Source organism: uncultured Butyricimonas sp. (genome assembly GCF_959596855.1).
GTDB lineage: Bacteria > Bacteroidota > Bacteroidia > Bacteroidales > Marinifilaceae > Butyricimonas > Butyricimonas muris.
Genome location: NZ_CAUFYA010000041.1, coordinates 1 through 48,620, shown reverse-complemented (window position 1 = coordinate 48,620; position 48,620 = coordinate 1). Strand labels below are relative to the sequence as shown.

Annotated in this window: 37 protein-coding genes and 1 pseudogene; 13 read left to right on the top strand and 25 right to left on the bottom strand. The window is 45.2% G+C overall.

Annotated elements, in window-relative coordinates:
- The 16 genes from Q5866_RS15935 to Q5866_RS15860 form a co-directional block, all read right to left on the bottom strand.
- A partial coding sequence (locus Q5866_RS15935; RefSeq protein WP_303181277.1) for an N-acetylmuramoyl-L-alanine amidase occupies positions 1–286 on the bottom strand: 286 nt, incomplete at its 3' end.
- Positions 287–310: 24 nt separating this feature from the next.
- Positions 311–685, bottom strand: a complete 375-nt coding sequence (locus tag Q5866_RS15930; RefSeq protein ID WP_303181275.1) for a 3TM-type holin — start codon at positions 683–685, stop codon at positions 311–313.
- Positions 670–966 (bottom strand): MerR family transcriptional regulator, encoded by a 297-nt coding sequence (locus Q5866_RS15925; RefSeq protein ID WP_303181273.1) that lies wholly within the window; start codon positions 964–966, stop codon positions 670–672. The genes Q5866_RS15930 and Q5866_RS15925 overlap by 16 nt, the downstream gene beginning before the upstream one ends.
- A 65-nt stretch (positions 967–1,031) precedes the next feature.
- Positions 1,032–1,652: a DUF6266 family protein gene (locus Q5866_RS15920; protein WP_303181272.1), complete on the bottom strand. Its 621-nt coding sequence runs from the start codon at positions 1,650–1,652 to the stop codon at positions 1,032–1,034.
- Positions 1,653–2,119: 467 nt separating this feature from the next.
- Positions 2,120–2,521: a LytTR family DNA-binding domain-containing protein gene (locus tag Q5866_RS15915; protein ID WP_186976070.1), complete on the bottom strand. Its 402-nt coding sequence runs from the start codon at positions 2,519–2,521 to the stop codon at positions 2,120–2,122.
- Positions 2,522–2,789: 268 nt separating this feature from the next.
- Positions 2,790–4,052 carry a hypothetical protein gene (locus tag Q5866_RS15910; RefSeq protein ID WP_303181271.1) on the bottom strand — a complete coding sequence of 421 codons (1,263 nt, stop codon included), beginning with the start codon at positions 4,050–4,052 and terminating at the stop codon, positions 2,790–2,792.
- Between the two features lie 45 nt (positions 4,053–4,097).
- The gene (locus Q5866_RS15905; protein WP_303181270.1) at positions 4,098–4,619 is read right to left on the bottom strand and encodes a hypothetical protein; all 522 of its coding nucleotides are present in this window, start codon (positions 4,617–4,619) and stop codon (positions 4,098–4,100) included.
- A gap of 142 nt (positions 4,620–4,761) precedes the next feature.
- A complete protein-coding gene (locus tag Q5866_RS15900) occupies positions 4,762–5,040 on the bottom strand; it encodes a hypothetical protein (RefSeq protein WP_186976066.1) in 279 nt (92 codons plus the stop codon).
- 119 nt (positions 5,041–5,159) lie between these two features.
- Positions 5,160–6,254 carry a TlpA disulfide reductase family protein gene (locus Q5866_RS15895; protein WP_303181268.1) on the bottom strand — a complete coding sequence of 365 codons (1,095 nt, stop codon included), beginning with the start codon at positions 6,252–6,254 and terminating at the stop codon, positions 5,160–5,162.
- Positions 6,255–6,336: 82 nt separating this feature from the next.
- Positions 6,337–9,645: a metallopeptidase TldD-related protein gene (locus tag Q5866_RS15890; protein WP_227216526.1), complete on the bottom strand. Its 3,309-nt coding sequence runs from the start codon at positions 9,643–9,645 to the stop codon at positions 6,337–6,339.
- A 54-nt stretch (positions 9,646–9,699) separates the two neighbouring features.
- On the bottom strand, positions 9,700–11,259 hold the full coding sequence (locus Q5866_RS15885; RefSeq protein WP_227216528.1) for a DUF4998 domain-containing protein: 1,560 nt from the start codon (positions 11,257–11,259) through the stop codon (positions 9,700–9,702).
- Between the two features lie 3 nt (positions 11,260–11,262).
- Positions 11,263–12,603, bottom strand: coding sequence for a DUF4959 domain-containing protein (locus Q5866_RS15880; protein WP_303181267.1), 1,341 nt, complete (start codon positions 12,601–12,603; stop codon positions 11,263–11,265).
- Between the two features lie 42 nt (positions 12,604–12,645).
- Positions 12,646–14,571, bottom strand: coding sequence for a RagB/SusD family nutrient uptake outer membrane protein (locus Q5866_RS15875; RefSeq protein WP_303181265.1), 1,926 nt, complete (start codon positions 14,569–14,571; stop codon positions 12,646–12,648).
- 14 nt (positions 14,572–14,585) lie between these two features.
- On the bottom strand, positions 14,586–18,041 hold the full coding sequence (locus Q5866_RS15870; protein WP_303181264.1) for a TonB-dependent receptor: 3,456 nt from the start codon (positions 18,039–18,041) through the stop codon (positions 14,586–14,588).
- Positions 18,042–18,154: 113 nt separating this feature from the next.
- Entirely contained in the window at positions 18,155–19,315 is a 1,161-nt protein-coding gene (locus Q5866_RS15865; RefSeq protein ID WP_303181262.1) for a FecR family protein, read from the bottom strand.
- A 56-nt stretch (positions 19,316–19,371) separates the two neighbouring features.
- Positions 19,372–19,941: an RNA polymerase sigma-70 factor gene (locus Q5866_RS15860; protein WP_186976058.1), complete on the bottom strand. Its 570-nt coding sequence runs from the start codon at positions 19,939–19,941 to the stop codon at positions 19,372–19,374.
- A gap of 252 nt (positions 19,942–20,193) precedes the next feature.
- On the opposite strand from Q5866_RS15860, the gene Q5866_RS15855 reads away from it, so the two are divergent.
- A complete protein-coding gene (locus tag Q5866_RS15855; RefSeq protein WP_303181260.1) occupies positions 20,194–21,534 on the top strand; it encodes an ATP-binding protein in 1,341 nt (446 codons plus the stop codon).
- 108 nt (positions 21,535–21,642) lie between these two features.
- On the opposite strand, the gene scpA is transcribed toward Q5866_RS15855, so the two are convergent.
- Together scpA and Q5866_RS15845 are read right to left on the bottom strand one after the other, a co-directional pair.
- The gene (gene scpA / locus Q5866_RS15850) at positions 21,643–23,799 is read right to left on the bottom strand and encodes a methylmalonyl-CoA mutase (protein WP_227216539.1); all 2,157 of its coding nucleotides are present in this window, start codon (positions 23,797–23,799) and stop codon (positions 21,643–21,645) included.
- Positions 23,800–23,877: 78 nt separating this feature from the next.
- Entirely contained in the window at positions 23,878–25,758 is a 1,881-nt protein-coding gene (locus Q5866_RS15845) for a methylmalonyl-CoA mutase family protein (protein WP_303181259.1), read from the bottom strand.
- 791 nt (positions 25,759–26,549) lie between these two features.
- On the opposite strand from Q5866_RS15845, the gene Q5866_RS15840 reads away from it, so the two are divergent.
- The gene (locus Q5866_RS15840; RefSeq protein WP_303181257.1) at positions 26,550–27,446 is read left to right on the top strand and encodes a diaminopimelate dehydrogenase; all 897 of its coding nucleotides are present in this window, start codon (positions 26,550–26,552) and stop codon (positions 27,444–27,446) included.
- Positions 27,447–27,605: 159 nt separating this feature from the next.
- Here Q5866_RS15840 and Q5866_RS15835 read toward each other — a convergent pair whose 3' ends face one another.
- Together Q5866_RS15835 and Q5866_RS15830 are read right to left on the bottom strand one after the other, a co-directional pair.
- Complete coding sequence (locus tag Q5866_RS15835; RefSeq protein ID WP_303181256.1) at positions 27,606–28,487, bottom strand: fimbrillin family protein; 882 nt, start codon at positions 28,485–28,487, stop codon at positions 27,606–27,608.
- Positions 28,488–28,626: 139 nt separating this feature from the next.
- Positions 28,627–29,871 carry a helix-turn-helix domain-containing protein gene (locus Q5866_RS15830; protein ID WP_303181254.1) on the bottom strand — a complete coding sequence of 415 codons (1,245 nt, stop codon included), beginning with the start codon at positions 29,869–29,871 and terminating at the stop codon, positions 28,627–28,629.
- A gap of 184 nt (positions 29,872–30,055) precedes the next feature.
- On the opposite strand from Q5866_RS15830, the gene Q5866_RS15825 reads away from it, so the two are divergent.
- The 5 genes and pseudogenes from Q5866_RS15825 to efp all read left to right on the top strand — a co-directional run bounded on the left by Q5866_RS15825 (position 30,056) and on the right by efp (position 33,910).
- Positions 30,056–30,631, top strand: a complete 576-nt coding sequence (locus Q5866_RS15825; protein ID WP_099291519.1) for an L-threonylcarbamoyladenylate synthase — start codon at positions 30,056–30,058, stop codon at positions 30,629–30,631.
- A gap of 83 nt (positions 30,632–30,714) precedes the next feature.
- The gene (gene tsaB, locus Q5866_RS15820; RefSeq protein ID WP_227216551.1) at positions 30,715–31,401 is read left to right on the top strand and encodes a tRNA (adenosine(37)-N6)-threonylcarbamoyltransferase complex dimerization subunit type 1 TsaB; all 687 of its coding nucleotides are present in this window, start codon (positions 30,715–30,717) and stop codon (positions 31,399–31,401) included.
- A gap of 15 nt (positions 31,402–31,416) precedes the next feature.
- Complete coding sequence (locus Q5866_RS15815; RefSeq protein ID WP_099291520.1) at positions 31,417–32,298, top strand: class I SAM-dependent methyltransferase; 882 nt, start codon at positions 31,417–31,419, stop codon at positions 32,296–32,298.
- 12 nt (positions 32,299–32,310) lie between these two features.
- A pseudogene (locus Q5866_RS15810) lies at positions 32,311–33,181 on the top strand (Bro-N domain-containing protein).
- A 159-nt stretch (positions 33,182–33,340) separates the two neighbouring features.
- A complete protein-coding gene (gene efp / locus Q5866_RS15805) occupies positions 33,341–33,910 on the top strand; it encodes an elongation factor P (RefSeq protein ID WP_303181251.1) in 570 nt (189 codons plus the stop codon).
- An 82-nt stretch (positions 33,911–33,992) separates the two neighbouring features.
- On the opposite strand, the gene rnc is transcribed toward efp, so the two are convergent.
- From rnc to Q5866_RS15790, 3 genes are read right to left on the bottom strand one after another with little or no spacing between them, the layout of a single operon-like run.
- Entirely contained in the window at positions 33,993–34,733 is a 741-nt protein-coding gene (gene rnc, locus Q5866_RS15800) for a ribonuclease III (RefSeq protein ID WP_227216553.1), read from the bottom strand.
- A 24-nt stretch (positions 34,734–34,757) separates the two neighbouring features.
- Positions 34,758–36,002 carry a beta-ketoacyl-ACP synthase II gene (gene fabF / locus Q5866_RS15795; RefSeq protein WP_303181249.1) on the bottom strand — a complete coding sequence of 415 codons (1,245 nt, stop codon included), beginning with the start codon at positions 36,000–36,002 and terminating at the stop codon, positions 34,758–34,760.
- Positions 36,003–36,017: 15 nt separating this feature from the next.
- Positions 36,018–36,254: an acyl carrier protein gene (locus Q5866_RS15790; RefSeq protein ID WP_018337766.1), complete on the bottom strand. Its 237-nt coding sequence runs from the start codon at positions 36,252–36,254 to the stop codon at positions 36,018–36,020.
- Positions 36,255–36,425: 171 nt separating this feature from the next.
- On the opposite strand from Q5866_RS15790, the gene purN reads away from it, so the two are divergent.
- The 6 genes from purN (at position 36,426) to trxA (ending at position 47,661) form a co-directional block, all read left to right on the top strand.
- Positions 36,426–36,995 (top strand): phosphoribosylglycinamide formyltransferase, encoded by a 570-nt coding sequence (gene purN, locus Q5866_RS15785; protein WP_099291524.1) that lies wholly within the window; start codon positions 36,426–36,428, stop codon positions 36,993–36,995.
- A gap of 124 nt (positions 36,996–37,119) precedes the next feature.
- Positions 37,120–40,335, top strand: coding sequence for a S41 family peptidase (locus tag Q5866_RS15780; protein ID WP_303181279.1), 3,216 nt, complete (start codon positions 37,120–37,122; stop codon positions 40,333–40,335).
- An 89-nt stretch (positions 40,336–40,424) separates the two neighbouring features.
- A complete protein-coding gene (locus Q5866_RS15775; RefSeq protein ID WP_303181247.1) occupies positions 40,425–41,831 on the top strand; it encodes an MFS transporter in 1,407 nt (468 codons plus the stop codon).
- Between the two features lie 74 nt (positions 41,832–41,905).
- Positions 41,906–43,141: an acyloxyacyl hydrolase gene (locus Q5866_RS15770; RefSeq protein ID WP_303181245.1), complete on the top strand. Its 1,236-nt coding sequence runs from the start codon at positions 41,906–41,908 to the stop codon at positions 43,139–43,141.
- 453 nt (positions 43,142–43,594) lie between these two features.
- Positions 43,595–47,257, top strand: a complete 3,663-nt coding sequence (gene dnaE, locus Q5866_RS15765; RefSeq protein ID WP_186976043.1) for a DNA polymerase III subunit alpha — start codon at positions 43,595–43,597, stop codon at positions 47,255–47,257.
- A gap of 89 nt (positions 47,258–47,346) precedes the next feature.
- The gene (gene trxA, locus Q5866_RS15760) at positions 47,347–47,661 is read left to right on the top strand and encodes a thioredoxin (protein WP_099291530.1); all 315 of its coding nucleotides are present in this window, start codon (positions 47,347–47,349) and stop codon (positions 47,659–47,661) included.
- 94 nt (positions 47,662–47,755) lie between these two features.
- On the opposite strand, the gene Q5866_RS15755 is transcribed toward trxA, so the two are convergent.
- Both Q5866_RS15755 and Q5866_RS15750 read right to left on the bottom strand, forming a co-directional pair.
- Positions 47,756–48,292, bottom strand: a complete 537-nt coding sequence (locus Q5866_RS15755; RefSeq protein ID WP_186976042.1) for a chromate transporter — start codon at positions 48,290–48,292, stop codon at positions 47,756–47,758.
- A gap of 48 nt (positions 48,293–48,340) precedes the next feature.
- A partial coding sequence (locus Q5866_RS15750) for a chromate transporter (protein WP_303181242.1) occupies positions 48,341–48,620 on the bottom strand: 280 nt, incomplete at its 5' end.

Below are 48,620 nucleotides of genomic sequence, written 5' to 3'. Positions count from 1 at the left end.
CGTACCAACTCCGTCCGGCATGCCACGCTTCCGTGTCAAACGGCACCAGTTGAATGATCTTTCCCTCCCGCCCGATTACTAGATGTGCTGAAGCGCTTACGTCAGGTCTTGTCAGATAAATTGCCGCGGCTTCACTACCCGTTGCCGCCGTGTAATGTAAAACAATCATATCCGGTCCTACAAGTTTACGCGTGTTCTTCGCACACACCAGATGCCTTACCCCGTTTCCCACCAAACGGTGGTTAACAATTGAAAATGGAGAATTGAAAATTGAAAATGAACTCATAAATCGTAAATCATAAATCAAAAATTAGAAGCGTTTTTTTTCCGTGAAGGCTTGCACGATTTTTTCCCCGCTTCTTCCCACCACGTAGCCGCCTAACCCGATTTCCAGCAAATCCCAAAAGCGGGAGGTGTCGGCGAGCATGGGCAGGCTCGTGAATGTCCCCGCGAGAACAATCAAGGCGAATGTCAACATCACCAACGGACGCCACGATCGTTGCAACCATGTACCCCGGGCTTCTTCTGTCAGCACCGCCGCTTGGGCTTCCATTACCCGCTTTTCCCATTCGATAAAAATCCGCAGCAAATCCGTTTCCAATTGCTTCTTCTCCCTCGCCGGGAGCGTCAGTCGGTCGATCACCCCGCCGACCGCACTGACAACGCCCTTTACTCTTTCCACCATCTCAATTCCGTGACAATACTATTCTTGATCTCTGCCTCGAAGTAAAACTTCTTGTTCCCCACTCTCCGCACGGGAATAGCGAACAACTTCTCGTAACGGCGCAAGGTGTGGGCGGAGATATTCATTGCCTTGCAAACTTCCGCCGCGGTCATCAATCTGTGCGATACGTTTGCTGCCGTTTCTATCGCTAACCTTACCTCCTGCCGGTATTCTTTCAGTTGCCGCAGTAATAACAGGGTTATTTCTTCTCCTTTTTCGATGTTGTTAATCACTCTCTTCATGTTAATTGAAAATTAAAAGTTGAAAATTGAAAATGTAAATCACTGAATCAATAAAATCATAAATCTTAAATTCGAATGTATTGGCTCGCCGAATACGCCTTCCCCTCCTTTTCCTTGAAAAAGCTGTATAAATGGGCTGCCGTACCTTGTTTCCGTGTCAGGCGGAATATTGCCTTCCCGTCCCCTCTCGTTGCGCCGTCCGTATCGATAAACACGGGCGAGAAAGAGCGATTCGCGTACAGCACGACTACCACCAAGCCGTCATTCTCCCGTGCCGAGGGCACATCCATACCCTTCTCCCATGTCAGAGTCACCGTGTCGTCGTCTGCGACCGTGGCTTTCAGGTGGTTCGCTTTTTGCAACAGCCCCACGGACAATTGCAGGCGGGAGAAATCCCCGATCTTGCCGTCCGACCGGAACACCGTCATATTCAGTTTCATGAATGCATTGTAACCGTTTATCCCGGAGCCTCCCGCCGCCACTTTCCATGCCTCTTGTAATATAGTCCCCTTCAGGTGTTGATAAAAACGTACTGCCACCCTCAGGCAGGAACGATTTGCCCGCTGTTTCACCGTGTCCGCGTCAATATAATTTGACGCCGTACTTCTCACCCGGGTTTCGTTGCCTACCCGGTAAAATACCGTGTTTCCAACTTTCCCTCGAATAGATTCTTCCGTCTTTGCCATTCTTCGTCCTTTTTAATTCATTACTACTATTTTTCTTTCCTCTCCGTCCTTTTCTCCCATTGTCCGGGACAAAGATATTGCTTGCCACTACCGTGTTGCAACTCTAATTTAAAAACGACGTTATCTTTTTAAATTCGACGATTTAACGTCGAATTCCGACAAAAAACCGCTCACCCCGTAACTTCTTTCGATATCCCGGGGAAGAAATCGGGCAGAAAAAAATCATTCCCGCGGCACTCCCGGGTCAATGACCTTTCGCCTACGCACCCGAACGTCTTTGAAACGTCTTTGTATCGAAGGTGAAACGTCTTTGATCCCTTATTACACCCTTATCTCATCGAATGCACTTCGGCTCTACACCGGGTATTGTTCCCGGGATTCTGAATATAGTGAAGGGTAAACTTTTCCACGGAATCCCGCCGATAAATATACCCGCGAGGTGTGGTTATTATTTTAGATTATTGATACTATGATTCTGTTTTGCGGGTTTTCCGGGAAATTTCCGAGAAATGTAACGTTCCCTGCAAACGCTTTTGGTAAGCCCTTCCGACGGGGAACCACTCGCTCCCTATTTTCACCGAATTTCCTACCAGCGTGTCGATAAAATGCCAGTTAAGGATAAAACTCTGGTGTACCCGGACGAAACTGCTCTCCGGTAACGACCGTTCGGTTATTGCCAGGCAGTAGGAAACAATTATTTGAGTTCCGTCGGTAAAGTGGAATGTACTGTAACTGCCCGATCCCTGCACGTAAAGTATATCCGCGTACAAGGCTCGCTTGCAATAGCCTTCACCCCAGATAAACACGTGTTCACCCCCGTACCGGGGTTCGTTGGATGATGTTTTTGTTCCTGTTTTTTTATTTTCCATATTATTGATTTTTATGCCTCGTGAAGAACTCACCGGCGGGCAATTTCGTTTATCATGCTTTCAATGAATAACCGTAAAAATCAATATTGCTTATCCGTATCCCGGGGCCTATCTTCTATATGCGTTTTTTTATTTTGGATGAAGTCGGGAAAATTTCCCGAGGTCGAGATTATAATGAGCTTTTCTTCTGTAAGCACGAGGGAGAGCCAAACAGGTCAGGCTCCCCCTCCACACAAACACCGACTATATAACAATTGTTGAAGACCGTTTACTTGATAATCTTTCCTTTTTTCACTTTGTAAGATGTGTTTCCCCGGGCAGAGTTGCCCTTTTCCAAGTCATTCCCGGTTGATAAATATAATTCACCCGTGTACCATGTCGCTTCTATCGGGTTTCCGTTGTTCCCGGGAAAAATGACATCAAGAGGGAGCGGCTGTCTGGATTTCGCTCCCCGGATCGAGATGAGGTAGAGTTTGCCATCCCTGATTTCCCAGTTAGCGGTATACCCCCGTAAACAAGAGGGAATGAACTCATCCCGCAAACGGGAACGTATTCGGGCATAAAGGTTCATATCATATTGGAGAGGGGTATTTTTTAACTTGTAGGTTTTTCCGTTCGCGGAAAGCATGTCGATGAATGCCCAGTTGTCAAAAGAATTAGAACAGACATCCTTGCATCCCTTGCCTTCCCATATCCTCAATTCGCATCCCGGCATGGGATACACTTGACCGCGGAGTTTCACGTAGTCCCATGCAGGTACAAGCAGTACACATTCTTTCAATTCTTGTATGTAGGGATTGGAAAAATCATTTTCTATCCATTGCCCGTCATCATCTCTCACTTGACTGATAGAGGATTTATCCGTTACCACGCGAATGGCAAGACCAAGGCTGTCGATGGAACCGTCAGGGCGGGGAATTACCTGCACTTTAGCAATCACGTATTTATCTGCTAACTCGGGAAACCGATCTCCGTTAAATAGGGTTTCTATTAAAGATACAATGTTGTCCGAAAGGGCTGTCTCCCTTCTTTCATTACGGTATGTCGTTTTAGATGCAACGCATCCATTTTCTACCCGGTATATCCATTGATCTTCGTAATCCGATCGGAATCCCATTCCTGCCTGATATATACACTCCCCACCTGCGACGTCCAACTCCCCGCTATACCACGAGGCAAAAATCTTTCCGTCTTGCAGGTAAGCATCGAATATGTCTTCTATATCCATTAAAACGGTTTTATGATTATCAGAACGTACGGTACTGTAACAATCCACGATTCTATCCAGAAATAACGAGTCATTCTGTAACCGCCACCATGCCACGTAAGGTGGCATATCCCGGATATAGTCACCATCAGGTATGCGTTCATATACTTTGTCATGCAGGATTTGTTTTGCTTTTAAGGGGTTGGAGTACATTTCAAAAGAGTCTTGCCCGATAATCACCATGCTTTGCCCCGAAACTTCTATCGGGGGGATGATGCTAAAATAAGCTAGAAACACAAATAAAATGATCCTCGATTTTTTCATAATTCATAAATTGTTGGTTGATAATAAATTCATCGCATCATCATTCTATAATGATAATGTTCCAAATACCATGTATCCATTTTGTTGGATAACACGCACTCTAGGTGTTTTACCAAATTCTAATCTGTAATGCAAAGGTACAAGCCTGTCTTTATATTTTGCCAACACATAAGGGTCATACTCGTCGTATTTTATTTTATACCCAAAGCTGACAATTATACGACCTCGTCGGGTTTCTGTTTGTTTGTAGTCCAAAATTTCATACTTAACGCTTCGCATGTGTTGTATATAATTTTTAGGTGGGAACGAACCCGGAAAAGGATTATCGTATATCATGCAAGAGATTATAGAATCTCCGCACACTTGAAAATACTCCGGGATATACAAGTTTGTACCCTCTTCCCCGGTAAAAGCCTGAGGTGTTAAATCAATTCTATATTTCCGGCTATCTATTTTTGCACGGACAGCTTCTTCAAGTTCCTTTTTCGACAAGTTTTCATGTAACGATGCACATGACGATAAGCAGATCAATGTACTTATTACCAAAAATAGTAGTAGTAGTTTCATAATATTGGGAATTAGGTATTATTCATTGATAATTCATATCTATTTGGTGAATAGTTGTTTTTATTATTCCATAGGCAATAAATTTAATTAGTTAAACATTACTTTAGTGTACAAAATGAGCAAATTGAATTTTGTTTATTAACTATTCATTTTCAATATACTCTACTTTGTTTACTTGTTGTTCAATACGCTCGATACTCCTGAAGCTATGTATATTAATATATACTAATATAGCCAGCACTGTCAATATTATGGATATTATTAAAAAAACGACCTTTCTTTTGATTAATGCATTAAGGATGAAAATTATACCTATAAGCATCAGTATCGTTGTAATAAAATGTGATGGACTGAGAACAATTAATAAAGCACCCGCCAAAAAGACAACACTACCAAAAATTAATTTAAATTTCTTGTTCATAATCTTGATTTTTAGAGGTTGTTTAGAGTTATAAAACAGTGATTTAATATATTGCTTGTCATTGTGTCGGTTGAATACTATTTATCCAACCAATACAATGACAAGTATATACTCTAGTACTAATCCTTCTTCTTTTTCAGCATTTCCTCAATCTTTTTCTCGAGTTCTCTGCCGCGGAGGTTTTTAGCCACGATGCGGTTTTCCTCGTCGAGGATAAAGGTGCAGGGGATGCCTTTCACGCAGTATTCGGCGGCGATTTCGGAATGTCGTCCTTTCAAGTCGGACACGTTTTTCCAATTACAGCCGTCCTGACCAATTGCGGCTAACCAAGCGTGTTTGTTGTCGTCGATTGAAACACTGATGATTTCCAGTCCTTTCGGGCGGAAGCGTTTGTAGATTTTTATCAGGTTCACATTCTCCCGTCGGCAGGGACCGCACCAAGATGCCCAGAAGTCGATGACTTTTACTTTTGCCTTTGTTTCGTACAAAGAAAGTACGCCGCCATCGGATAGCGGGGCACTGAAATTGGGCGCAACAGCTCCTATCGCTATTTTTTGGATCTTTGCCAGTTCGGTAGCGATTTGTTTGCCGTAAATGGTTGCTTTTGCCTTTTCTCCCAGTATATCGTAGCGTTCTGCCAGTTTCGTTTCGTCAAGAGTTTGAGGCAATTTGGCTGCCACGACGTAGGCTGCCACGTACGTGTCGTTGTATTTTTTTAGTAATGCCAATTCTTCTGCCTCTACTTGTGTGATTATTTTTTTGAAATCCTGTTGCAGTTTTTGTGCTTGCGCCGGATTTGACCGGGCTTGTGCTTGTAGCTGTTGTTCGCTTTGTGCCAGATACTTGTCCAGATCGTTGAATTCTTTCCATATATTCTGGGCTTCACCGCTACTTTCCACGAGCAGTTCGTTGGTGCCCATGGTAATCGTGTAAACTGCGTTCTCCAACATCATGGCTGCCAATATAGTGTTTTTCTTGACCGGCATCAAGTAGACCAGTGTCGTTTCCGGCATCCGGCCTGTAAACTCGAAAGCTCCGTTCGTGATCACGGCCTCGCCGATATCGATCATTCCGTTTTCCGTGTTGGCAACCAACAGTAATTTTCCGTTGACGGAGTTGTCTAACCGTCCCTCGATTTTGTAACTATCTCCTTGTGCCACAGCTAATATGACACAACTGAATAACATGCATACGGTAAATAAAAACTTTTTCATCTTCTCGTTCGTTTTTAAAAGTCTCCCGTGTTGATTCGGATTGATTTTCACGGGAGATTTTTAGTTAAAATGGATAACTTGATTATTCTTGTTCCCGTTGTCTCGGGACTTTTAGTGCCGGTTCCTTTGCAGTTTTCGGGTTTGCCTTGTCGATTACCAAGCCGTCCACGATCATTCCGGCAGGATAGATCATAGAGGCGGGATAGTACTCCGGCAGGTAATTCATTATTTCTTCTTTTGACGATATCGCCGTGATTTTCTGCAATTTTGTCAAGTCGGGCATGCGGAATCCGGTGGTACGGACACGGGTTTCTTTCCCGTCCTTGAGATCAACGCGGTAGACCACGAGTGCCGATCCGGCAATTCCTCTCACGATGTAGGCACACGATTGTCCGGCTTCTTTTGCCGCTTTGATGAGTATCTTCTTCATTTTTTCGTGGGAAGTGCCTTTCTCCACCTGCACGTGAATCGTTCCGGTTCCCGTTGTAACAGTCGGGCTTTGCGGTGATAGTATAAAGCGGGAACTGCCTGTTGTTTCCGGGGCTTTCTGTGTCGGGATGCGTCCGTTCAGCATCTTTTTGAATACTCCTTTCTCGACCAGAGTCATTTCTGTTTCCGGGGTAACACCGTCGCCGTCTATCTCGTAATGCCCGTACAACGGTGTACCGTTGTATTCTTTCATCGCCGTGTAATTTTTGACTGTCAGACGGCTATCCATGATCTTGCTCCCGAACTGGTCTTCCAGTCCTCCCCGGGACGGACCAAGTGAACGGGCGGCGATCAATCCGCCGCGGTACAAGAGATTGTTTGCCAGAATCGTTGCCACGGCTCCTCCCTCGAACATGATCGGTCCGTTGTAGTACTCTGCCACCGGGGGCGCAGCTTTCAATTGCATCAATCCTTCGGCAAAGGCTTTCACCCGTTCTTTTAACTCCTCGACGGAGGGGAGTTCTGCCGGACTCAGTAACGAGAGCGAGAAAGAATCTCCCACGGTTGAACCGTCGTCAGCACGGGCCTCTGCGGAAACCGACACGGTCACGTGCCCGCCGGGTTCTTTTAATTGCACACCTTCCGTGGTCAGCCGGTAAAGGTCTATTTCTGTTCCGCTGATTGCCACGCTGGAGTTATAAATATCCTTGTACTCTTTGAATACAGCCGAGGCTTCGGTTACAAGCTGTTCCAAGGCGGCTTGATTGATCTCGAATTTTGTTTCCCGTTCTTGTATGCGGGTAACCGCGGGTAATTGTTGCATTTCCGCCAAGGCAGATTCCTCGGGTGACCGGGGATTTTGTTGCAAGTAATTCGCTTTCTGTGCCATCATTCCTAGCGAGTACTTGTACATCATATCTGATGCTTCCCAGAACCCGCGGCGGATGATGTCGTAATCCACTTCCGAGGGTAATTGCGTGGGGGCAATTTGTTCCGAGTATTGTACGTCGCTGTTATGTTGGTAATCCCCGAGCATCACTTGCGTACCTCCGTTCATTTGCCACGGTGAAACATTCGAGAACATGATGCCTCCTAATGAACCGGCTACCGAGAAGCGACGGTAACGTGCCACTGTGTACGAGATATAGTAAGGTTTCGGGCCGTTTGGTAAAATCAGTGCTGCGTTATTGCGCTCCAGCTCGGAACGCATTGCCGCGAAAATCGTTTCGTCCGTGTTACCGGTAACTTTATTTTCCGGTTTCGGTGAAGGTAAAACCGGGGCTATATCACGTGCTTGTGCCCGGCGTTGTGTTTCTATCTGGCTCACGAATATCGTGGGAGAGGTTGCTGTCACGGGTACCCAGCCTGACTCTGCCCCGCAAACGCCCGTGAACACGCTCGGTTTGTTGCCGGCAGCCGTGATGTTCGAGAACATGGACAGGGGAGTCCCGATCATGTCCACGCCTCGCACCAGTTGATCCGGGCGACCATCCACGAATACCCTATACACTTCTAAGGGAGTCACGTTGAACGAGTTCAGGCTTCCTCCCTCACCCGTGTACGTGAAACCACTTGTTACGGTGCGGAAATAATAACCGTATTCTTTTCCTTGCTTTTTGGCTTCTTCCACTAGCATGGCACGCAATTCGTCTTCCGTGTAGGGACGATTGGTTTCGATGATTAAATTAGATTGTCTGGAAACAGGATCGCCTCCCCCGGAGGTACGCCCGTGACCGTTGCTCACCGGAAAACCGTCTAACGGTACTCGGCTCATGAGGAATTCTTTCAGCACACCGTTCACCACGTTATCTACCCGGCGAGCTTTCACGCCTTCATCATCGTACACGTAATGACCGTACAAATCCGTGTCGGCATAACGCTTTTGTAAGGGGTCACAATACACTTGAAAATCAGTGGGCAATACCTGTTCTCCAACCATTTTTTTGAAGGTCTGACCGCCCGATTTCAAACGGTGACCTTCCAAACGGTGACCGAAAATCTCGTGAAAGAACACGCCGCTCGCGGGGCCCGAGAGAATGGCGGGTCCCGTGTACGGGTCGGCTACCGGTGCGTCACGCAGTGCCAGCAAGCGTTTGATCATATCTTGTGCGTCGGCGACCATCCGGTCGTTATCCGGCAACTCGTCCGGCGTGTAGGCAAAATAATCCATGTTCAATGGTAATTCCATCCCATCAGCTGCTTTCAGTGATGCCATTAACATTACCCGAGTGGATACCCGGTTCTGCACGACCACGCTTCCTTCGCTGTTCACGAAATAGGTGCGTAATACTTGGAAACTAAAGCTGGCAGAGCCTTGACGCAATTCGGGACAAGTCTTGAACACGGCGGAAACCTCGTCCATTCGTTGCTCCCAAGCCCGTTTAATATCCATTTTTTGTCTTCCTGCAGCCACGGGCGCTTCGTAGTAATGTTCCACGGGCGCTTCAGAGAAACACGGTGCTTTGTCTTCGTCCTCCACGCTTACCGTGGCGCGAGTCTTTGCCTGATCATACATGGTACGGGCATACTCGTAACGTTGCAGAGTTTCCCGCCAGATCGCTTCCCGGATGGCATCCGAAGCGTTATCATCCAAGGGTAAAATTACGCCCTGTGCTCCTTGTGCGTTAGGTCCGGCAAATCCTCCCTGCATATTATACTTGAAATTATCCAGTTCCGGGCTTCCCAAACGGATTTGCGGTACTAGAGTGCGTGTGCGGTTTGCATTGGCGGTAGTTACAGCCCCGAACGAGCTTACCACCGTTATGGTATAGTCGTCCATCGCCCGCATGTTCATGTAATAGGGGATATTTTCCTGTTTCTTTAACTCCTCCATGTTGTATTTCAATTCCTGCTTCATCAGTTGCAAGAGTTTATCCTCTTGCTCCTGACTGAATACACCGGAGAAGCTCAATAGCAGAATCCCGCTAAAAAAGAGTCTGGTTAAATGACTTATTTTTAACATACTTTTTGGTTGTGTTTGAATAACGACCGCCGGAGCGGTCGTTATTATGATATCTTATTTATAAATAAGAATGTCTCCTAAATTAACTTTACAACTTCCTTGGCTGTCAGCTTTATCGCGTAAATTGAACTTGATATAGCGTACTTGGCGTGTTCCCTCGTGAACGGGCATCAATGTAACCTCACCTGAAGCCTCTCCTAGGTCGTTGGCTTCAAAGAATGTCAGATTTTCCCATATTGCCCCGTCAATAGAAGTTTGTATGGAAATAACCGAAGGAACAAAATTGGAGGTAGCCGTGTTCCATGCATAATACATGGGTTGTGTCACTTTAACCCCGCGAATTTCGGTCAGTTCTTTAAATTCCATCAGCATTTCATAATTGCGCAGTGAGTTAGTGGCGGTCGTTACCCATACGGTTTGAGGATTGTCGTCCAAAAGATTATCCAATTCAGCGTAAAGATCTGTCGGGATACAGGAGATTATATTTCCATCATTGAACGGCTTGAAGGCTTCTTTGTCAATAATATCCAGTTCGGGTAATTGGGGATATCCTTTGTATGTCATATATGGGAGGTCGTCCCCGCCGAAGTAGTGTGCTAGAAAACCCTCGTGTCCGTAATATTCAATCTCTAATCCTAACAATTCGTTGGCTTTATCCAATACTTGTATACTTTTTTCCATAGATCCCATTAATTGGCTTTGGCTTTGTTCCGAATTGGCGTCCTGTTTGAAATAACGATTTTTGCCTAATACAAGTTTTTTTAGGTTCGGACAATAGAGTATATCTTCAAAAGTTTCTATGTTATAATCGATTTCCAATTCTTCGACTTCATTAATAAATTTCTCGAACTGTTCCTCGTTTTCTTTTGTGTCTATCGAGTAGCCGTAGCGTCGTTGAATGGCATACGCGAACCCTGCACTAAAAGTTTTTTTATGGTTTAGAACAATTGGCTCGAATTCTATTATATCCGGGCAATCCTCTACTTTCCCTTTCCGTAAAACGTAAATCGAATCCGCGGGATCTGTGCTCACGTCCATGATTGAGATGAGAGAGCCATAACTTGTTTTTTTGTCAAAACCGTATTCTTTGATTTCCTTTTGCGTATTCTTGTATTGAATTATTATTGTATCGATATTCTCGTTCCACTGATCGGAAAAGAAAACAATACTATTATCTAGAAAGTAAGTCTTTAAGACCCCTCTCGAGAACGCGAGCATTACTTCGTGATCTCGTGTATAGGGACGGGCGTAAGTTGTTTCTTTCAAAGATTCGTTTCCTTCTTTGTCTACCGCACAGATATCAAAACGGTAATTCCCGTCTGTCAAATTCTTCAGTTCGAAAGAAGTGGTTTCTTTAGGAAGCGAAACCGAATCTTTGCGGTCTTCACACGACCACACTATTTTGATATTTTCTATAGTTGCATCCGTACCGTTTACCCACTCTACTACTAATCGTTCCCATCCGGGTATGGCATGAACATCTGTACATTTTGCCACGTAGTGGATATTTCCGTCCCCGGAATAATCACTGTACGTGTCTTCCAGACTTTCGCTGCATCCGACAAACAATGCCGCCGCTGCAAATAAGTTTAATATGTATTTTCTTTTTCTCATGGTTTAGTTCTTTTTCACGAAAATTTCCAATTCATGTAACGTAAAATAAGCGTTCCTATTTGTATTGGTTGAGGATTGCCTTTTTCTGAATGTATCATGTACCATTATCTTTAAATAACGGTAAGTGTTGTTCAGGGCCGGGAATGAAATATCCACATAGTAGGGATCCATTTTGTCAAGTTCATCTACAGTTTTTGGAGCATACATTAGTTCTAATGATTTATACGTCCATTTGTCTTTTTCAGTCGAGGCGTAGGGATCTTGGTTTAAACGTCCCAAATATTCCCATCCGGCGTCCTCCGGATCAGAGGAATTTTTATTACCGTAGACGGTTACTTGGCAGGGCAGTTTATCCTCGTAACAACCATTCCAAACCAACCCTAATTCCTGATTACCTCCTGCCGGTGTATTGGCATACATGGGACATAGGGCATACATACGAATCCATGCCGGTGTTTTTTGCTCTCGCAGGTCGAGTATAACGGGTTTGTCGAGAGCGTAAGGTCCTGCCAAGTAGGTAGCAAATACTTCCGTGGACGGTTGTGTTACCGGATTTTGATGAGCGGAGGCAAGGAAGCGTTCTCTTCCTCTTAGTTCACCGTCAAACAGGTATTGCACGCCTGTTTTTGCTTTTGAATTTTCTACACTGGGACCACTTATGAAATCCGATGCGGTCATTTTCCATTGTTCCGAAAGGAATGCATCAATATCGGGATAGATTTCCTGTCTTACCCGAAAACCTTGAAAATCCTCAGTACGAATAATAATTGTGTTTTTCGGTCTTTCTTGTTGCACTTTGAAAACTAAAGTATCTCCACCCCGGCTGATTGGGAAGCTATTTACAAGAATAGTATCCGGTTCGTTAGTTAAAGGATTGGTACCTAGATAAAAAACGTGAGCCATTCCGGTTACGACCGAAGGACTTTTGTAGATGACTTGAAAACCGTTCCATGCAGAAGCTACTTGTATGTCGTTGAAAAAAGCCCAAGGTGCACTGTCTAGTGTTTTGAATTGATATTCACGGGATTCGGACTCCTCGTAGCTTCTATTCACGAAAGAAATATTGGCGGTAACCTCATGTGCTTGCGTGAAACCGTCCAGTAGCAGTGAATCACCACTGTAACCGCAGGTTTTCAATACCTTTTGTCCTTGAGAGTTCGTGTAGCGAACATTCATGGCAAAAATATCCCTATTGTCAGGTAGAGTGTAATGCATCATTGCTCCTCCTGCCACGGGAGTAAACTTGACTTCCAGACCTTCCGGCGATACATTAAAGGATTTATCGTCGTCATTACAGGAATAAAGGCTGAATATCAGTAATAATAACCATATTGAATTTTTCATGATTCTATTTTTTAAGTAATAAATCTACAATCTAAAATTCATTTACCATCCCGGATTCTGAACCATTCCCGAGATTAATATTTCTTCAGCGTTGAACGGATCAAAGTAATCTCGCGGAGCCACGAATTTATTCTTACTCCACACCACGATAGGTCCCTCTTCGTTGTTATAAAATGTTTGGGCTGATGTACCGAGGATATTCCAACCATATTGTTTTTCGTTCATAACTTGTTGGGCTTTTAACCATCGACGGATGTTCCAATACCGGTGTCCCTCGAAAGCGAATTCGATATTATATTCCTGATGAATAATATCCCGCATCCCTACTTTTGAATCCACCTTTGCGGGGTTGTTGGAATAGGTGCGCCATGCTTCCCGTACCGGTAATATGCCAGCCCGCTCCCGTACTTTATCCAGTGGGTCGTACACACGGTTGTCCGGTTGCTCCAAATACTCGTTCCAGGCTTCGGCTTGCATCAAATAAACTTCTGCAAGACGGATAATGGGTGCCGATTCGTTTTGAAGTCCGCTCGCGTAATTTTGGGTAGGAAGCCACGAGAAAAGATGTTTTTTCAACCAGTAACCATTGATATTTTGCCAGTCATTACTAACAAGAAAGTCTGCTTGAGTACCCCAAGGTTCTTCGTCTTTGTGAGCCTCAACAAGTAAGTTAAAGTCTACATTCCCCGTGTTTGTACCGCGTTGCCAATACATCCGGTCGCCCGCGATGCAGGCATAAAAACGAGGTTCTCTTGCCAGATGAAGATTTACTATTGAGCTATTCAATGCAACAACATCCTCGTAAGCCCTGCTGCTTTCGAATCCTAATTTGTAACGGTTGCTGTAATTCCAAGTCATATCGGATTCGATAGGTAGCCCGTTCACGGTATAATACATCTCGACCATCTTCATCGAGGGGGAGAGGCAACCCATTGCGGATGACTCGTAATTTACCGGATCGCCTATTAATCGAGGTAAAATATACATATAGAATTGATCCGGGTATTTCCACTCCAGTAAAAATTCTTGGTTATTAAAACGGGAATACACGCTGGCTTCAATGTCGGACATCGTGTTTAACAGTTTTGTTTTTTTGGAAGTCTGTCCCGAGTACAAACTTCTCCCTCCTTCGGCACAAATTTCGGCAGCCTTGTCTGCAGCTTCTGCTGCCAGTAGCCATTTATTCCGGTCGTAAGTTGCACTGAAAAGCGGTTCGCCATTTTTGTTTTTGAAATCAGAATAGAATGCATTCCCGTTAAACAGCGGGGAAGCGGCGTAAAGCAATACTTTGGCTTTTAGGGCGTATAATGCTTCAAGACAGAACGTGTGCCCGTAGACTTCTGACCGTTGATTATACGTGGGAATATGGTCTTTCGCTTCGTCCAATAGTCTGATAACTTCTTTAAAACAAGTATCCACGGGTTGGCGAGGTAATTGATAGTGTTTCACGTCCAAATCCACCGGCATATTTTGGGGGACCAGACAGATAGGACCGTAGTGGCGTATCAATTCGAAATAGATAAAAGCTTTTAACACCTTTGTATCTGCCTGCCACCATTCACGATCCTCTTCACTGATGTTGTATGTTTTATCGATGTTTTCAAGAAGAATATTACACCTGCGGATAACAATGTACATTTGGTTCCATATTGTACCGTAAGGGTCTTGTGACATTTGTTGACCATTGGCTACTTTCAAGCCATCGAGAGCAAGATGTGGAGCTGCATTGTATAAAGCCTGACAGGTAACGAATTCATCGGCTCCCGTGTAGGCATTGTTGGTCTTGAAACTTGCAAATAAGATGTTTAAGTCACTATAAAGTGCTTTCCACCACTGTTCTACCTTCGTTTTCTGTTCAAAGATAGACTCTATGGTTTCGATGTCTTTCTCGGGTACCATATCCAAGTAATTGCACCCGGAAAGTAGGAGAATAGTACATAATATTGATAATAAATATTTTTTCATCATCACGTGTATTTAAATTAGAAACTAATATTCAATCCGACCGACCAAGTACGCTGTATCGGATAATTAAAACCGTCTTCTCCTAATTCCACGTCCCAAACTTTAAAGTTCGAGATCAGGAAGGGATTGTTAACACGGGTGTAAAATTTGATACTTTGCATCTTTAGTTTGGTTAATAAGTTTTGCGGTAAATTATAAGCCAATTCGATAGAGGTACAACGCAAGAAACTGCATTCTCGCATGAAATAAGTGGATCTACGTTGCTCGGCACCGGTTCCCGAATTTTCCTGCGGATTGTGAATCTCTATGGATTGAGTGGAAAGACGCGGCCAGAAAGGACGTGCTTTCATGTTATTTTCGCTCCAGTGGTCGTCGTAAATAGCTTTCAACATAGCCCTGTTCTCTACGAATGGACTGATCGCCATCGGGTTCATAAAGAACGCTCGTTTGCCTGAACCTTGGAAAGAGAAACTGAACTCGAAATTTTTGAAGTTAAAGAAGCCGCTGAAACCGTAAATGACACGGGGAGTCGTCGGGAAACCGATATAGGTGGCGTCATTCACGTCAATTACTCCATCGTTATTCAAATCCCGATAACGGATATCTCCCGGCATGACATCGCCGCCTTGGCGCGGAGAGTTGTCGATTTCTGCTTGATCGCGGAACAGACCTTCAGCAATGTAACCTATTTGCTGGGATAATTCCTGTCCTTTTTTACGTTGCCATTCCGGTTTGTCGGTAGCTTCTTCTATATCTTTGTAAATGGCTTTACTGTAAGTGAATGTCCCGTTCAGAATCATCCAGAAGTCCGGAGTGAAGGCGTGTTGAATCTTGCCGGAAAGATCTATACCCCGGGAGCGTGCGTTACCCACGTTACCGATCTGTAGTTTTTCCAACCCTGTTGTCGCGGGCATGGTGTAACGGTAGTCGAGAATATTGTGGCGTATTTCTTGGTAGAAATCGGCATTGATCTCTACGATACCTCCGAACAATTTGGTTTCTATACCAAGATTCATTTGTTCGGCGATTTCCCACGTGATTTTATCGTTGGGATAAGATGATATTTCATAGGTTTGTAGATTGTTTCCGTTGGGTGAAGGATCTGCCGCTTGCGTAGGTGTTAGCAATGGCAAATGAGTGAAATGCGGCTCGTTGATTACTCCGTCATTTCCTACTTTACCCCAAGAGAATCGAAATTTCAGGAAAGAGAGCCAATGAGCCGTGTGGTTGGCTAGAAAACTCTCTTTAGAGGCAATCCATGCCACTCCTGCCGCCGGAAAGAACCCGAATCGGTGTTTATCGGCGAAACGCTCGGAACCGTTGTAGCCGAAACTGGCTTCCGCGAAGTATTTATCCCGGAACCCGTAGGTGCCACGCATAGAGAATCCCATGTTCCGGCGGGGAATGCCATTCAGCACGGATGAGACCGATGAGGTGGTCGTTTCTTGTGCGTTGAATACGGCTGTTAAACTGGTCTGATGTTCGCCCCAAGCTGCCACGTGTAGTCCCCGTACCTCGTAACTCATTTGGGTGTTTTCAGAACTACCTGTATTATTTTGATTTTGCTTGTCCACTTGCAATGTTCTGGATGCCTCATCCGGGTTTATTGCAGTTAATGTGTGTACACCGGTTTCAAAATCATAGTTTTTTAATATGTAACGGTAAGGTTCGGTTTGGTAACCGGTGGAATAGTATCCCGTGTAGTTTACCGAGACAGATGCTCGTAGTTCCAATCCCTTGAGGATAGGGGATAAGTTGTGAATATACTCTGCCCGTGCCACGGCTGCATAACGTCGACGATCTTTATATCCCTTGTGAAGTTCCATGTAAGGATTCTTTGTGTCTTTGTTAAGGGAACCAAAGCGAAGATGTGGCCATCCGTATGTTTCATCACCCGGATACATCGCCGCATAATCCACCGGAGAAGCGTTGAAAGCCATATAGTAAGCTTGGCTAACATCGGCTAAGGGACCGTGATACTTGTCAAGGTTTGCAGAAGAATTGATGTTCAGGCGGATACCTGCGCTCAGATCGATATTCAGATTCGTGCGGAAAGAGAATGTATTGTTTTCGATATTACATTTGAACTGATTCAAACGTTCTGTTTTCAACATACCCTCATCTCTGACATAATTCACTGAAGCGTAGTATTGTACTAAACGGGAACCTCCCCGGAGATTCAATCCGGCGCGATGGTTGATAGAGTAATCATTGAACATGATATTGTACCAGTCATTGGCAGGATACACGTAAGAAGGGTAAAGGGGAGAACCGGTACGCTCGATACGGGTTACGCTGTACTGTGGCGTAGCTGACGGGTTACGTGCCAGTAATGCTTGATTGTACATCTTCATGTAGTTGATCGGATTAACCACTTCGATTTCCCTCGTTGGTATACTTGCTACCGCTTCGTACCGAACGGACGTGTAAACACTACCTTCCTGTCCTTTTTTGGTGGTTACAAGGATTACCCCGTTTGCCCCGCGAGCACCGTACATGGCAGTAGCTGATGCATCTTTCATCACGCTGAACGTTTCGATATCTTCCGGAACCATACGGGAAAGATCCAGTTTGGAAGATTCCACCCCATCGATCAAGATCAAGGGATCAATGTTGGCTTTACTTTGGAAAGAGGTGATACCCCGGATGTAGAATTTGGTATTCATTTCATCTTCCGTCAGAGCCCCGGGAAGCCCTCCGGTCTGCCAGCCGACGATACCGGCAATCTTTCCGGTAAATTGGGATGTCAAATCGCTGCTTGAAGATTTTAAGGTTCTTGCATCCACGGTGGTGATGGCTGATACCACGCTTTCCTTTTTCTGTTCACCGAAAGCCACGACAGTAACCTCTTCGATGTTTTCGGCTGTGGGATTCAGACGGACGTTTACTTTTGTTTTCCCTTTGAGTTCCACGACTTCAGTTTTGTAACCGATGTACGAGATTCGTAAAACATCGTTCGGGCGCACGCTGATCGTGTAGCGTCCGTCCGCATCCGTGACAACTCCTTGGGTTGTTCCTTGAATAATTACAGTGGCTCCGGGGAGGGTATTCCCCTTTTCGTCCACGATTTTTCCGGTAACGGAGATCATTTCTACTTCCGGTTTCGTTTTTTCCCGGATAGAAATCAAACTTTGTTGTACCGTGTATTCTAATCCCAGTTTGGGAAGAATCTCATCCAACAATTGTTTGACCTCTTTGTTTTCAGCTTTTGCGGAGATCTTACCTTTAGATTTTACCAATTCGCTGTTGTAGAAAAAGTCATAATCTGTTTGCTTTTTCAACTCGGCAATGATCTCGTTCAAGGTGACATCTTTCAGGTCAAGAGTTACCTTTGTCCTTTGTTGGGCTTGCGCACTAGCTGGAATGGTTGTGTACACGCCTAGAAATAAGATTACGAGAAAATTTTTAAAGATTAACATCTTTCGCCATGAATTCCAACTCCTTGGTAATGCATAGTCTCGCTTTTTTTTCATAGATTTGTGAATTAATAATTTAACATTTATACATCCGTTTCTTGCAAGGATTCCGGTTGTATGGGTGAATAATGACAGGTTGAGGATTGATCAGGTCTTCAGCCTGTATTTCTTTATTTCTTTTGAATGATGATCCGTTCGTTCGCGACAATGAATCTGATGTCGCGCGTGTATTCCAACATCTTGAACAAGGGTAAGAGATCGTCATACCGCTTTAATCGTCCGCTGAATTTTATTTCCTTTAAATTCGAATCGGCAAATTCGATGTTCACGTTGTACCAACGGGTGAAGATTTGCATTAACTCTCCTAACGGCATATCTTCAAACTCGTAGTAACCGTCTTTCCATGAGGTGTATTGTCGTGTATTCACGGGGAAATAGTCTGCTTTTCGGGTTTCTTTGTTGTAAGCGACCTGCATTCCCGGTTTCATGACAAAATTGTTATCGCCGCATCGTGTTTCAACCCGCCCCTCTACCAACGTTGTTTTCACCCATGCTCCTTCCGGGTAGGCGTTCACGTTGAAAGCGGTTCCCAATACACGTACGGCGACCTCTCCCGTGTGTACAACAAACGGGTGGCAGGAATCGGTTGTCACTTCGAAATAGGCCTCTCCGATTAAATATACTTCTCTTGTTCCCCCGATGAATTGGTCGGGGTAGCGCAGTGAACTCCCCGCGTTGAGGTATATCTTTGTTCCGTCCGGGAGAACCAGATTATATTCCGCTCCCAACGGGACGTTCATCGTGTAGTATTCTGCTTCTCTGACTTCCGATTCGTTGGACTTGACAATCAAGGTTTGTTTGTCGGTACGCATCTCTTTATTGCTATCGGACACGATAACGGTATTTGTTTTTTGGCTGAGAAGACGTTTTTTCCCGTCGGGCATAATCAGTTCTGCCGTCGGGCGATGGAGGGATAAACCGGAAATGTAGGTTTGATTGATGCCGGCTTCTTTGCCGGGTGTATTTTCTTGTTGGAAGATGAGGAAGAAACCGACCAGCAAGATGATTCCGGCAACGCAAGACGACCAATAGATGAATTGGCGTTTTCTTCTCGCTTGACGGATTCGTTTTTCTACTTTAGTAAAAGCGACGGCTTCTTTCTGGTGTTTGTCCAGAATCTTTTTTTGATGTTCCAGTTTTTGAATGATCTTTTCGACCTTCTCGTTTCGGACAGTAGCGTGTTTCCATTCTTCCAACAATTGCTTTTCCTCCTTCGTAAGTGGTTCTTTGTTTAGGATTTTCGCTAATATGTCATCTATGTTTTCCTTCATAATTTGCTGTTGTTTTCTTATATATTTTCAAAACGGCAAAAAAGGGTGATATGAATTTAAAGTTTTTCTGTTAAAAGAAGTAAAATTGATAAGAAGTGTTCTTCTTGAAGGTTTTCACGCAAAAATTTGAGGGCGGTTTTCATCTGAGTTTTCACCGTGTTGATGCTTGTTCCCAATTCGTCGGCAATTTCCTGATACGATTTATCATTCAGGCAAGCCATCAAGAATACCTTCCGGCATTTATCGGGAAGACGGTCTATCGTGTTGTAAAGTAGTTCGATTTCCTCCTGATGTTCCTCCCCGGTCATATCCTCGTACGTGTCGTTTTCCTTGAAAAAGGAGGAGTGTGCGTCAAACCTCTTCTTGTATTCTTTCAAAAATAAGAATGCTTGGTTTTTGACCATTTTAAAGATAAATCGGTCTAAATCACCCGTGAAAGAATGAAGTCTTTTGTTGTTCCACAAGCTGAAGAAGCAATCCTGTACGATATCCTCCGCTGCCTCAAGATCGTTTAAAATATGATAACAGTATAGTAAAAGATTGTCATAATACCTTTCAAAAAGAAGGCGGAACGCACCGCTTTCGTCTTTTGTGATTAAATCTAATATGTTATCGCGTGGATTCATTCGTTTTTTTTACTTTCACAAATGTAGTGAACTCCAAGTTTGATGCAAATTATTTGGTGGAAATTAAGTAATTTTATGCAATGTGGTCGGGATGTCAAATGATTGGCAGAAGGAGAAATGGTATGGGATTTTTGTACCCTTTCTCCCGAAATGTGACAAATTATTCGAGAAAATACCCCCGAAATGTGACAAAAAGAAATAAAAATAGCCCCCGAAATGTGACAATCGTATGGAAATTAGTATATTTGTCCTATGGTAGAAAGAATCATAATTGGGGAATTACGGGCGTGGAAAACTAAGATATCAAGGAAACCCTTGATTCTTCGTGGAGCTAGGCAAGTCGGGAAAACGACGGCAGTGAATTTATTTGCCCGAGATTTTAAACAATATATTTATTTGAATCTCGAAACGGCCCGGGATCGCAATCTGTTTATTCAATATCCCTCTATTGATACGTTAATCCAAGCTATCTTTTTCGAAAAAGAAAAACTTTTGGAGGAAAAAGATACTCTTATATTTATAGATGAGATTCAAGAAGTTCCGGAAGCGTTGAGTATGTTGCGATATTTTTATGAGCAATATCCGCAATATTGTGTTGTCGCGGCAGGTTCTTTGCTTGAATCTTTGTTTGATACAAAAATTAGTTTTCCTGTTGGGCGCGTAGAATTCAAGGTGGTCCGTCCTTTTTCGTTTCAAGAGTTTTTATTAGCCATGGATGAGGGCAATGCTTTGAAGCAATATCATAAAATCCCCATGGATACTTTTGCTCACGACAAATTGCTATCGTTATTTCACTTGTATACGCTAATCGGGGGAATGCCGGAAATAGTATTATCGTATGCTGGCAGTAAGGATATTGTTGCCTTGACTTCCGTGTTTGATTCTTTGATAGGTACTTATTTGGATGATGTTGAGAAATACACGTCAACCGCGGGGCAAACTCAAATTATGCATCACGCTATCAGATCCGTGTTTATGGAAGCGGGGAATCGGATAAAATTCAATGGTTTTGGTAATTCCGCGTATGGTTCACGAGAAATGGGAGAGGCATTGCGAACAATCGAGAAAGCGATGTTGATTCATTTGATTTATCCCACCACGCAGACCGGTGAACCTTTTATGCCGGATATGAAGAAAAGTCCCCGTCTTCAGGTACTCGACACGGGAATGTTAAATTATATGGCTCATCTTCAAAAAGAGGTTTTTGGTACCAATGATTTGAACAATGTGTATAAAGGGCATATTGCAGAACATATTGTGTGCCAAGAGTTATTGGCTCATCAGGTATCATTGCTCCATAAACCTCTTTTTTGGGTAAGTGAAAAGAAAGATTCTGTGGCAGAAATAGACTTTTTAGCCTATTTAGACGGTAGAGTGATTCCGATTGAGGTGAAGTCTGGAGCAACCGGACGATTGCGTTCACTTCACTTGTTTATGGATGCTTACCGGGGTAATGTTGCCGTTCGCTTATACGCGGGTGAGATTAGAAAGGATATATTGACAACTTCAAGCGGGAAAAATTATACCTTATTAAGTTTGCCTTATTATTTGACGGGGAAAATCGGAGAATATTTGAGAGAATTTGCTTTATAAGCCGTCGTTTTTTTGATGTGTAACTTAGCCCTTAGAGAACCCGAATTCACAAAAATAAAGAGGGTAATTCACCGAGAATTACCCTCTTCTTGTTTGTAGTGTTACTTCTTATTTTTTAGCCAAGTCAATCAAAATTTCAAGGACTTGGATAGCACTCTTCGATACCTTGGTACCGGGACCGAATACGGCGATAGCACCCGCGTCGAACAGGAATTGATAGTCTTGGTGAGGAATTACACCACCCACGTAAACGAGGATGTCTTCACGTCCCAATTTCTTCAATTCGGCGATAACGGCAGGTACAAGCGTTTTGTGTCCGGCTGCCAATGAAGATACCCCGACAACATGCACGTCGTTCTCAACGGCTTGTTTAGCGGTTTCTTCCGGGGTTTGGAACAACGGTCCCATGTCCACGTCGAACCCGAGGTCAGCGTAACCCGTTGCGACAACTTTAGCACCGCGGTCGTGTCCGTCCTGACCCATTTTGGCAATCATGATACGCGGACGACGTCCGGTCATTTCAGAGAATTGGTCTGCCAATTCTTTAGCCTTCCGGAAGTCTTCGTCTTCCTTGGCAACACTTGAATATACTCCGCTCACGGTTCTGATAACTGCTTTATAACGTCCGGCAACTTTTTCACATGCATCCGAGATTTCTCCCAAAGATGCTCTCTTCTTGGCTGCGTCAACGGCTAATTCAAGCAAGTTGCCTTCGCCTGTTTCAGCACATTTGGTGATTGCTGCCAACGCGGCGTCAACCTCTGCTTGGTTACGGTTAGCTTTCAACTCGTGCAAACGACGGATTTGTGCTTCGCGTACGGCAGTGTTGTCCACCTCGAGGATATCGATCGGGTCTTCTTTTTCCAAACGGTATTTGTTCGTACCCACGATGGTTTGTGCACCACTGTCGATACGGGCTTGCGTGCGAGCGGCAGCCTCTTCGATACGAAGTTTCGGGATACCGGACTCGATAGCTGCAGCCATACCACCCAATTTTTCTACTTCTTGGATATGTCCCCATGCTTTCTCTACCAGTTCTTGGGTCAGGCTCTCCACGTAGTAAGAACCTCCCCACGGGTCGATAGATTTACAAACGGTGGTTTCATCCTGTATATAGATCTGAGTGTTACGTGCGATACGTGCGGAGAAGTCGGTCGGAAGTGCGATAGCCTCATCCAATGCGTTGGTATGCAACGATTGCGTGTGTCCCAAAGCGGCACCCATAGCCTCGATACAAGTACGTCCCACGTTGTTGAACGGGTCTTGCTCGGTCAGTGACCAACCGGAAGTCTGGCTGTGTGTACGCAATGCCAGAGATTTCGGGTTTTTCGGGTTGAATTGTTTCACGATCTTTGCCCACAACAAACGTCCGGCTCTCATCTTGGCGATCTCCATGAAGTGGTTCATGCCGATAGCCCAGAAGAACGACAAACGGGGAGCGAAAGCGTCGATATCCATTCCGGCGTTTACCCCGGCACGCAAATATTCCAAACCGTCAGCCAAGGTGTATGCCAACTCGATATCGGCAGTAGCACCTGCTTCTTGCATGTGGTAACCGGAGATAGAGATAGAGTTGAATTTCGGCATATTCTTGGAAGTGTACTCGAAAATGTCGGCGATAATCTTCATGGAGAATTTCGGCGGGTAGATATAAGTGTTACGCACCATAAATTCTTTCAAGATATCGTTTTGGATGGTTCCTGACAATTGGTCGAGTGTTGCCCCTTGTTCCAATCCGGCAACAATGTAGAATGCCAAAATAGGAAGTACGGCACCGTTCATCGTCATGGAAACGGACATTTTATCCAATGGAATCTGGTCGAACAGGATTTTCATATCCATGATTGAATCCACTGCCACACCGGCTTTACCCACGTCACCGATTACACGCGGGTGATCGGAGTCGTATCCGCGGTGAGTCGCCAAGTCGAATGCCACGGACAAACCTTTCTGTCCGGCAGCCAAGTTGCGGCGATAGAACGCGTTGGACTCTTCAGCGGTAGAGAATCCGGCGTATTGACGGATTGTCCACGGGCGCATCGGGTACATTCCGGAGTACGGACCGCGTAAATACGGGGGAATACCGGCAACATAGTCCAGATGTTCCATGCCTTTTAAATCTTCGGCCGTGTACACGGGTTTTACCGGTATCAGCTCGGGTGTCAACCAATTTTTTTCTATGTGATTAGCCTTTTCCCACTCGGCAGCGGCGGTCATGGCTTTCTCTGTTGACTTGATATCTATATCTTTGAAATTTGGTTTCATCTTTCAATTTTTGATTTATAATTTACGATTTACGATTCTTGATTTTTCAATCTAAAATCTAAAATCTGAAATCTAAAATTATTTAATTCCCAATAGTTGTTGGTATGCTTTCAAGTCTTCCAGCACGTTGCATTTCACGTGAACATAGTGCTTGATACCAACCTCTTCCAATTGAGGTCTGCTCTCCGGGTTACCGGCAACCACGATGATTGCCTTGTCTTTCAACGCGGCGTAAACTTCCGGGGCAATCGTTGCGTACTCGTCGTCAGAGCTACAAATTACCACGATGTCTGCCTTGTTATCGATACATGCTTTAGCACCTTCTTCAACTGTCTTGAACCCGTTGTTGTCCATTACTTGGAATCCGGCACAAGCGAAGAAGTTGCAAGCGAATTGAGCTCTGGCTTTACGCATAGCCAAATTTCCCATCGGCAACATGTAAACCACTGGACGGTGTCCGTTCTCTTTCGCGAACATGTCGGTTCTCAAGCGCATAGCCTCGAACGCTTGTGTTCCACGGTAGGGTTTCAATGTTTCTACCACTGCATCCGGTGCGGTTTCGTCTTCCGGTTCTAGGATGCAAGCACAAAGTTCACGGTCAATCTTTTCGTTGAAGTTCGGGAATTGGTTCGTACCCAAGAAGTTTTCTTTCCGGTTAGCGATATCCTGATCTCTTTTCTGCGCGGTAGCTTTCACGGCTGCCTGAACGAACCCGTTCTCGATTGCTTTTACCATTCCGCCTTGTTCCTGTACTTGAAGGAATAATTTCCAAGCAGCCTCGGCAATGAATTGGGTCAATTCTTCGATGTAGTATGAACCACCTGCCGGGTCAACGATCTTATCGAAATGAGATTCTTCTTTCAACAATAATTGTTGGTTACGAGCCACGCGTTCTCCCAATTCGGAAGGATGGCATTCGTAGATATAGTCGTACGGGTGAACCGTGAACGAGTCAACACCGCCAAGTGTCGCGGACATGGTTTCCGTTTGTGTGCGGAGCATGTTCACGTTCGGGTCGTAAACCGTCTTGTTCCATTCTGATGTTTCAGCGTGGATATTCATCTTGCACACGCAGTCGCAGCAAGGATTGTAAGCCTTCACGATCTTTGCCCACAAGTAACGGGCTGCTCTCAGTTTGGCTATTTCCATGAAATATTTTGAACCGGTAGCGAAGTGGAAACGCACGCGGGGAGCGACGTCCTTCACGTCCATTCCGGCGTCAGTCAAATTGTTTAAGTATTCTACTCCGGCAGCCAGACTGAACCCGAGTTCTTGCACGATGGAAGCTCCCGAGTTATTGAACACGTATCCACCCACTTCAATGGTCTTGAAGTTTTTCAGGGCAGCGGTACTTTCGGTAGCGGCTTTTACAACGTCAAACGGTTTGGCGTCGCAGAATTTACCTTGCAAAAGGAGTTTGCTGATCGGGTCGATGTTGATTCCACCTTTAATTTTCTCCGGATCAATACCTTTTTCGATAACATATTCCTTGAACAGATTCAAGATAGCTACCTTGTTGCAGCAAGCCACGAAATTGATTTCGATGCATTCCAGACAAATGTCTTTTAAAAGAGCGGCCATGTCGGCTTTCGTGAAATTCTTGCAATTGGAAAGCACGAAACCGAGAGAGTCAACACCTTTGTTCAAAATATCCAACGCTTTCTTGTTTGCCTCGGCAACATCCTCTACCATGATGTCTTGGCGTACAAACCACGCGTTGTTGTCTTTTTTATTACCTCTCACGAAAGGATATTCTCCCGGGAAGCATGCTAAATTCTTGAGGTCTTTCATGTCTTCCAACCGGTACATCGGCTGCACGTTGAAACCCTCGTTTGTTCTCCAAACCAGCTTTTTATCGAAGTCAGCCCCTTTTAGGTCTGCAATGACTTTGTCCTTCCACTCCTGTGTCGTGTTGGGTGCAAATTCATTGAAAAGCTTTTCGTTTACATTCTCTGCCATAATAGATTTTTATGTATTTATTCTGTAACTGTTTGTTATTAAAAACGAAAGGCAAAATTAGGCGTTTTTGTATAAATAAAAAAGAAATTCTTCTTTATTTCTACCCCTTGATTGGATTATAAGTCTTTTTAAGAGTTAGGAAGAGGTTATTTATTTTAGATTTAATGATTTAGGATTTAAGATTGAGTCTGACAGGAGGTTTCGGGCGAGTTTCGGTTGTATCAGGCTGGCATGTTATTTCCCCGCGTGTTCCATTTCTTTACGGGAGGCTTTTTCACGTGGTTAGAATTACCCGGAGAAATACGGGCTGTACGAGCTTTGCGGGCTTGCAGGGTGGCTTGTATTTATAGAATTTTTGCAGGAATTGTTTCGGGTTTTGGTGTATCCCGGTTATGTATCGGTACTTGTGTTCCTTGGGGCATACTACTTGTACAATTCTTTACCCGGGGGAGAATTACCGCGAGGGGTAAAGTTTGACTTTGATGTCTGTCCCAAACGCGAGGGAGTGTCTTCTGCCCGTGTGTGTTAAAAAAGCATATTTAATACAAAAACGTGGGCTAAGAGTGGGCTAAGTGTAGGCTAAGAGTGGGCGATATCGCCTAAAAGTCACCCTAAAGTCATAAGATAGCCGTTAAATAGTATAGCTTAACCTTAGATTTAGGATAGGTGGCGTGTTATTATGTATTGGTGAAAATTCCGTGAGAGTGTTGAGTGAATTCCATGTTCTTGTCTTTTGTCGGGAAAATATTATTTCGTAATTTGCGACGTTAATTTTAAAAGCAAAAAAACACATGAAGAAAATTAGAGCAGCCATTGTCGGGTATGGCAATATCGGTCACTACGTGCTGGACGCACTGGAGGCGGCCCCCGACTTTGAAGTGGCAGGAGTGGTACGTCGGGATGCAGCGAATGTCCCGGCGGAGTTGAAGGACTATTTGGTCGTGTCGGATATTGCTCAAGTCAAAGATGTTGATGTGGCAATCTTGTGTACCCCTACTCGTGGCGTGGAGGAATACGCTTCCCGAATTTTAGCCATGGGAATCAACACGGTGGATAGTTTCGATATTCACACGGAAATTACCGGATTACATAAACGTTTGGGTGAGGTTGCCCGGAAACACGGGAAAGTTGCTGTTATTTCAGCCGGCTGGGACCCGGGAAGCGACTCCGTGGTACGTGCCTTGTTGGAGGCTTGTGCCCCGAAAGGGATTACATATACAAATTTCGGTCCGGGCATGAGCATGGGACATACCGTTGCCGTGAAAGCTGTGAAAGGTGTAAAAGCCGCTCTTTCGATGACTATTCCAGTGGGAACGGGTATTCATCGTCGTATGGTGTATATCGAATTGGAGGATGGATACGATTTCAAGACCGTGGCGGAAGCTATCAAGACCGATCCTTATTTCGTGCATGACGAAACACACGTGATGCAGGTGGAGAGCGTGGATAACCTGAAAGATATGGGGCATGGCGTGAATCTTACCCGCAAAGGCGTATCCGGCAAGACTCAGAACCAGTTGTTCGAATTTGATATGAAAATCAATAATCCGGCACTGACGGGACAAATACTCGTGGCTACCGCCCGCGCTTCCATGAAGCAACAACCGGGATGCTACACGCTGATAGAGATTCCGGTGATTGATATGTTGTATGGCGATCGGACGGAGTTGATCAGGCATCTGGTGTAAACTTTATATTAGTGACTTCTTTGTCTGGGATAGGTGGTGAAGTTGCCATTAATCAAACAGTAGCAAGATTAACCTTGCTACTGTTTGATTAACAATTTATTTTTGTCGCATAAAACCGTAACGATTATTTAGGACTGATTATACTCTTTTTATGTGGGATTACTTAACTTCTCCACCACCTGCGGTACCGGTTCCCCATTCTGAAATAGTTGCACTTGGGGTAATCCCTGTGCCTTTAAAGGTTAAAGTGATCGTATATCCTTTTCCTGCTTCAAATTTATCTTCGTCTGTTCCTGCAATTATAATGTCTTGTTCGGAATATCCGTCGGCAGACACAATAAGTGTGATTGAGGGCATATCTGGTTGTAACATTATTTTTTGAGTTGCTGCAGAAGCCGTTTTGGTAGCAGTTCCGTTTTCTATAGGTTTAATCGTTGATATCGCTGTATTCCACCCTGATAATCTTCCATCTGCTAAGGCTAAATTAAACTTTGTGTTGGCTTCTTTTATTGTTACCGAAACATTTGTGATATCTGTATTTGTTGAAGCCGTTTCTCTTGCTATTGCAAAATTGAATTGTGTAAGTAAATGGTTGAAAGTTATTTTGTCAATTTTAGATGTTTTATTACCGGAAACCGGAACGGCGTAAATTACATCTTCTTCCCCAGTAATTTTTATACTCGCAACTCCATCTGTAATACTTGTTGCAGCAGGATAAAAACCTACGATATTTGCGTTACTTCCATCTGCGGGATAGTATTGAGTGGTACTAAATGTGATTCCACCTGTGTTTTGGGCAATTGAACCTATTAGAGAAATGGTGGATATTGTTGTCCAATCTGCGGTTGTTCCATCAATTCGAGCGAATTGTACACCATTATCTATCCCAGTTGCTTGAGTTACTTCCGCACGAGCTAAGGCTTTAACTCCTGCATTCAATTTTATCTCCACCGGAGCGTTCGGGTCAATCTCGTCCTCTGAAGTTGTAGTACAACTTGTCATAGCTGCTATGGCAAGTAAAGAGAAAATCATTTTTTTCATATCTTGAAGTTTTAATTTTGCTTCTGCAAATGTGAGTTGTTTTTGGAAAGGGGGATGAGTAATATGTAAAAAACAAATTCTATTTACTTTTTCGCTATCGTTTTGTATGAATTTTAAATTTTGTACGTATTCGTAATTTTCAGGAGTATTCTACGTATCGCTGTTTCCACTGCTTGGGGGTAATACCTTCGTTGAGTTTGAAGGAGGAGATAAAAGAGGAAAGCGAGTTGAAACCAACCAGAGAGGCTACCTCTTGAATTTGCATTTCGGGATGTTCGATGAATAGAATGGTCGCTTTCTGGATACGGTATTTATTGACGAATTGGTAGAAACTAAAACCGAATTCGTTATTGATGAGATTCGAGATATAAGTACGGTTTGTCCCGAGAAGCGCGGCAACGTCGTTTATGGTGAGATTCCCGTTCGTGTATATTTCTTTCTCGTCGAAAAGATGAACGAGTTCGTCTTTCATCTTCTCTCTTTTCATCCCTAAGTTCTTCAGGTATTTTTCGGGAAGAGGGGGAAAAACGGGTGATATTTCGTCCTCTTGTTCTATTGTCAATTCATCCGGACAGTTTTTTACTTCACACGGGGGAAGCAGCTCTTCCTTGACTTGCGCGTGTTGAGGGGTATAGCATATATACGGTTCGTTAAGGGCGTGGATGAAAAGGTAGGACACGAAACAGATAAAACTAAGATGAACAAGGTAATTGCTCCATACCGCTTGGGTAAAAGACGTACAAAGCATGATTACGGCATAGAGAATAGCCAAGGGGATGGCATGATTCAGCCAGCGGAGGTCTATATTTTCTTTGGAAGAATAGTTTTCTTCCATGGTTTGAACGTGTTCCCGTTTTAATTTGAGGATACGCAAGGTGTAAACGGTAATCATGGAAGCCTGAATCGTCAGACAGATATATCGAAAAATGGAAAAGAGAGAGTTTTTATCATAGAACTCCCGTTGAAAAAGGCTCTCTTTCTCTTCAAGAGGGAAAAGTAACAGGCCTGCGACAAGCATGACGATACCCGGCATGAAATGTAACCAGATTTTCTCCGGGGCTATTTTTTCCGGTTTCGTGAGTTTCCGGAAATAAAAGAAATACATGGGGATCAAGAATAAATGGATCGTGATATCAAAACCGGGCAAGAAGAACTCGTTTGTTCGGTACGCGTGTATATCTTGAATCATGTCGGGGATGAAAAGCAAGCCGGAGAATGTGAGCACGACTCCCAGTACCCGCCGGGGGTGCATTCCGGCTTCTTCACTATACGCGGCTCCCTTTAAGATCAGTAACGTGATACCGCAGAACAGGGGTATAACAAAAGAGAGGACGTATGAAAAATACATCCAGAATGTTGCCGAAAATAGACTATCATTCATCATGTCGCACAATGTTGTCGATTTACCTTCTTTGACGTGGCAAATATAATACAAATTGTGTCTATTTCGAGGGCGTTTGAGCGTTTGGAATGTTAATTAACAAAAGGGATTAAAATTGATTCTTTAAAAATTGACATCCTGCCGTAAACTTTGTACTTTCGTCCCATCTATATTAGAATCAGGTTTCATGAATGATGAAAAACTAAAAGAAGAAGTTCGCAAGGCTTGCGAAATCTTACGAAACGGTGGGGTAATTCTTTACCCGACGGACACGATATGGGGTATCGGCTGTGACGCGACGAACGAGGACGCCGTGAAAAAGGTGTACGAGTTGAAGCACCGGGAAGACTCCAAGGCCATGTTGGTTTTGTTGGATGATGTCGGGAAATTGGCTTCTTACGTGACGGTACCGGATATCGCTTACGATTTATTGGAGGTGAACGACAAACCGATGACGGTTATTTACCCGGGTGCGAAGAATATGGCAAAGAATCTGATTGCGACGGATGGAACAATCGGCATCCGGATCACCTCGGAGGCTTTCACGAAAGCGTTGCTTTACCGTTTCCATAGACCCATCGTGTCAACTTCCGCGAACATCAGTGGTGAGCCTTCCCCGAAGTGTTTTGCCGAGATCAGCGATGCCGTGAAAGCGGCAGTGGATCACGTGGTGGATTACCGTCAGGGAGAAACCGCTAATCCCGCCCCTTCCAGTATCATCAAGCTGGGCGCGGGCGGAGAAATCCAAATCATCAGAAAATAATAACCTGAATTTTGGAAGTTGTGGATGGCATTCATTTTCAATTTTCAATTTTCAATTTTCAATTTTCAATTTTCAATTGTTTTATGGCTTTAATTTTAAATATCGATACCTCCACGGATATTTGCTCCGTGGCAATAGCCCGGGAGGGGAAGGTGATCGCATTGAAAGAGAATAACGAGGGTTTCAATCATTCTACTTTATTAGGCGTGTATGCGGATGATTTGCTGAAGGAAAACGGTTTGACCGCGAATGATTTGGATGCGGTTGCCGTGAGTATGGGACCCGGTTCATACACGGGGTTGCGTATAGGAGTTTCTTTAGCCAAGGGAATTTGTTTCGGTGCGGGCAAGCCCTTGATAGCCGTGAGTACCTTGGAAGCTCTGGCGAATGCCGTTGCCGCAAGGAAAGGCGAAGGCGGGTATTATTGCCCGATGATTGATGCTCGTCGCATGGAAGTGTACACGGCGGTTTTTGATCGGGAGGGGATTACCGTGAGGGATATTCATGCCGAAGTAATAGAGGAGGGTGCGTTTGCCGATTTGTTGGATGGGCATAAGATGTTTTTCTTCGGGAACGGGAGTGATAAGGTAAAGGAGGTTATACGCCACCCGAATGCTGAATTTATTCCGGGAGTAGAAACTTCCGCGGCTAATATGACACTGCTTGCCGAACGGAAATTCGAGGCGGGAGATTTTGAGGATGTGGCTTATTTTGAGCCTTTTTATTTGAAGGATTTCGTGGCTACCGTGCCGAAGCGAAAAGTTTTGTGATAAAAATTATTTGTGATGAATATAAAATTACTGAACCCGTCGCATTGGACGGATTACGAGTTGATAGATAGTGGTGCTTTCGAGAAATTGGAACGTTTCGGACGTTACGTGATTGCACGACCGGAGCCGCAGGCTATATGGAATAAATCGCTTTCCGACGAGGAATGGCATCAACGGGCGGATGCTTATTTCAAGAAAGACAAGAAGAACGAGGATCGGGGAGAGTGGGTTTGCAAACCGAAAATGTTACAGCAGTGGTTCGTGAACTACCGGTACGGGGATATGGCTCTCCGGATGCGCTTGGGGTTGACTTCTTTCAAGCACGTGGGGATATTCCCGGAACAGGCGGAGAACTGGGATTTTATATTCGAGCAAGTGAAACGGATCGGCACGGGGGCGAAAGTGCTGAACTTGTTTGCTTACACGGGAGGGGCTACTTTAGCTGCGAAGAGCGCAGGGGCGGATGTTACTCACGTCGATTCGGTGAAACCCGTGGTGTCTTGGGCGCGGGAAAACATGGAAGCTTCCGGTTTGGACGGGGTACGTTGGATCGTGGAGGATGCTTTGAAATTCGTGCATCGGGAAGTGCGGCGAGGGAAAAAATATAACGGGATTATTCTTGATCCGCCTGCCTATGGACGCGGTGCGAATGGCGAGAAATGGGTACTCGAGGAGAATATAAACGAATTGATAACCCTTTGTGGTCAGTTGTTGGAACCGACGAACAGCTTTTTGGTGTTGAATTTATACTCTATGGGACTGTCAGCCTTATTAGCCCGAAGCGTGGTGCGTCAGTTGGTCGGGGAATGTCGTGGCGAACAATTCGGTGAATTGTATTTTACCGATTCATTTGAAAAAGCATTACCGTTGGGGGTGTATTATAGATTATGGCGTTAATAAGAAGAAGTTATGACACAAAAAGAAGCTGTACAATTATTTGAAGCGAGAAAAGTCTGTACCGTTTGAGATAGCGAACAGGAGAAATGGTATTTTTCTATCGTGGATGTAGTTGATATTTTAACAGAAAGTACTGATGGGCGTAAGTATTGGAATAAATTAAAACAACGTCTTAAAGAAGAAGGAAATGAAACGGTGACAAATTGTCACCAGTTGAAGTTAAAGGCTACAGACGGGAAAATGCGAATGACTGATGTTGCAGATACTGAACAACTATTCCGGTTAATTCAATCCATTCCTTCCCCTAAAGCAGAACCGTTTAAATTGTGGATGGCGCAAGTTGCCAAGGAACGTTTAGACCAATTACAGGATCCTGAACTGTCGATCGAGCAAGCCATGCTGGATTACAAACGATTGGGATATTCTGACAATTGGATAAATCAACGTTTGAAAAGTATTGAGGTACGCAAAGAACTCACCGACGAATGGAAACACCGGGGGGTAAAAGAAGGGCAACAATTTGCGACGCTGACGGATATCATAACACAAGCTTGGGCTGGAATGACAACCAGAGAATACAAGCAGTTTAAAGGACTGAAGAAAGAAAATCTCCGGGATAATATGACTAATATGGAGTTGATCTTGAATATGCTTGCCGAAGCCACGACAACTGAAATCTCGAAAGAAAGAAAACCGGAATCCTTTGAAGAAAGTCAACGGGTTGCTCAACAAGGGGGGACGAATAGCGGGTAATACCCGGAAAGAAATCGAAGCCCAAACAGGTAAGAATATAATTTCTCCATTAAACGCTAAGGAGCATTTGCAGCTTGATGATTCGGGAGAAAAGAAAAATGATCATCAAGAAACACCGGAACTTGAATAAGAATAAAAAAATCACTTGCTCGAGAATCATCTATCGTCTTAACTTTATATCTTTGGAATCCGCGATTTAAAATAGTAAATCTAAAATTTTTAGATTTATGCTGATTTTCTTATCTTTGCACCCTCAATGAAAAATATTAAATCTAAAAAATAATACTAGATGGCAACTACCGCTGATTTTAGAAATGGATTATGCATCGTTTTCAAAGACGATTTATACAGAATTGTACAGTTTCAACACGTGAAGCCCGGTAAAGGACCCGCTTTCGTGAGAACTAAAATGCAAAATATCAAGACCGGTCGTACGCTTGAGAATACGTTCACTTCCGGGGTAAAAATTGATGTTGTGCGTATCGAAAGACGCCCGTATCAATTCCTGTACATGGAAGGTGAAGACTATATTATGATGCATACCGAAACTTACGAGCAAATTCCAATCGCTAAAGATCTGATCAACGCTCCTCAATTCTTGAAAGAAGGCGATGCTGTTGAAATGGTTGTACATGCTGACACGGAAACTCCCTTGTATGTAGAATTGATGCCGACAGTTGTTCTCGAGGTAACTTACACGGAGCCGGGATTGAAAGGCGACACCGCTTCTTCTACGGCATTAAAAGCTGCCGAGGTTGAAACTGGGGCAAGAGTAATGGTTCCTCTCTTCATTAATACCGGTGAGAAAATCCGTATCAAAACAGAGGACGGAACATACGTGGAACGCGTGAGAGAATAAAAGAAATTGACGATTTTTGATTTATGATTTAAGATTCATGAAGAATGGAATCATAAATTGTAAATCATAAATCGTAAATGAATTAGATTTCAATCTCTCCATTCGCTTCGGCTTGGAGTTTTTGGATAACCTTTTCGGCGGAGTTTTGCTCCGCTTCTTTTTTGGATGCTCCCACGCCTCGTGCCATGATAGTTTCGCCGATAGTAATCGTGCAGATGAATTTCGAGCGACGGGCGTTTCCTTCCAGTGTGTCGATTTTAAGGTCTGCTTTTTGTTTCTGTGCCCATTCGATAAGGCGGCTCTTGTAATTCTTATCGACGTAAACGAGGTCTTCCAAATTCACGTAATGAGGGAAAATATAATTCTCGATAAATGCTTTTGTCTTATCGTAACCTTGGTCGAGATAGATTGCCCCGGTGAAAGCCTCGAATACATCCCCGTAGATGTGTTTGTTTTTGGAAATATCCGATTTGGCGATAACCTCTTCGCTCAATCCCATTTTGATAGCGATGATGTTTAACGATTCCCTGCTCACGATCTTGGAACGCAAGCGGGTCATGAAACCTTCATCTTTGTTGGGGAAGAATTTATATAGAATTTCAGCGACAATAGCTCCCAGAACGGCGTCTCCCAGAAATTCCAATCGCTCGTAATTCAGGACAGCTCCGCTTTTCGTGTATCTTGATGCCGATTTATGCAGCAATGCCAAGGTGTATAAGCCTCTATTGCCGGGTATAAAACCCCATTCTGTAATAGACAATCCATAAAACTTTTCTTTCCGATGAAGATAAAGTTTTATGGATTGAATTATTTTACTAATCACTTTCCAAATGTTTTTAGTTAGTGATTATTTTTTAAACACTACGCAAGCATTGTGACCTCCGAAACCGAAAGTGTTACTAATGGCTACATTGATTTTTCTTTCCTGAGCCTTATTGAACGTGAAATTCAGCTTCGGATCCAGTTCCGGATCGAGATTGCTGAAATTAATGGTAGGGGGTACAATGTCGTTTTTCACAGCCAGGACACAAGCGATTGCCTCCAAGGCACCGGCGGCGCCTAATAAATGTCCTGTCATTGATTTGGTAGAACTGATGTTCAACTCGTAAGCGTGTTCTCCAAATGCTCTCTGAATGGCCTTAGGTTCTGCCACATCTCCTAACCCGGTTGACGTCCCGTGCACGTTAATATAATCAACGTCTCGCGTGGTAAGTCCGGCATCTTCTACGGCGAGCAACATCACGTCACCGGCACCTTCTCCGTTCGGATCGGGAGCCGTCATGTGATAGGCATCACAGTTTGAAGCACCGCCGGCGAGTTCGGCGTAGATATGGGCACCTCTTTTAACAGCATGTTCGTACTCTTCCACGATCAGGCAAGCACCACCCTCGCCAATCACGAAACCGTCACGCTCCGCGTCGAAAGGACGGGAAGCCGTTTTCGGGTCGTCATTGCGAGTAGACAAAGCCTTCATGGAATTGAAACCGCCTACTCCCGGGGGGGTAATGGCTGCTTCCGATCCACCGGCAATGATCACGTCTGCTTTTCCTAACCGGATAAGATTTAATGCATCTACTAACGAGTGTGCGGATGAAGCACAGGCTGATACGGTCGTGTAGTTCGGGCCTTTCAGACCTTCTTCTATAGCGATCATAGCTCCGCCCATGTTAGCAATCATCTTGGGTATAAAGAATGGGTTGAATCTGGGTGTGCCGTCTCCCAATGCAAATGTTTTACATTCTTCGTAGAATGTATCCAATCCCCCGATACCTGCTCCCCAGATTACTCCGATTCTCTTTCTGTCCTCTTGCGAGAAATCGAGTCCGGCATCTTTCACAGCCTCTCTGGAACAAATCAGAGCGAATTGGCTGTAAAGATCCATTTTACGGACTTCCTTCTTATCGAAGTATTCCGTGGGCTCGTAGTTTTTAACTTCGCAAGCGAATTGCGTGCGAAATTTAGATGCATCAAAACGAGTAATAGGACCGGCGCCACTGACGCCAGCTTTCAAGTTTTCCCAAAATTCAGCCACATTGTGACCTAAAGGGTTGATAGTACCAAGACCAGTTATTACTACTCGTTTGAGGTTCATAAAATCAATATTAAATTATTGAGCGTTAGCTTCAACGTATGCAATCGCGTCACCCACGGTAGCGATTTTCTCGGCTTGATCGTCCGGAATAGTAATATTGAATTCTTTTTCCAATTCCATGATCAACTCTACTGTATCCAAAGAGTCAGCGCCTAAATCATTTGTAAAAGTTGCACCCGGTGTAACTTCTGATTCGTCAACTCCTAATTTATCAACGATGATAGCTTTAACTCTGTTTTGAATGTCAGACATAACATTAAATTTTAATTAGACATTTTTTAAATTCACACTAACGTCTATAACAGACGTCATAACTCTCTAAGTTCGGGCGCAAAGTTAGAGAATTTATTTTTCCTAGAAAATTTTTTGGCATGAATAAACTCTTGCTTATCTTTATGCGTTTGATATTTAATAGATTACAAGATGAAAAAAGTTGCAATATTTGCCTCTGGATCAGGTTCTAACGCCGAAAACATCATTAATTATTTCGAAAACGACACCGAAAATGTCGTGAAAATCGTGTTTTGTAACAAACCGAACGCGTACGTTTTGGAACGGGCGAAACGATTGGGGGTTCCTTCCTTCGTGTTTAACCGGGATGAATTTTATCATTCCGACTTAGTAATAAACGAGTTGAGGCGTCTGGAGATCGATTTTATCGTGTTGGCGGGCTTCATGTGGAAGGTCCCGGACGCTATTATCGAGGCTTATCCCGACCGGATCGTCAACATCCATCCGGCGCTTTTACCCTCTTACGGCGGTAAGGGAATGTACGGCATGCACGTGCACGATGCCGTCATCGCGGCGGGAGAAAAAGAAAGCGGCATCACGATCCACTACGTGAACGGTCACTATGACGAGGGGGCTGCCCTGTTTCAAGCAAAATGTACCATCACCCCTGAAGATACCCCCGATACCTTGGCGGAAAAAGTACACGCCTTGGAATATGAACATTTTCCGCGAGTGATAAAAGAAGTGTTGGAAAAACTCTAAAGAGTCTTTCTAATTTTAAATTTTAGATTTTAAATTTTAAATTGAATAATTGCCGATTGTGGAATTTAATGTTTGTCAATCGTGTAATTCATTTTCAATTTTCAACTTTCAATTTTCAATTATGATGAGGAGATTTACCGTATTACTGGGATTATTATTTATTGGCTTCATCCTGCAAGCTCAAGAAGCGAGATTATTAAGGTTTCCGCATAGCGTGGGGAACAAGTTGGTATTTTCATACGCGGGCGATCTTTATATCGTGTCAGCCGAGGGTGGTACAGCACGTCGGTTGACGTCCCACGTGGGGTACGAGATGTTTCCCCGGATATCCCCGGACGGGAAATACATCGCTTTCACGGGACAGTATGACGGCAACACGGAAGTATTCGTGATCCCGGTAGAAGGAGGTGAGCCTCGTCGATTGACTTACACGGCTACGCTGGGGCGGGACGATTTGGGTGACCGCATGGGGCCCAATAATATCGTCATCGGGTGGACTCCCGACAGTAAGCGTATTCTCTATCGTTCCCGGAGATATACTTTCAATGACTTCACGGGACAATTATTCACGGTACCTGTCGAGGGCGGAATGTCTGAAGAGGTGCCTTTGAAAAACGGTGGTTTCGCCTCTTATTCTCCCGACGGGAAAAAACTGGCGTACAACTATATCATGCGAGAATTTCGCGCGTGGAAGCGTTATCAAGGCGGTATGGCTGATGACATACGGGTGTTTGATTTCGCTACCAAGAAATCCGAAAAGATAACCGATAACGCGCGACAGGATATCATCCCCATGTGGTCGCCCGACGGGACTACGATTTATTATATATCCGACCGGGACAACGTGATGAATCTTTACGCTTACAACGTGAGCACGAAAGAGGATAAACAACTTACCTCCTACAAGGAATATGATATAAAATTCCCGGCAATCGGGGATAAACGTATTGTTTACGAGCAGGGCGGTTACATCTATGCTTATGACTTGCAGACGGGAAAAGAGGCTAAAATCACGATCCGTGTAGATAACGATCAGGTATATTCCCGTCCGAAACTGACGGATGTCAGCGGACAGATTACCACCGTGGCGACTTCTCCCGGTGGGGAACGGATGGTCGTTGCCGCTCATGGCGATATTTTTTCGCTGCCTGCCAAAACAGGAATCACCTATAACCTTACCAACTCGTCGGACGCGAATGATATGCAGGCAGGCTGGTCTCCCGACGGGAAATATATCAGCTACGTGTCCGATAAAGACGGGGAATTTAATATTTATCTCCGGGATGCCGCCACGGGTAAGGAACGGAAATTAATTAAAGGATTGAAAAGCTATATCTTTAACTACAAATGGTCGCCCGACTCCAAGAAAATCATGTGGAGCGAGAAAGGGAATACCTTGAATATCTCCGACGTGGAAAGCGGCAAGCGTGAGATCGTGGAGCAATCGGGTATCCGTTCGATGACTTCTTACAATTGGTCGCCGGATAGCAAATACATCACTTACGTGCGTCCGGAAGCCGCCATGGATAATATTATTGTTTATAACGTGGCAAATGGTGAAAAGCATCAAATCACGGACGGCTGGTTCGGTTCAAGTTCACCCAACTTCAGTGACGACGGCAAATACCTCGTGTTCGTGTCGGCACGTGCCTTTTCGCCCACGTACAGCCGTACGGAATGGAATCACGTGTACAACGACATGAATAAAGTGTACGTGTTGCCGTTGGCAAAAAACGCCCCGGTGCCTTTTGCCCCGAAAAATGATGTCGTTCCGGTAGAAACGGGAACAAACGTCAAAGATAAAAAGACCGAAGAAGCATTGGTTTACGATTTCTCGAACTTGAACAACCGCCTTGTCGAATTGCCTGTGCTTGCCTCCAATCATTATAATAACGTCCATATGCTCGGTAACCGGGTATATTACAACCGGGGCGGTCGAACCATGTACTTTGACATGGGTAGCAAGCGTGAATCCGACTTGGGTGGGTACGTGGAATTTTCTCCCGGTTACAAGAAGGCAATCGCGTTCTCCGGTTCCTCGTTCCAAGTGCTGGATATTCCCGTCCTGTCCGCCGGGGTGAGTTCTCCGGTACCGACCAAAGACGTGAAAAAAGTAATCGACTACCATCAGGAATGGATGCAGATATACAACGAGAGTTGGCGACAAATGCGTGATTTCTTCTATGCCAAGAATATGCATGGGGTAGATTGGGAGCACGTGTATGAAAAATACAAGGTATTGGTACCTTACGTCAACCACCGCACGGATTTGACTTATATCATAGGAGAGATGATCGCCGAGTTGAACGTGGGACACGCTTATTCCGTCAACGGGCGGATTCCTGCCCCGGAGAGAATCAAAATGGGATTACTGGGAGCCAAGTTCAAGAAAGACAAATCCGGCTATTTTCAAGTGACCAAGATTATCGAAGGAGCCAACTGGAATGAAGCAACCCGTTCCCCGTTGACGATGCCGGGCGTGGATGTAAAAGAAGGGGAATATATCTTGGCTATCAACGGGAAATCGTTGAAGGACGTCGATAACCTGTTTTCCGAACTGGTCGACATGGCAGGTAAAACCGTTTCCCTGAAGGTAAACTCCGCTCCCGACGAGAAAGACGCCCGGGAAGTGCTGGTCACCCCGCTTGCCGACGAATCGAAATTATACTACTATAATTGGGTACAAAACAATATCCGCAAGGTGGCAGAAGCAACCAACGGCGAAGTGGGTTACATCCATATCCCGGACATGGGCGTTGACGGGTTAAACGAGTTCGTGAAGCATTACTACCCGCAGTTGAACAAGAAAGCCTTGATTATCGACGACCGCGGGAACGGGGGTGGTAATGTATCTCCTATGATTACCGAGCGGCTGATGCGTACCCCGACATTCTATACCATGCACACGAACCAAACCCAAGGCGCCGTGAATCCCGTGGGTACCTTCCTCGGTCCAAAAGTCTTACTGGTAAACGAATATTCGGCCTCTGACGGTGACTTGTTCCCCTATCGTTTCAAGTACAACAAACTGGGTACCGTCGTGGGACGCCGCACGTGGGGCGGAGTTGTCGGGTATAGCGGCTCCATTCGTGTCGTGGACGGCGGTTCAATCGTCACCCCCTCGTATGCCCCGTATGCCGCTGACGGCAGCGAGTTTATCATCGAGGGTAGGGGTGTATCTCCCGACGTGGACGTGGAAAACGATCCTTACTTGGAATACATGGGTGATGACGAGCAATTAAACCGGGCCATCCGAATCATACTCGAAAAACTGAAAACCGGGAAAAAAGAAATCCCGGCTATTCCCGCCTTCCCGGATAAGTCCGGGAAGAAAAAGTAGGATAAAAGGCTATTTATGTAGCCGTATACCTCGAATTTGCAACCAACTTGGATTTATTTCGTAATTTTGTAGCGTAAATTGAAAGAGAAATGAGTACAAAAGAGGTTGAGTGGGACGGAATACCCGTCCCGAGGCGATATTGGGCAATCTTGGCGATTGCCATGGGAATCACGGTGTCCGTGTTGGACGGTACGATTGCCAACGTGGCGTTACCGTCGATTGCCGGGGATTTGGATGCCACGCCGTCAATGTCGATCTGGATCGTGAACGCGTACCAGTTGGCGATAGTCGTGTCCTTGCTCTCGCTCTCATCCTTGGGGGATATCTGGGGATACAAGCGGGTATATATTGCCGGCTTGCTGATATTCAGCGTGACCTCGCTGGCGTGCGCTCTTTCTACTTCTTTGACGCAACTGACCGTTGCCCGCGTCTTCCAAGGATTCGGGGCTGCCGCGTTGGCGAGTGTCAACACGACTCTGATTCGTATTATCTATCCCCGTCGCTTCTTGGGGCGGGGATTGGGCATAAACGCCTTGGTCGTTGCCGTGTCGGCAGCCGGGGGACCGACCATTGCCGCCGGAATCCTTTCCATTGCCTCGTGGCCGTGGTTATTCGCGATCAACGTACCGATCGTGATCGTGGCATTGATTTTGTCGTGCAAGTTTCTTCCGTCCAATCCGGTGAAGGACTCGGGACGCACGTTCGACTGGAAGAGCGGTATCATGAATGCACTGACCTTCGGGTTGCTGATTTTCTCTATCGAGGGATTCACCCACGATATGAACTGGAAAGTGTTGCTCCCGATGATCGCGGCGGTATTCGTGATCGGTTATTTTTTCGTGCGGCGGCAGTTGTCGCAAACTTATCCTTTGCTGCCTGTCGATTTGTTGCGTATCCCGATATTCTCGCTTTCGGTCGGTACTTCCATTTGTTCGTTTGTTGCCCAGATGCTGGCAATGGTATCTCTGCCCTTCTTCTTGCAGCACACGCTGGGAAAGAGCGAGGTCGCTACCGGAATATTGCTTACCCCTTGGCCCTTGGCCACCATGATAGCGGCTCCTTTGGCGGGAAAACTGATCGAACGGGTTCATGCCGGGCTATTGGGCGGAATCGGTTTGTCGATATTCGCGGGAGGCTTGTTCTTGTTGGCAGTTTTGGCGGATAAAGTCTCCGGGGTGGGAATCGCCTTGTTTATGGCGATGTGCGGTTTTGGTTTCGGGCTGTTCCAAACCCCCAACAACAGTATATTAATATCCTCCGCGCCGCAAAACCGGAGTGGCAGTGCCAGCGGTATGCTGGGGATGTCCCGTCTGACAGGGCAGACCACGGGAGCCTCCCTCGTGGCGTTGATGTTTGTCATGTTTCCCGTCGACGGAACTTATGCTTCCTTGTATCTTGCCGGAATATTTGCCTTCGTTGCCGCGGTGGTAAGTTTCATGCGGGTATCTTTGCCCGAACCGGAATTGTTGCGGGGAAAAGCCAAGAAAAAAAGTTAACGGGATAGTTTGGACTTCTATTTTGCTTACATTTGTGGCATGTTATAGTGGACTGCAATGAATGGAGTTGATGTATGAATAATGCAAAAAGGATTTGGAGAGCGATTGTTTTTCTGGGAATAATATTTGTCGGGATAACCCCGCGGGCGCATGGACAGGAACGCGACAGTACGGTCGGTTTGTCTTCGCGTAAGTTCGTTCATGGAGTGAAAGCGGAGGTGCGTCCGGAGTATATTTTTCAGACACATTCTTTTTTAGAAGGTGATAATCCGGAGGGGAAATTGATCCGGGGTGCTTTCTCGTACCATTTGAAATATTTTCTCCGTTACCGTCCGGGAAGTGTTGCCGCCCGTGCTTATGGTGACGTTTATCAAGGAATAGGTTTCGGGTATTATACCTTCGGGGAACCTCGCTTATTGGGTGACCCGTTAGCATTCTATCTGTTTCAAGGGGCTCGTGTTGCCCGCTTCTCGCCCCGGGTGTCTTTTCATTACGAGTGGAATCTGGGTTTGTCCGCGGGGTGGAAGACTTTCAACACGTACGACAATCCCTATAATAAAATCATAGGTTCGAAGGTGAATGCCTATATTAATGCTAATTTTTATTTGCGTTGGCAATTATCGCCGGGTGTGAGTCTGACTTCGGGCATTACCGTGTCACACTTCTCCAATGGTAATACCGCGATCCCCAATGCGGGACTGAACACGATCGGCGGGAATTTCGGGGTGGAATGTAATTTCCATCGGAAAGATGACTTGAAGCCGTTGCAAGCGAATGATGCTTCCTCTTGCCGCCCCTTTCGCCGTCATGTAAGCTATGATTTTGTATTTTTCGGTTCGTGGCATAGTCAGGGAATCAAGACTGCCGACGGACTTTCGCCTTCTCCCGAATCTTACCCGGTGTTCGGGTTTAATTTTACCCCTATGTATAACGCGGGGTATAAACTGCGATTTGGCATGTCGCTTGACGGCACGTATGACGGGGGTGCGAACCTTTACACGGAGTATGACGTGTACGGGCAGATAGATAAGTCGCAGATTGTCAGACCGCCTCTTGGCGAGCAGTTCGCGTTGGGAATTTCCGGACGCGTGGAGTACGTGATGCCTTTCTTCACCGTGGGAATCGGGTTGGGGACTAATTTTATCGGGAAAGGAGATTTGAGCATGTTCTACCAGATGCTCACGTTGAAAATCGCGATGTCTCAAACTTCGTTTCTGCACGTGGGATACAATCTTCGGGATTTTCATGATCCTAACTTCTTGATGCTGGGTATCGGTTTCCGGCTTAATAGTAAATCTTTCGCTTTTTAATATCTTGATTTAATGCTGTTTTCACGACAAGGAACTACCTAAGACAGTTCTGAATAGAGTATGAATAGGGTATCAATTCCGGTGCAATTCCGCTTGTAAAGTTTTTAGTAAGCTTTTAGTAAGCTATTAAAACGCTATTGTAATATAGGGTTTTAATAGCGTTTTAATAGGGAACTAATAGCGTTTTACATGGAAATAATACGGGAGTGATGCACTATTGAAGTGTGAATAGTGCTTGTAATCAGTGTGTAATGGAAAGATCTTCCTTTCTTGTTCTCATCGTTTCTCAGAGGTTTGGTTAGAAACACTCGGAAAAAGTAACTTGTTTTAACGAGTACGTGTTGTTATATTCATTATATTTGTTCCTGTGATATTTGAAGAAAATGCAAAGAATCTTATTGCTTAGGTTCAATGTATTGAGGGATTGTCTTATATTTTTTAAGAGGAGTTTTTATGCCATTTACTCATTTTCACGTGCATTCGCAGTATTCGATTTTGGACGGGGCGGCGAGTGTTCCGGGATTGATAGATAAAGCCATTGCTGACGGGATGCCGGCGATCTCACTGACCGACCACGGGAATATGTTCGGGGTGAAGTTATTTTACGATTTGTGCAGGAAGAAAGGAATCAAACCGGTACTGGGTGTCGAGGCTTACGTGGCACGGGTGTCGTTGTATAGCAAGGAGAAACCGGTGGACCGTTCGGGGGAACACTTGATTATTCTGGCGAAGAACCTGCAAGGGTACAAGAATCTGGTGAAACTGTGTTCCGTGGCGTTCGTGGACGGGTATTATTACCGCCCGCGTATTGATAAGGCTCTTCTGGAAAAGCACCACGAGGGGTTGATTATTTCATCCGCTTGCTTGGGAGGGGAGATTTGCCAGAAGATTATGGCGGGAGATATCGAGGGGGCTGATAAAGCGGCCTTGTGGTACAAGAATTTGGTGGGGGAGGATTATTATCTGGAGGTGATGCGTCACCCGGCAGAATCGGCGAAAGAGAGGGCGGAGGTGTACGATAATCAGGTGAGGTGTAATGCCGAGATTCTGAAGATGGGCGAAAGGTTGGGCATCAAGGTGATCGCCACGAATGACGTGCATTTCTTGAACGAGCAGGATGCCGAGGCGCACGATTTGTTGATTTGTTTGAATACCCGGAAGGATATTGATGATCCGAACCGGATGAGATATACCCGTCACGAGTGGTTCAAGACCACGGCGGAGATGCAGGCTTTGTTTCATGATATCCCGCAAGTGTTGGAGAACACGCAGGAGATCGTGGACAAAGTGGAGGAGTATAAGTTGGATTCCGACCCGTTGATGCCGGTATTCCCGATTCCCCCGGAGTTAGGAACCGAGGAGGAGTACCGTGAGAAGTTCTCGGCGCAGGACCTTTTTGACGAGTTTACCCGTAACGAGAAGGGCGAAGTCGTTTTGTCGCAGGAAGAGGCGGAGAAGAAAGTGAAGAAATTGGGTGGGATAGATCGTTTGTACCGTATCAAACTGGAGGCGGATTACTTGAAGGTGTTGGCGATGAAGGGAGCCAAAAAGCGTTACGGGGAGGAGATTCCGCCGGATATCATGGAGCGTTTGATTTTCGAGTTGCATATCATGAAAACCATGGGTTTCCCGGGTTACTTCCTGATCGTGCAGGACTTTATACAGGCGGCTCGTGATATGGGGGTGATAGTGGGACCGGGACGTGGTTCGGCGGCGGGGAGTGCCGTGGCGTATAGTTTGGGTATCACGAATATCGACCCGGTGAAGTACGATTTGCTGTTCGAGCGTTTCTTGAACCCGGATCGTATTTCATTGCCTGATATCGACGTTGACTTCGATGACGACGGTCGGCAACGGGTGTTGGAGTGGGTGACACAGAAGTACGGGGAAGATAAAGTAGCGCATATCGTTACTTTCGGTAGTATGGCCGCCAAGATGGCGATCAAGGACGTGGCGCGGGTGTTGAAGCTCGACTTGTCGGAGGCGAACCGTCTGGCGAAGATGGTTCCGGAGGCGCCGAAAATGACATTGAAGAAGGCGTACAAGGAGAATCCCGATCTGGAGAAAGAGAAAGATTCACCCAACCCGTTGGTGGCGAAGACAATTCGGTTGGCGGAGATTTTGGAAGGCTCCGTGCGGCAAACGGGGGTGCACGCTTGTGGTATTTTGATTAGTCGTGACCCGTTGACGGATCATATTCCGATTATGAACACGGAGGGAGAGAGTCTGAAAACGACGCAGTATGACGGGCATTTCGTGGAACCGATCGGGTTGATTAAGATGGACTTTTTGGGGTTGCGTACCCTTTCTATTATAAAGACGTGTTTGGATAATATCAAGAAGTCCAGACATATGACGATAGACGTGGATGCCATTTCGCTGGAAGATCCCGAAACATTCGCTTTGTTTTCGCGAGGAGATACTACCGGTCTGTTCCAGTTTGAGTCGCCGGGTATGAAGAAGCACTTGCGTGCCTTGAAGCCGAACCGTTTCGAGGATTTGGTGGCGATGAATGCCTTGTATCGCCCGGGGCCGATGGAGTATATCCCCGATTTTATTAAGCGTAAGCACGGGGAAGCTCCGATCGAGTACGACCACCCGATGATGGAACCTTACTTGAAGGACACGTACGGGATTACGGTGTATCAGGAGCAGGTGATGTTGCAGTCCCGTGCTCTCGGTAATTTTACCCGAGGTATGTCGGATACTTTGCGTAAGGCGATGGGTAAGAAACAGATCGACACGATGAATGCTTTGAAGGCGCAATTCCTTGACGGGTGTAACGCTAATCCCGAGTTCGTGAAAGGCGCGAAGGAGGTGGGCAAGGAGGTCAAACCGCTGGTGGAGAAGATATGGGGTGACTGGGAGGCTTTCGCTTCTTACGCGTTCAACAAGTCGCACTCGGTTTGCTACGCTTATATCGCTTACCAGACGGGATTTTTGAAAGCGCACTACCCGTCGGAGTTTATGGCTGCCAACTTGAGTTGTAACCTGTCGGATATCACGAAGGTGACGATTTTTATGGACGAGTGCAAGCGCATGGGATTAAAGGTGTTGGCGCCGGACGTGAACGAGTCGGACAATGATTTCACGGTGAACCATAACGGGGATATCCGTTTCGGTATGGCGGCAATCAAAGGCGTGGGACTGGCAGCCGTGGATTCGATTATCGAGGAGCGGACGAAAGGAGGCGAGTTTAAGGATTTGTTCGATTTCTTCGAGCGGGTGGATTACCGGACGGTGAACAAGAAGACGCTTGAAAACTTGATTACAGCCGGGGGATTGGACAGTTTCGGGTTGGATCGGTCACAGTATTTTTATATGCCGGACGGTCACACGACTTTTCTGGAAAATCTGGTGAATTTCGGGCAAAAGAAGCAACAGGATAGCATGTTGATGCAGGCGACGTTGTTCGGGGGAATGGACGAGTACGACGTGAAGAAACCGACCATCCCGTTGTGCGAGCCGTGGACGGACGTGGAAAAGGCGCGTAAGGAGAAGGAATTGATAGGTATATACCTAACTTCTCATCCCTTGGATTCGTATAAGTTGGAGATAAACGCGATTTGCACGCCGCTGGATAGTTTGACGGATTTGTCGCCGTTCAAGGACAGGGACGTGACGATAGCGGGCATTATCGTGAATATGCGGATAGGGAAAACGAAGAAAGGGAATGATTTCGGGATACTGACGATCGAGGATTTTGGCGGAACTTTCGAGTTGCCGTTTTTCGGGGAGGATTTTATCAAGTTCAGAAACTATTTTATCATGGAAACGGCAGTATATATAAAAGGCAGGGTACAGGTGAAGAAGTGGGGCGGAGCCGGGGAGCTGACGTTTAACGTGGTGAGCATGGATTTGCTGAGCGTAATTAGCGAGAATCTGATTCGCTCGATCACTTTGCAGGTGGACGTGGAGAAGTTGACGCACGAGATCGTGACAGAGTTACACAATCAGTTCGTGAACGAGCAGGGAGATTTGCCATTAAGTTTTGTGTTGTATGATAATTCAGGGCATCGGGTGAAGATGTTTTCAAGGACTTGTAAGATAGGACGTTCAAGAGAATTGTACGAATATTTCGAGAATAATGATGCTATTAAAATGAAAATTAATTAATTTCGCCGTGTCGAAGCGTTGGATTTTACGCGAGTATTCTCCAACGCTTTTAGCATGAAAATATTATTATAAACTTTAAAGATAGAAGTATGGCTATTGCAGTTAATGATTCAAATTTCGAGGAAGTTGTGCTGAAAGCAGAGGTTCCCGTGTTAGTAGATTTCTGGGCAGAATGGTGTGGACCATGTAAAATGATGTTGCCTATCGTTGAGGAAATCTCTAAAGAGTTCGAGGGTAAAATAGTAGTTGCTAAGGTGAACGTGGACGAAAGTTCAGCTTCTGCTAAATATGGTATCCGTAACATCCCGACAATTCTTTTCTTTAAGGGTGGTCAGGTTGCAGACAAGCAAGTTGGTGCAGTACCTAAAGCTACATTGGTGGACAAAATCAATAAATTGCTTTAATGAGATATTAAAACCGCTGAAAGGCGGTTTTTTTATTGGAGATTTATGATTTACGATTTATGATCTTGGTGGATTGTTACTTATAGGGTTGTTTTTAATAAAGTATATATCCTGCGATTCCTGCCAAAACGATCATGAGGATCGGGTCCATTTTGAATTTGAAGGTGGCAAGGAAAGCTATGGCGAAGATGATATAGCTTTTGTAGTCTACGAAGTTTTGTTTGTTCATGAGTAACAGGGCAGCGGCACCGATCAGACCGAGAACGGTGGTTTTCAGTCCTGTCATTGCCCAGTCGACGTATTTGTTTTGCCGGAATATGAAGAAGAATTTGGAGATGGTGATCATGATGAATAACGACGGCAGGCTGACCGCAATCGTGCATATTGCCGAACCCCAGATGCTTCCCGTTGCGGTGTAGCCGATGTATGTGGCGGTATTGAAGGCGATAGGACCCGGTGTGCTTTGGGATATGGCAACGATGTCCGTGAAGTCCGCGACACTGATCCATTGGTGTGTTTCTACCACGTCGTGTTGTATCAGGGACAGCATGGCATAGCCTCCCCCGAAACCGAACAGGCCGATTTTGAAGAAGGTGATGAATAGGCTGATATATAGTTCTAGGTTTTCCATGTAATCAGTTCGTAAGGTTCATAAAGTTTATAAGGTTTGTAAAGTTTTTCATTTTTTCTTTATAAATTTTCCGTACGCGATGCCTCCCGCGATGGCGGCGATGATGATATATATGGGCGATACTCCTGTTTGCCACACGATAAGGGCGGCAAGGGTAGGGATGATGACGGTTTTGCGGGTGATTCCGGCAGATTTTCCCATTTGGTAGAGAGGTGCGGCGATGAGGGCTACCACGGCGGGACGTATTCCCTTGAATACTCTTTCTACACCGGGGTTATCCTTGAAGTCTGTAAAGATCATGGCAATGAGCAGGATCACGATAAAGGAG

Coding starts and splice junctions, on each gene's coding strand:
- Q5866_RS15930 (WP_303181275.1), bottom strand. CDS start 685: ATGGTGGAAAGAGTAAAGGGCGTTGTCAGTGCGGTCGGCGGGGTGATC.
- Q5866_RS15925 (WP_303181273.1), bottom strand. CDS start 966: ATGAAGAGAGTGATTAACAACATCGAAAAAGGAGAAGAAATAACCCTG.
- Q5866_RS15920 (WP_303181272.1), bottom strand. CDS start 1,652: ATGGCAAAGACGGAAGAATCTATTCGAGGGAAAGTTGGAAACACGGTA.
- Q5866_RS15915 (WP_186976070.1), bottom strand. CDS start 2,521: ATGGAAAATAAAAAAACAGGAACAAAAACATCATCCAACGAACCCCGG.
- Q5866_RS15910 (WP_303181271.1), bottom strand. CDS start 4,052: ATGAAAAAATCGAGGATCATTTTATTTGTGTTTCTAGCTTATTTTAGC.
- Q5866_RS15905 (WP_303181270.1), bottom strand. CDS start 4,619: ATGAAACTACTACTACTATTTTTGGTAATAAGTACATTGATCTGCTTA.
- Q5866_RS15900 (WP_186976066.1), bottom strand. CDS start 5,040: ATGAACAAGAAATTTAAATTAATTTTTGGTAGTGTTGTCTTTTTGGCG.
- Q5866_RS15895 (WP_303181268.1), bottom strand. CDS start 6,254: ATGAAAAAGTTTTTATTTACCGTATGCATGTTATTCAGTTGTGTCATA.
- Q5866_RS15890 (WP_227216526.1), bottom strand. CDS start 9,645: ATGTTAAAAATAAGTCATTTAACCAGACTCTTTTTTAGCGGGATTCTG.
- Q5866_RS15885 (WP_227216528.1), bottom strand. CDS start 11,259: ATGAGAAAAAGAAAATACATATTAAACTTATTTGCAGCGGCGGCATTG.
- Q5866_RS15880 (WP_303181267.1), bottom strand. CDS start 12,603: ATGAAAAATTCAATATGGTTATTATTACTGATATTCAGCCTTTATTCC.
- Q5866_RS15875 (WP_303181265.1), bottom strand. CDS start 14,571: ATGATGAAAAAATATTTATTATCAATATTATGTACTATTCTCCTACTT.
- Q5866_RS15870 (WP_303181264.1), bottom strand. CDS start 18,041: ATGAAAAAAAAGCGAGACTATGCATTACCAAGGAGTTGGAATTCATGG.
- Q5866_RS15865 (WP_303181262.1), bottom strand. CDS start 19,315: ATGAAGGAAAACATAGATGACATATTAGCGAAAATCCTAAACAAAGAA.
- Q5866_RS15860 (WP_186976058.1), bottom strand. CDS start 19,941: ATGAATCCACGCGATAACATATTAGATTTAATCACAAAAGACGAAAGC.
- Q5866_RS15855 (WP_303181260.1), top strand. CDS start 20,194: ATGGTAGAAAGAATCATAATTGGGGAATTACGGGCGTGGAAAACTAAG.
- scpA (WP_227216539.1), bottom strand. CDS start 23,799: ATGAAACCAAATTTCAAAGATATAGATATCAAGTCAACAGAGAAAGCC.
- Q5866_RS15845 (WP_303181259.1), bottom strand. CDS start 25,758: ATGGCAGAGAATGTAAACGAAAAGCTTTTCAATGAATTTGCACCCAAC.
- Q5866_RS15840 (WP_303181257.1), top strand. CDS start 26,550: ATGAAGAAAATTAGAGCAGCCATTGTCGGGTATGGCAATATCGGTCAC.
- Q5866_RS15835 (WP_303181256.1), bottom strand. CDS start 28,487: ATGAAAAAAATGATTTTCTCTTTACTTGCCATAGCAGCTATGACAAGT.
- Q5866_RS15830 (WP_303181254.1), bottom strand. CDS start 29,871: ATGATGAATGATAGTCTATTTTCGGCAACATTCTGGATGTATTTTTCA.
- Q5866_RS15825 (WP_099291519.1), top strand. CDS start 30,056: ATGAATGATGAAAAACTAAAAGAAGAAGTTCGCAAGGCTTGCGAAATC.
- tsaB (WP_227216551.1), top strand. CDS start 30,715: ATGGCTTTAATTTTAAATATCGATACCTCCACGGATATTTGCTCCGTG.
- Q5866_RS15815 (WP_099291520.1), top strand. CDS start 31,417: ATGAATATAAAATTACTGAACCCGTCGCATTGGACGGATTACGAGTTG.
- efp (WP_303181251.1), top strand. CDS start 33,341: ATGGCAACTACCGCTGATTTTAGAAATGGATTATGCATCGTTTTCAAA.
- fabF (WP_303181249.1), bottom strand. CDS start 36,002: ATGAACCTCAAACGAGTAGTAATAACTGGTCTTGGTACTATCAACCCT.
- Q5866_RS15790 (WP_018337766.1), bottom strand. CDS start 36,254: ATGTCTGACATTCAAAACAGAGTTAAAGCTATCATCGTTGATAAATTA.
- purN (WP_099291524.1), top strand. CDS start 36,426: ATGAAAAAAGTTGCAATATTTGCCTCTGGATCAGGTTCTAACGCCGAA.
- Q5866_RS15780 (WP_303181279.1), top strand. CDS start 37,120: ATGAGGAGATTTACCGTATTACTGGGATTATTATTTATTGGCTTCATC.
- Q5866_RS15775 (WP_303181247.1), top strand. CDS start 40,425: ATGAGTACAAAAGAGGTTGAGTGGGACGGAATACCCGTCCCGAGGCGA.
- Q5866_RS15770 (WP_303181245.1), top strand. CDS start 41,906: ATGAATAATGCAAAAAGGATTTGGAGAGCGATTGTTTTTCTGGGAATA.
- dnaE (WP_186976043.1), top strand. CDS start 43,595: ATGCCATTTACTCATTTTCACGTGCATTCGCAGTATTCGATTTTGGAC.
- trxA (WP_099291530.1), top strand. CDS start 47,347: ATGGCTATTGCAGTTAATGATTCAAATTTCGAGGAAGTTGTGCTGAAA.
- Q5866_RS15755 (WP_186976042.1), bottom strand. CDS start 48,292: ATGGAAAACCTAGAACTATATATCAGCCTATTCATCACCTTCTTCAAA.